Annotated in this window: 36 protein-coding genes and 1 pseudogene; 23 read left to right on the forward strand and 14 right to left on the reverse strand. The window is 40.0% G+C overall.

Annotated features, from left to right (window positions below):
- Window positions 1-58 precede the first annotated feature (58 nt).
- Window positions 59-208, reverse strand: coding sequence for a hypothetical protein (locus tag ACE1AT_RS27885; protein WP_374874345.1), 150 nt, complete (start codon window positions 206-208; stop codon window positions 59-61).
- Between the two features lie 207 nt (window positions 209-415).
- On the opposite strand from ACE1AT_RS27885, the gene ACE1AT_RS27890 reads away from it, so the two are divergent.
- The 3 genes from ACE1AT_RS27890 (at window position 416) to nadB (ending at window position 3,776) form a co-directional block, all read left to right on the forward strand.
- Window positions 416-895, forward strand: a complete 480-nt coding sequence (locus tag ACE1AT_RS27890; RefSeq protein WP_374874347.1) for a DUF3291 domain-containing protein — start codon at window positions 416-418, stop codon at window positions 893-895.
- A 283-nt stretch (window positions 896-1,178) separates the two neighbouring features.
- Window positions 1,179-1,982: a twin-arginine translocase subunit TatC gene (gene tatC, locus ACE1AT_RS27895; protein ID WP_374874348.1), complete on the forward strand. Its 804-nt coding sequence runs from the start codon at window positions 1,179-1,181 to the stop codon at window positions 1,980-1,982.
- Window positions 1,983-2,105: 123 nt separating this feature from the next.
- The gene (gene nadB / locus ACE1AT_RS27900) at window positions 2,106-3,776 is read left to right on the forward strand and encodes an L-aspartate oxidase (protein ID WP_374874350.1); all 1,671 of its coding nucleotides are present in this window, start codon (window positions 2,106-2,108) and stop codon (window positions 3,774-3,776) included.
- 203 nt (window positions 3,777-3,979) lie between these two features.
- Here the strand turns inward: nadB and ACE1AT_RS27905 are convergent, their stop codons facing one another.
- Together ACE1AT_RS27905 and btpA are read right to left on the reverse strand one after the other, a co-directional pair.
- On the reverse strand, window positions 3,980-4,969 hold the full coding sequence (locus ACE1AT_RS27905; RefSeq protein ID WP_374874352.1) for a vitamin K epoxide reductase family protein: 990 nt from the start codon (window positions 4,967-4,969) through the stop codon (window positions 3,980-3,982).
- A gap of 136 nt (window positions 4,970-5,105) precedes the next feature.
- Window positions 5,106-5,954, reverse strand: a complete 849-nt coding sequence (gene btpA, locus ACE1AT_RS27910; RefSeq protein WP_374874354.1) for a photosystem I biogenesis protein BtpA — start codon at window positions 5,952-5,954, stop codon at window positions 5,106-5,108.
- 923 nt (window positions 5,955-6,877) lie between these two features.
- On the opposite strand from btpA, the gene rimO reads away from it, so the two are divergent.
- Window positions 6,878-8,194 carry a 30S ribosomal protein S12 methylthiotransferase RimO gene (rimO, locus tag ACE1AT_RS27915; protein WP_374874356.1) on the forward strand — a complete coding sequence of 439 codons (1,317 nt, stop codon included), beginning with the start codon at window positions 6,878-6,880 and terminating at the stop codon, window positions 8,192-8,194.
- Window positions 8,195-8,266: 72 nt separating this feature from the next.
- Window positions 8,267-9,820 (forward strand): DEAD/DEAH box helicase, encoded by a 1,554-nt coding sequence (locus ACE1AT_RS27920; RefSeq protein WP_374874358.1) that lies wholly within the window; start codon window positions 8,267-8,269, stop codon window positions 9,818-9,820.
- Between the two features lie 101 nt (window positions 9,821-9,921).
- Here the strand turns inward: ACE1AT_RS27920 and ACE1AT_RS27925 are convergent.
- Window positions 9,922-10,083, reverse strand: a pseudogene (locus tag ACE1AT_RS27925) (aldo/keto reductase); the annotation flags it as partial.
- Between the two features lie 109 nt (window positions 10,084-10,192).
- Between ACE1AT_RS27925 and ACE1AT_RS27930 the strand changes: the two are divergent.
- The 3 genes from ACE1AT_RS27930 to ACE1AT_RS27940 all read left to right on the forward strand — a co-directional run bounded on the left by ACE1AT_RS27930 (window position 10,193) and on the right by ACE1AT_RS27940 (window position 13,776).
- Entirely contained in the window at window positions 10,193-11,632 is a 1,440-nt protein-coding gene (locus tag ACE1AT_RS27930) for a BCD family MFS transporter (protein WP_374874360.1), read from the forward strand.
- Window positions 11,633-11,811: 179 nt separating this feature from the next.
- Window positions 11,812-12,618 (forward strand): inositol monophosphatase family protein, encoded by an 807-nt coding sequence (locus ACE1AT_RS27935; RefSeq protein ID WP_374874362.1) that lies wholly within the window; start codon window positions 11,812-11,814, stop codon window positions 12,616-12,618.
- Between the two features lie 924 nt (window positions 12,619-13,542).
- The gene (locus ACE1AT_RS27940; RefSeq protein ID WP_374874364.1) at window positions 13,543-13,776 is read left to right on the forward strand and encodes a hypothetical protein; all 234 of its coding nucleotides are present in this window, start codon (window positions 13,543-13,545) and stop codon (window positions 13,774-13,776) included.
- Window positions 13,777-14,093: 317 nt separating this feature from the next.
- Here the strand turns inward: ACE1AT_RS27940 and ACE1AT_RS27945 are convergent, their stop codons facing one another.
- Window positions 14,094-15,113, reverse strand: a complete 1,020-nt coding sequence (locus ACE1AT_RS27945; RefSeq protein WP_374874412.1) for a ChaN family lipoprotein — start codon at window positions 15,111-15,113, stop codon at window positions 14,094-14,096.
- 37 nt (window positions 15,114-15,150) lie between these two features.
- On the opposite strand from ACE1AT_RS27945, the gene ACE1AT_RS27950 reads away from it, so the two are divergent.
- Window positions 15,151-16,104, forward strand: coding sequence for an alcohol dehydrogenase catalytic domain-containing protein (locus ACE1AT_RS27950; protein ID WP_374874366.1), 954 nt, complete (start codon window positions 15,151-15,153; stop codon window positions 16,102-16,104).
- A gap of 608 nt (window positions 16,105-16,712) precedes the next feature.
- On the opposite strand, the gene ACE1AT_RS27955 is transcribed toward ACE1AT_RS27950, so the two are convergent.
- The 4 genes from ACE1AT_RS27955 to ACE1AT_RS27970 all read right to left on the reverse strand — a co-directional run bounded on the left by ACE1AT_RS27955 (window position 16,713) and on the right by ACE1AT_RS27970 (window position 19,726).
- The gene (locus tag ACE1AT_RS27955) at window positions 16,713-17,000 is read right to left on the reverse strand and encodes a hypothetical protein (RefSeq protein WP_374874368.1); all 288 of its coding nucleotides are present in this window, start codon (window positions 16,998-17,000) and stop codon (window positions 16,713-16,715) included.
- 153 nt (window positions 17,001-17,153) lie between these two features.
- On the reverse strand, window positions 17,154-18,170 hold the full coding sequence (chlG, locus tag ACE1AT_RS27960; protein ID WP_374874370.1) for a chlorophyll synthase ChlG: 1,017 nt from the start codon (window positions 18,168-18,170) through the stop codon (window positions 17,154-17,156).
- A 149-nt stretch (window positions 18,171-18,319) separates the two neighbouring features.
- The gene (locus ACE1AT_RS27965; protein ID WP_374874372.1) at window positions 18,320-19,420 is read right to left on the reverse strand and encodes an ArsA family ATPase; all 1,101 of its coding nucleotides are present in this window, start codon (window positions 19,418-19,420) and stop codon (window positions 18,320-18,322) included.
- A 114-nt stretch (window positions 19,421-19,534) separates the two neighbouring features.
- Entirely contained in the window at window positions 19,535-19,726 is a 192-nt protein-coding gene (locus ACE1AT_RS27970) for a DUF2862 domain-containing protein (RefSeq protein ID WP_374874374.1), read from the reverse strand.
- Window positions 19,727-20,203: 477 nt separating this feature from the next.
- Between ACE1AT_RS27970 and ACE1AT_RS27975 the strand changes: the two genes are divergently transcribed.
- The 12 genes from ACE1AT_RS27975 (at window position 20,204) to ACE1AT_RS28030 (ending at window position 38,564) form a co-directional block, all read left to right on the forward strand.
- Complete coding sequence (locus ACE1AT_RS27975) at window positions 20,204-21,049, forward strand: ABC transporter permease (RefSeq protein ID WP_374874414.1); 846 nt, start codon at window positions 20,204-20,206, stop codon at window positions 21,047-21,049.
- 108 nt (window positions 21,050-21,157) lie between these two features.
- On the forward strand, window positions 21,158-22,429 hold the full coding sequence (locus ACE1AT_RS27980) for an ABC transporter ATP-binding protein (protein ID WP_374874376.1): 1,272 nt from the start codon (window positions 21,158-21,160) through the stop codon (window positions 22,427-22,429).
- A gap of 51 nt (window positions 22,430-22,480) precedes the next feature.
- The gene (locus ACE1AT_RS27985; RefSeq protein ID WP_374874378.1) at window positions 22,481-23,974 is read left to right on the forward strand and encodes a methyltransferase domain-containing protein; all 1,494 of its coding nucleotides are present in this window, start codon (window positions 22,481-22,483) and stop codon (window positions 23,972-23,974) included.
- Window positions 23,949-27,026: a glycosyltransferase gene (locus ACE1AT_RS27990; protein ID WP_374874380.1), complete on the forward strand. Its 3,078-nt coding sequence runs from the start codon at window positions 23,949-23,951 to the stop codon at window positions 27,024-27,026. Before ACE1AT_RS27985 ends, ACE1AT_RS27990 begins: the two co-directional genes overlap by 26 nt.
- Before the next feature lie 32 nt (window positions 27,027-27,058).
- Complete coding sequence (locus tag ACE1AT_RS27995) at window positions 27,059-28,738, forward strand: glycosyltransferase family 4 protein (protein WP_374874382.1); 1,680 nt, start codon at window positions 27,059-27,061, stop codon at window positions 28,736-28,738.
- A gap of 258 nt (window positions 28,739-28,996) precedes the next feature.
- Entirely contained in the window at window positions 28,997-29,683 is a 687-nt protein-coding gene (locus ACE1AT_RS28000) for a glycosyltransferase family 2 protein (RefSeq protein ID WP_374874384.1), read from the forward strand.
- A gap of 157 nt (window positions 29,684-29,840) precedes the next feature.
- Window positions 29,841-31,460: a hypothetical protein gene (locus ACE1AT_RS28005; RefSeq protein ID WP_374874386.1), complete on the forward strand. Its 1,620-nt coding sequence runs from the start codon at window positions 29,841-29,843 to the stop codon at window positions 31,458-31,460.
- A 182-nt stretch (window positions 31,461-31,642) separates the two neighbouring features.
- Window positions 31,643-33,826, forward strand: a complete 2,184-nt coding sequence (locus tag ACE1AT_RS28010; RefSeq protein ID WP_374874388.1) for a glycosyltransferase family 39 protein — start codon at window positions 31,643-31,645, stop codon at window positions 33,824-33,826.
- Between the two features lie 106 nt (window positions 33,827-33,932).
- A complete protein-coding gene (locus ACE1AT_RS28015; RefSeq protein WP_374874390.1) occupies window positions 33,933-34,301 on the forward strand; it encodes an EamA family transporter in 369 nt (122 codons plus the stop codon).
- A gap of 15 nt (window positions 34,302-34,316) precedes the next feature.
- Complete coding sequence (locus tag ACE1AT_RS28020; protein ID WP_374874392.1) at window positions 34,317-35,282, forward strand: GDP-mannose 4,6-dehydratase; 966 nt, start codon at window positions 34,317-34,319, stop codon at window positions 35,280-35,282.
- A 177-nt stretch (window positions 35,283-35,459) separates the two neighbouring features.
- Window positions 35,460-36,767, forward strand: a complete 1,308-nt coding sequence (locus ACE1AT_RS28025) for a glycosyltransferase (protein ID WP_374874394.1) — start codon at window positions 35,460-35,462, stop codon at window positions 36,765-36,767.
- Window positions 36,768-36,785: 18 nt separating this feature from the next.
- The gene (locus tag ACE1AT_RS28030; protein ID WP_374874396.1) at window positions 36,786-38,564 is read left to right on the forward strand and encodes a glycosyltransferase; all 1,779 of its coding nucleotides are present in this window, start codon (window positions 36,786-36,788) and stop codon (window positions 38,562-38,564) included.
- 110 nt (window positions 38,565-38,674) lie between these two features.
- Here ACE1AT_RS28030 and ACE1AT_RS28035 read toward each other — a convergent pair whose 3' ends face one another.
- From ACE1AT_RS28035 to ACE1AT_RS28055, 5 genes are all read right to left on the reverse strand, one after another.
- A complete protein-coding gene (locus ACE1AT_RS28035; protein WP_374874398.1) occupies window positions 38,675-39,343 on the reverse strand; it encodes an S-layer homology domain-containing protein in 669 nt (222 codons plus the stop codon).
- A 382-nt stretch (window positions 39,344-39,725) separates the two neighbouring features.
- Complete coding sequence (locus ACE1AT_RS28040; RefSeq protein ID WP_374874400.1) at window positions 39,726-39,917, reverse strand: hypothetical protein; 192 nt, start codon at window positions 39,915-39,917, stop codon at window positions 39,726-39,728.
- Between the two features lie 342 nt (window positions 39,918-40,259).
- Window positions 40,260-41,336 carry a PstS family phosphate ABC transporter substrate-binding protein gene (locus ACE1AT_RS28045; protein WP_374874402.1) on the reverse strand — a complete coding sequence of 359 codons (1,077 nt, stop codon included), beginning with the start codon at window positions 41,334-41,336 and terminating at the stop codon, window positions 40,260-40,262.
- Window positions 41,337-41,423: 87 nt separating this feature from the next.
- The gene (locus ACE1AT_RS28050) at window positions 41,424-42,533 is read right to left on the reverse strand and encodes a protein kinase (RefSeq protein WP_374874404.1); all 1,110 of its coding nucleotides are present in this window, start codon (window positions 42,531-42,533) and stop codon (window positions 41,424-41,426) included.
- Window positions 42,534-43,079: 546 nt separating this feature from the next.
- Window positions 43,080-44,129, reverse strand: a complete 1,050-nt coding sequence (locus ACE1AT_RS28055; protein ID WP_374874406.1) for a YegS/Rv2252/BmrU family lipid kinase — start codon at window positions 44,127-44,129, stop codon at window positions 43,080-43,082.
- Between the two features lie 241 nt (window positions 44,130-44,370).
- Here ACE1AT_RS28055 and hemC point away from each other — a divergent pair, with 241 nt between their 5' ends.
- Together hemC and glgA are read left to right on the forward strand one after the other, a co-directional pair.
- The gene (gene hemC, locus ACE1AT_RS28060; protein WP_374874408.1) at window positions 44,371-45,342 is read left to right on the forward strand and encodes a hydroxymethylbilane synthase; all 972 of its coding nucleotides are present in this window, start codon (window positions 44,371-44,373) and stop codon (window positions 45,340-45,342) included.
- 190 nt (window positions 45,343-45,532) lie between these two features.
- Window positions 45,533-46,966 carry a glycogen synthase GlgA gene (gene glgA / locus ACE1AT_RS28065; protein ID WP_374874410.1) on the forward strand — a complete coding sequence of 478 codons (1,434 nt, stop codon included), beginning with the start codon at window positions 45,533-45,535 and terminating at the stop codon, window positions 46,964-46,966.
- Window positions 46,967-47,267: the final 301 nt, after the last annotated feature.

Below are 47,267 nucleotides of genomic sequence, written 5' to 3' on the forward strand. Positions count from 1 at the left end.
TAGAAGATTGGATAGATAGCTTACCAAACCCAGAACCAATGCAGGATAAATCCTGCGGTCAGCCTTCATCCCCTGTCTGAAGCACGAAAATCGCAACTGTGTTGCTGTTTCTCAGGGGTTTTCGGCATTTTTTCTTATAAATAGCTGCTAATTCATCTACATCATCTAGGGTGAAATGTCGCAAAATTAGGCGAGGTGTTTCAATCACAATCATCTGGTTTTTAGATTTAAGATTTTGAACTGTTTCTTAGATTTGGGTCTATCAATTTCATCAGATGAAATGTTTTATAAGACACAATTCATTCTATACTTTCTTGAGTTTTTGCTAATTTTTTATAAAAAATACTACTTTGGATAGATGACCTATGGGAAAGTTTTAGAGAACCAATTCAAGAACATCTTGAGGGTGCAACTTATGAAGCTAGAGCAGTACCATCTTGCCCAGGTCAATACTGCAATTTTACGTACGCCATTGGATACACCAGAGATGGCTGATTTTGTCGCTCAAATTAATCGGGTGAATGCGATCGCTGATGCTGATCCTGGATTTGTTTGGCGCTTACGCAGTGAGGGTGCAGACGATGCTACCAGTATTCGTGCTTTTGAGGATGAGCGGATTCTCATCACTCTAACTGTTTGGAAGTCTTTGGAAGCTTTATTAAATTACGTCTATCGTAGCGATCACGCAAGTATAATGCGCGATCGCCGTCGTTGGTTTGAAAAATCAGATCAACCCAATTTAGCGCTGTGGTGGATTCCCGCAGGACACACCCCTAATATTGCAGAAGCTAAGGAACGGCTAGAAATTTTGCAACTTTATGGTTCTACCCCGCAAGCTTTTTCTTTCAACAAGCCATTTCCTAGCCCTGATTTAGTTATAACGATGGCTAGCTGAAAACCCCTGAGAAGCAAGCACGTAGTGCTGTTCTTCGCAACCCTATCTGAATCTGTGAAAATTGAGAGATTCAGACCCCCGACAAATGCGAAGTCGGGGATCTTTTTTTTTGATAATGCATTGTAACTGTCCATTCTTAAATAATCGTGTAGCGATCGCTCGACTGATAAAAATTAAATTCGCAATTATTTTTGCTCAAATTCTCAACTTCTACGAAAAGTCCGAGTCCGGTAGCTGCTACCCCAGATAAAATAGTTAACAAATGATGCTTGCTAGCTAAATCATGACGCCTTCACAAGACGCAAACACTGCAACTGCTCCGGCTGCTTCTGGTACAGACTTTGAAACCGACGAGCAAAAAGAAACCAATCCTTTGGATGAACTACCAGGAGAGGTCGAAATGACCCTTTTTGAGCATCTAGAGGAATTACGACTGCGGATTTTTTATGCGCTGATTGCTGTAGCAGTAGGTGTTATTGGCTGCTTTTTTGCTGTCAAGCCAATAGTTAAGTTATTAGAAGTGCCAGCCCAAGGAGTAAAATTTCTCCAACTAGCACCCGGAGAATACTTTTTTGTCTCTCTGAAAGTTGCAGGTTACACTGGCTTGCTTCTTGCCAGTCCCTTTATTCTGTACCAAATCATCCAATTTGTACTACCAGGATTAACTCGCCGAGAACGTCGCTTGTTGGGTCCGATAGTTCTAGGATCAACTGTGCTGTTTGCAGCAGGTTTAGTATTTGCCTATTCCCTACTGATTCCAGCTGCTTTAAAATTCTTCATTAGCTACGGTGCAGATGTCGTAGAACAGTTATGGTCAATCGACAAATATTTTGAATTTGTTTTATTGCTACTTTTCAGTACAGGGCTAGCATTCCAAGTACCGATCATTCAGCTTTTACTTGGTACTTTAGGAATTGTCTCGTCAAAACAAATGCTTTCTGGCTGGCGTTATGTCATTTTAGGTGCAGTAGTTCTAGGTGCTGTCATTACACCTTCTACAGATCCCCTTACCCAAAGTCTCCTAGCAGGAGCCGTACTAGGGCTATACTTTAGTGGAATTGGACTAGTCAAGCTTATCGGGAAGTAAGACATGGGGGACAAGGGGGACACGGGAGACACGGGAGACACGGAAAATATCTCTTTCAGACTCCCCAATCCTAGTAGTATGTTCGTAATTTTGAATTTTGAATTTTGAATAATTTTTACTTTAGTGCAAATAGATATTCTTAACCAATTTGATGTTTTAGTAATCGGTGCTGGCGCTGCTGGACTGTATACAGCACTTTGTCTACCACAATCCTTACGAGTTGGTCTGATTACCAAAGAAACAGTGAGTTTGTCTGCTAGTGATTGGGCGCAAGGCGGTATTGCTGCTGCGATCGCTCCAGATGATTCACCACGTTTACACATTGACGATACAATCAAAGCTGGCGCGGGTTTATGCGATCGCCCCGTAGTTGAATTCCTGGCTGAACACGCCCCAAGCTGCATTCAATCTCTGGTAGGATTAGGGGTTGCTTTTGATCGCCACGGTAGTGATTTAGCTTTAACTTTAGAAGCAGCTCACTCTAAGCACCGGGTTCTCCACGCTGCTGATACCACAGGAAGAGAAGTAATCACCACTCTCACAGCCCAGGTACTACAACGTAAAAATATTCACGTCATTCAACAAGCTTTAGCATTGAGTTTGTGGATAGACCCCCAATCACAAGCCTGTCAAGGAATTAGCTTATTTTATCAAGGTAAAATTACATGGGTAAGAGCTGGTGCAGTAGTGCTAGCAACAGGTGGTGGTGGTCAGGTATTTGCTCAAACCACTAACCCAGCTGTAAGTACTGGCGATGGAGTCGCGATCGCCGCTCGTGCTGGGGTAATTCTCAGAGATTTAGAATTTGTCCAATTTCATCCGACTGCTTTAACTAAACCAGGAGCAGAACGTTTTTTAATTAGTGAAGCTGTACGTGGTGAGGGAGCGCACTTAATCGATCATGAAGGGCGACGTTTTACCTTTGATTATCATCCTGCGGGTGAGCTAGCTCCCAGAGATATCGTCAGTCGGGCAATTTTTAGTCACTTACAAAACAGCACCACAGATCCCGCAACAGCCAACGTGTGGTTAGATATGCGCCCTATCCCTGCTGACAAAATTCGTCACCGTTTCCCCAACATTATTAATGTTTGTCAGCGTTGGGGTATCGATGTTTTTTCTGAGCCAATTCCCGTCGCCCCTGCTGCCCATTACTGGATGGGTGGTATTCTCACAGATATGATGAACCGTACCAATATTCCCAATTTATATGCTGTGGGAGAAACTGCAAGTACAGGGGTACATGGTGCTAATCGCCTTGCTAGTAATTCTTTACTTGAATGTATTGTTTTCGGCGCACAAATGGCCCATTTGGAAATTAAGAATGAGTTAATCAGTGAAGAAGCAGCCCCAACAGCAGAGGAATTTACTATAGATGTGGATGATTGGCAAAAACAACAAGTATATTTAGAAGGTTTACGCCAAAAAATTCCCCGCTTAGTGTGGCAATATGCTGGTATTTGTCGAGAACAGTCAGGATTAGAAATTGCGATCGCCACTGTAGAATCTTGGCAGCAAGATTTTGCTGATCTACAACTCAGTCAATTTTTACTTTGTTTACTTCCAAAACAAAGCGTTACTCTCAAATTGCCAGATGTAGAACGACAATTAAGACTCTGGGCAGAAACTCATAATTTATTAGATGTAGCTTATTTAATCCTCAAAAGTGCTGCTTTTAGAAAAGAAAGCAGAGGAGGACACTATCGCCTAGACTATCCCCAACCAGATCCTAACTGGCAAGTTCATACACTGGTACAGTACCAAAATTGGTGGAAAGCACCTGTATTGGAATAGGTGTTTATGGTTATACCATTTCACTAAAACCTTGGTACAAATACAGATCCTGTAGAGACGCGATATATCGCGTCTCTACAAAATTTATGTGTATCGTGATTAACGTGAAATGGTATTAGTGGTTTGGTGGTTGGTGAACAACAAGATCCCCGATTTTTTTAAAAAGTCGGGGAGCTGGTTTTCTCAATTGCAGAAAAGAAAATTTATGGTCGTCTTAAAATATACTTAAAATTGCGCGCTCCTGCGTAATTACTAATATTTGCTAACTCCTCTAAATTTTGCGCCCCTGCATAGGTTTTTCCATTGATAATCCAACTGGGATAGCTTTGAATTTTAGCCGCCCGACACTCATCTTTAAGCCCATTTGGGTTATCAGTAGGAGCGCAATCGATATGATCAATTTCGCTGTAAGCTTCTTTACCAAAAAGTAATTTTTGTTCATGGCAGTGAGGACACCACCAAGCAATGTATTCTTTAGCACCTATTTTTTTGAGATGACGTGCGAGTGCAATTTCTGCCTCACTAGAAGTAGTTGTAACTTCCCAACCCACACCTGGTTTGGGTTCTTCTACTGGTTTGAAACTGATGATTGCTGGTTTCCCAGGATTTTCTACAATGGTGACGCCGCTATTGTTATTTGGTGGAGGAGCATAAATAGCGAGAGTACCAATGAGTGTCACCATACCAACTACAATGCCAGTAAAAAGGATTTGCCCAATATCCTCCCAAGCACGACCAACAATCGTTAGCACCAACATACTGAAGGAAAAAATTGCTGAGGCCACACAGTAGATACACAGTGCTTTAATCTTGAATACCAGTAGGTAAATCAAAAAGCTACTGAATACCGACATGGCGATCGCTCCGATCAGAAGCAGTAACCAAGTGAGATTTTCCAGCTTTGTGCGAGAATCTTTCTTTTTAACTGGGTCTACAGCCAACGGGGCTAAGGCACAAACTCCCATACCCACGTAAGCCAAAAAACCGAACAAAGCCAGAGGTAGCCCAAAAACTGTAGCATAATCGCTCTGTAATACGATATCGCAGCTTTTTGTCGGACAAGCAGCAGAGCTTTGGCTCAATTTAACTACGGTCAGGTAAGCAGTAGTCAAAGCACCTAAAGTGGCGATCGCACCAATGATTAAACGCGATCGACGATGAATCCAAGGAGTAGAAGAAAGGCGACGATTCATAAGCAGGTATTGGTAATTGGGATTGGGGATTGGGGAAAGGGGACAAGGGAAGGGAGACACCAGAGACACGGGGGACAAAGGAGAATTATTTAATTAATCTGTTCCTGATCCCCGATTCCTGATCCCCGATCCCCAGTTAAGATTTTAAGCTCACAGAAGAAATAGATTTGCGATCGCTCCTGTTGTTCCAACTGCGGTGGGCAGCTTCTACAAATTGACTAACACGAATCGGGTCAATTGTTTGTTCGCGGCGGCCGTGACGTTTTAAGGAACTAGAGACAATTACTCCATCTGCTGCTTGTAACAATGTCGCAACATTTTCCCAAGATGCGCCGCTACCAATAAATACTGGTGTACCTGCTGCTGCTTGTGCAGCTAATTCCAAATCTTCTTGGTTTGGTGGACTGCCTGTAGCCCAACCAGATAAAATCACGGCATCCGCCAAACCTCGTTCGATGGTATCTTGCACAGCCACGGTCAAATTTGGAGAACTCAAAGGACGAGCGTGCTTAACTAAGACATCAGCAAAGATTTTGACATCACTACCCAATTCGCGCCGATAGCGCAGTAAATGATGGGCTTCTCCCTCTATTAAACCCTGATCAGTTGCCATCACCCCACTGAGGACGTTCACACGGATAAATTGCGCTCTTACACAGCTAGCAATAGCCATAGCACTTTTGGCATCATTCCGTAAAACGTTAATACCAATCGGCAGCGTTACCATATTCTGTATCCGCTGCACTACTATAGTCATCGCACTGACAACAGCAGGATCGACCTGATTTTTAGGAAACGGCGCATCAAAAAAATTTTCTACAATGATGCCATCAACCCCTCCACTGGCTAGGGCTGTTGCTTCTTGTTCAGCACGGTCAATTACCGCTTTGAGGCTACCTCCCCAACGAGGTGAGGTAGGTAAGGGTAGTAAATGAACTACACCAATTATTGGTGTGCGGGTTGTAAACAGCTGATATAAGTCCACGTCTTTAATCCGTAACACACAGTCCAGAGTCAATAGTCAATAGTCAATGGTCAATAGTCAATGGTCTACCAATTTTAGATTTTGGATTTGCGATTTTGGATTTATCCGACTCAAGGGCTTGCCGAATCTGGATGATCAATTTTGGTTTTGTTCCATCCGATTTGCAGTTGGAGTATTTACTCAAAAATTTTCATCCAAAATTTACAATCCACAATCAAAAATTAGTAGTCAATAACCTGTAGACTGATTATTCTGAACTATTGACTTAGGACTTTAGACTGTTGACTTTTGACTAACTTTTTCAACTTTTGTTTTGTATTGGTCGGTTTTCCGCCTCCCCCTTAAGATGGAAATTAACGTAAAACCTTCCATAAGATATGTTAAGATAAAAACTGGTTACAAGAGGAGTTTGCAACTCACAAGACGCACAAGGCGCCGAGCGGCTTTCCACAAGGTGGCTGTTTTTCATCTAGCAGGTAACGATTCTGTTACAGTTGCAGGTTAAACCTGAACTGATTGGTAGCATTACTGCTGTTAAGGCGTAGTTTAGTGTGTATCTTCCTAGATGGTAGCGACTTCTCACCACACATCCCATAGGGGAAAGTGGCTTCCTTTAGGGTAGAGTAGATTCACAACGCACGCGCTGCGGTAATGTAAAATACCAAAAGCAATTTGCACCAAAAAGTTACGAGTGTCTATTTTACCCAACAACTATTTGTTTTTCCCTTGGAAACACAGAATAGTAAGAAAATATTAGCATGATCTCTGTTGCAGTTCATCGGGATCATAGATTCCTTTGGGTGCGTTTGGATTTTGTGATGTGGGCATGATGTAAAAGAGTTGCCTCTGGAGCAAATGTCTGAAAATCCTTAGTTAAGATTTAACTTTTGGAGTGAAGAAAACTAAAACTTTATATTTATAGTATGGGTGAAAAACCAACCATTGCAATATCTCACCTGGGTTGTGAAAAAAATCGAATTGATACGGAACATATGTTAGGACTGCTGGTAGAAGCAGGCTATGGCGTAGATTCTAATGAAGAGTTAGCAGATTACGTTATTGTTAATACTTGTAGTTTTATCGAAGCAGCTCGGGAGGAATCTGTCAGGACTTTGGTAGACCTGGCAGAAGCCAATAAAAAAATCGTCATTACAGGTTGTATGGCGCAACATTTCCAGGAGCAATTATTGGAAGAGTTGCCCGAAGCAGTGGCGGTAGTAGGAACAGGTGATTATCACAAAATAGTTGATGTGATTGCACGAGTAGAACAGGGCGATCGCATAATAGAAGTAAGCGCCGAACCAACCTACATAGCAGATGAAACCACACCCCGCTATCGCACTACAACCGAAGGTGTGGCATATGTCAGAATTGCGGAAGGATGCGATTATCGGTGTGCATTTTGTATCATTCCGCATCTGCGGGGAAATCAGCGATCGCGTACTATAGAATCAATAGTCGCGGAAGCTGAACAATTAGCAAGTCAAGGGGTGCAGGAAATCATTTTGATTTCCCAAATCACCACAAATTACGGTATAGATATCTATGGGAAGCCCAAATTAGCCGAATTGCTCCGTGCTTTGGGGAAAGTAGATATACCCTGGATTCGGATGCACTACGCTTATCCCACAGGACTGACTCCAGATGTGATCGCGGCAATTCGTGAAACACCCAATGTCTTACCTTATCTGGATTTGCCCTTGCAACATTCCCATCCCGAAATTCTCCGCGCTATGAACCGTCCATGGCAAGGACAAGTCAATGATGCAATTATCGAACGCATCAAGGAGGCACTACCACAGGCGGTACTGCGGACAACATTTATAGTTGGGTTTCCTGGCGAAGATGATGAACATTTTCAGCATCTATTTAACTTCATCCAACGCCATGAATTTGACCATGTGGGTGTTTTCACCTTCTCACCAGAAGAAGGAACACCAGCCTACAGCCTCAGCGAACAGTTGCCGCAAATAGTGAAAGATGAGCGGCGGGACGTACTGATGGAACTGCAACAGCCGATTTCTCTACGTAAAAATCAGCAAGAAGTTGGCAGAGTAGTAGATGTTTTGATTGAACAAGAAAATCCCTTAACAGGAGAATTAATCGGTCGTTCTGCGAGATTTGCCCCTGAAGTAGATGGTCAAATTTACGTTAGTGGGCAAGCAAGATTGGGAACTATCGTACCAGTAGCCATCAAAGAAGCTGATACGTACGACTTGTACGGAATGGTTAGTAATTAGTAGTACACAACCAACTATTAACCACTAACCACTAACTAATAAGTAATAACTAAATACAAATTAGGAGATTTAATGACCCTTTCTTTTCAAGAATTAGGTATTTCACCAGAACGCGTTCAGCAGATTGAAAAAATTGGTATTACCACACCAACCAATATTCAAGCTCAAGCGATTCCTCAACTTTTAGCTGGTCGTGATGTAGTTGGTCAATCCCAGACAGGTACAGGCAAAACAGCAGCTTTTTCTCTGCCAATTCTAGAACGTCTAGATGTCAGTAAAAAAGCAGTGCAAGCACTTGTTTTGACCCCAACTCGAGAGTTAGCAATTCAAGTCCAAGCTGCCATCAGTGAGTTTGTTGGCAACGAAGGATTGCGTGTCATGGCAATTTACGGTGGTCAATCTATCGACCGCCAAATTTTACAACTCAAGCGTGGTGTTCACATGGTTGTGGGTACACCAGGGCGAGTCATAGACTTGCTAGAACGAGGTTGTCTGAAACTGGATAATATCAAATGGTTTGTTTTAGATGAAGCCGATGAAATGCTGAGTATGGGCTTCATTGATGATGTGGAAAAGATTCTTTCCCAAGCACCTAAAGAACGGCAGACAGCTTTATTTTCCGCGACAATGCCGCCATCTATTCGCCAGTTGGTGAATAAGTTCCTCAACGATCCAGTAACAGTTGCTGTTGAACAGCCAAAAGCTGCTCCGAATAAAATTAATCAAGTAGCTTACCTAGTACCCCGCCATTGGTCAAAAGTCAAAGCTTTACAGCCCATCCTGGAAATGGAAGATCCAGAAACAGCTTTGATCTTCGTTCGTACTAGACGCACCGCAGCTGAACTCACCAATCAATTACAAGCTGCTGGTCACAGCGTTGATGAATACCACGGTGATTTATCCCAACAAGCACGGGAACGTTTGTTAAACAGATTCCGTAATCGTCAGGTGCGCTGGGTAGTAGCTACTGATATTGCAGCGCGCGGTTTGGATGTTGACCAACTATCCCACGTCATCAACTTTGATTTACCCGATAGCGTAGAGACCTATGTCCACCGCATCGGTCGTACTGGTCGGGCGGGTAAAGAAGGTACTGCTATTACCTTGGTGCAGCCGTTTGAACGACGCAAACAGCAGTTGTTTGAACGCCATGTGCGTCAAAGTTGGCAACTACTCTCGATTCCCACACGGGCGCAAATTGAAGCTAGACATCTGGAAAAATTACAAACCCAAGTGCAGGAAGCTTTGGTGGGTGAACGTATGGCTTCATTTTTATCCATCGTTAGCCAGTTGAGCGAACAATATGACTCTCATGCTATAGCCGCAGCTGCATTACAAATTGCTTACGACCAAACCCGTCCCGCTTGGTTACTATCAGAAGCCGACTACCCCGAAGAAGACCTTCGAGCCACCCCCAAACCCAAACTACGAGGTGGAAATCGTCGCGAGTCTAACCGTGAATCTAGTGGTGAACACCGCTCCCGCCGTTCTTCTTGGGTATCATCAGAAGCAGGTGGAGAAGGAGATAAACGCGGTTCTGCCAAACCCAAACTGAAGACAGGACGACGGGATACTCCGATACCGAAAAAGCTCAGTTCTCATCCAGCGAGAGAGTCTGCTTCGTAGTCATTGGTCAATGGTCATTTGTCATTTGTAATAACTAAGGGCTAAGGACAAAGGACAAATGACTATTAACTTAATTGAGCCAAGGACGACTAATTTCTTCTAAAAGCTAAAATTGTGACGCCCAATTCACGAGCAGTGTTGAGAATACCATTGCTTTCAATTTGGCGAGTTAGCAAAGAGTAGCGCACTTGATTGACAGCTAAAGGCACGCCACGCCTAGCTAATATTTAGTGTGCTTCTCGTATTTGTTGGGCGGAGTAATTACAGTGATCATCCTGTTTGCTCCGCTAAATATATGAACACATTTTGATTAAGAAATGGGTTTATCTTGGATATTATGAAATAATTTTGCTGTTTTGATTGGGAGTGGTTATGGCAACTAGTGATGTGTCACCCAATTCTGAATCAAACGAGTCAGGAAAATCCACATCCATTCCCAAAGTGAAACTATGGACTATGTTTCGACTAGGCCTGTTTCAGATGGCATTGGGCATCATGTCGATTCTGACTCTGGGAGTTTTAAATCGAGTCATGATTGAGGAGTTGCGAGTACCAGCACTAATTGTAGCTGGGGCGATCGCAATGCATCAATTTGTGGCTCCGATCAGAGTGTGGTTTGGGCAAATGTCAGACACCAAGCCTTTACTTGGCTATCACCGTAGTGGTTATATTTGGGTAGGTGCGGCTTTATTTGCGATCGTTTCATTTATAGCTGTGCAAGTCGTTTGGCAATTAGGCTTAAGCTTGCAATCAGGAAGTTGGACAACTCAATCTTCTGGTTGGGCGCTACTTCTAGCTTTGATTTTTGCCCTCTATGGAATTGCTATCAGTGCTAGTTCCACACCTTTTGCAGCGTTGTTAGTTGATGTTTCTGATGAAGACAACCGCTCAAAATTAGTGGGGGTTGTGTGGTCAATGCTGATGGTGGGTATTATTATTGGAGCAATTATCAGCAGTGGTTTACTCAGACAAATTGCCTTAAATGCACCTCTAGAGGTAGTCCAAACCCAAGTTAATCGCCTGTTTTTGATTGTCCCAGGTATTGCGTTTGGACTTTGCCTATTAGGAACTATCGGTGTGGAAAAGAAATATTCCCGCTATACGATGCGTTCCATGGCAATTAACCGCGAAGATAAGATTACTTTAGGTATGGCAATGCGGGTGTTAACTGCTAGCCCCCAAACAGCAATCTTTTTCACATTTTTGCTGTTGATGACACTCAGCTTGTTTATGCAGGATGCGGTGTTGGAACCCTATGGTGGTGAAGTCTTTAACATGACGATCGCCGAAACCACAAAACTGAATGCTTTTTTTGGTACAGGAACTTTAATCGGCTTGAGTGTAACGGGCTTTTTGATAGCTCCTCGTTTAGGTAAGAAAAATACAACTAAGCTCGGATGCGTCGCTGTCGCAGTCTCCCTGATAATAATTCTTCTAGCCGGGACAACTGCCAATCCTAAATTCCTGCAATGGAGTTTAATCTTGTTTGGCTTTGCTTCTGGTGTGACTACAACTGGAGCGTTAAGCTTAATGCTGGATTTGACTGCTGCGGAAACTGCTGGCACATTCATTGGTGCTTGGGGGTTAGCCCAAGCAATGGCGAGGGCCTTAGCTACAGTTTCTGGTGGCGCTGTGCTAAACCTGGGTAAATCTTTACTGACAACACCATTATTAGCTTATGGATTGGTGTTTGCTACCCAGGCTGTAGTGATTTTATTAGCAGTTAGTTTATTAACTCGCGTGAATGTCACAGAATTTCAGCACAACGCCAAACAAGCGATCGCATCTATCTTGGAAAGCGAATTAGATTAGCTTAGTGTCTTAGTGTCTTCGTGGTGAAAAAATAAATCTTAATTTAACCACTAAGACACCTTAGACGCGCAAGCGACTTCCGTAGGTAGACACCAAGTCGAATCGTAAAAAATCAGCCAATTAAAGCAGGTTTTTACTCATCTTGACAGAGATACCCTTAAGCCTTGACCATTCATAAAATGACAGAACTTTGGACTACAGTTTTAGAGTTTGCTCAAACTACTACCGCTAGGGTAGGTAAGCAGTTAATGGAAGATTTTGGGCAAGTACAGGCTTCCCATAAAGCTGATGGATCTTTAGTAACTCGTGCCGATAAATGGGCTGATCAAGAATTGCGGAATGCGATCGCCTCCACATTTCCTGGTTATGGAATTTTGACAGAAGAGGGTGACAAGGTTTTCCCTGGTACAGAATGGTGTTGGGTCGTTGATCCTTTGGATGGCACGACTAACTTTACACGGGGTATTCCTATCTGGTCAATTTCACTAGGGCTATTGTATCAAGGTACGCCTGTTTTTGGTTATGTTTACGTGCCACCACTGAAAGAATCATGTCACGGATTTTGGGAAGGTTCATCGGGATTAGGCGCATCCACTGGGGCTTTTCGTAATTATCAGCCGATTCAAACTAGCGATGAAGCACCTAGTCAACATCACTTTTTTAACCTTTGTTCCCGTAGCACTTCGGTAATTCAAAAAGATTTTCCCTGTAAAATTAGGATGTTGGGCGTTGCTAGCTACAACTTTCTGACAGTAGCCACAGGCGCTGTGCTTGGTGGTATTGAAGCAACACCAAAAGTTTGGGATATTGCTGCGGCTTGGGTAATAGTTCAAGCGGCGGGTGGAAGTTGGATCTCACTCAAATCCGAACCTTTTCCTTTGTCTAGTGGAGTTGATTATAGCGATCGCTCTTTCCCCACTTTAGTTGTCAGTCGTCCAGAATTGGTGTTTACGTTTAAGCCATATTTGGAAAATTTAAAGATTTGAACCGTCAAGACATTAACGTCAACCTGTAGGTGTTTTTGAGAAGGGATGAAAATTTTGGGCTGAAAGCTTTACTTCTCAAGGATTTCAGTCTCGTCAGCCCAAAAAGAGGTTGGCGCAAAAGTGGAAATGTTTACTAGGAAAGGATTTGAGACAGTTTTGCTTATGCCAGTATTGACAACGCGATCGCTCAAAGCTACCATTACCTCTAGGTTGACGAAATAGAACCTTGAAAACTAAATAATGTAAGGGTTGTGAATACCAGCAGTGAAAATCACTCGTAATCCCTATCAGGGATTGAAACTTTTGTAGCTCTGTTAAACAAAGCAAAGCGCTTGGTGAAAATCACTCGTAATCCCTATCAGGGATTGACAAAATAACTGCTTCGTGAATTACAAGTATTAAGAAAGTGGTAGCAAATTATTTGCCACCACGCAATTTAACTGTGCAAAAAACGTATGCTGAGTTAAGAAGACTCAGCATTGACTGACTTTTCTACTTGAACTTTTAAGAGTTGAATTATCTGTTTGGCTTTACTCAAAAGCTGTTTAGCCTTACGACTGCTTGAATTTCGGTGACAATTAACTTTTAAATCAAGAACATTCGTCATAATTTAATAGCCCTCTTACAGGTACTCTCTGTGGATTGGGAAGTCCCCAGTGTTCCCGCACTGGGGGCGCGAAAAATATTTGTTCACGCATCCTCATACTTTTATTTTTGCATTTTAGTAACCAAAAAGAAACTAATTAGTAAAAATATAGTTACCAATTAGTGACAGAATAAAGTGTAAACTATTAAAGTATTAATTAAGACTAGTCTGAAATGGTTGCGAGAAAAAGGGATCGTAGGTTTCCTGTCAATTTACCCATAGTTAAAGAGATTCGCCTCTCTTTGTGGGCGCACACTAGGGGAGTCTCTAAAACCCGAATGGCGGAAGCAATCTTAATTGATCGGGTGTCAAGTGCAGACAACTGGAAGGAGGTATGCAAAGATTTACTGCAAGAAGCTGCTATTCGTAAAATTCCGGTTGAAGAATTAATTCAAGAAATTCTCAAAGCTGATGGATATGAAGACTCCATTGAAATAGAAGGAGTCGATTGGAGTTATCTATTTGATCATCAAGAACCCGAAATAGACACATCACAAGAAGACGAAAATTAAACTCCCAATATAAAACCACACTGTTGTAGCAGTGTGGTGAGTTTAGGATATAGCACTTTGAAGTTAGGAGATTTAATTCATAATCACCATTGAGTGGTGTTATTGTAGGCTACAAAGGCAAAGTTCAGCATTCCGGAAGAAGCACAAATATTTTTTGGCTCTGACATCTTGCACCAGTTGCAATTAGCCGTAAAATAAATTTTCGGCTCAAAGCTTAAACCCATTTAAATTGGTTAAAACCTGAGCCAGTTGGTTTTTAACCAACTTTAGCTTTCAGCCCAAATTTTAATTTCGGGCTATAACAACACTTCAATCTGTTATTTAAAAACAAAATCCGCGATCGCCACCTCATCTTTACCTGTGATTGCTTCTTGAGGAGGACTGAGCAGAACAGAACGCTGTATCAATTTCTGACTTCCAAGACGACGTGCAACACGGCTAGGAATTCCGTAACCATATACAATATGTCCTTGTCCAGCTAAAACCACCACTTGATAATCTGGATTTGCTTTGACAAACTTAGCAATTCCTTCTGCCATTGTTTCATCCCATAACACCTGTGCCAAAAAAAACCGTTCAGCACCAGAACTGTTACCATGTCCCCCACTTTGATGCTGTTGAAAAGCTTGTAATGATAATTGGCGATACTTTTCGTTACTTATATCAATTTCTGCAAAAGGCGGAATATACTTTCTCTGGGATGCTGTGAGACTTTCTAATCCTTGACGGGCGACTTTGCGTGTAATTTCTGTTGGAGTATTTAAAGCTAAGACTGGTAGTTGTTTGTCTTTAGCAAACCGGAGAATCGGAGCATAATATTCCCAAGGGAAACCCCAGCGTGTTTCGTACTCGCTTTTGTCTAATAATTCTTTTTCAGTAAGTTTACCCGCTAAATATTGATCAACAACGCCTTGATAGGGACGCTGAAACATTTCCATGGCGATCGCAATTTTCGGATGACGCTGCTGGAGTTCCTGAATAATTTGCAGTTGATTTTGATGATCAACTGAACTGTCGTGAGTTTCCCCCAAATACACTATATTTGCTTGTGCTAGTTCCGATAACATCTTTGAGCGACTGTAAATAAAATTCTCTGGTTTCCCACAACTTTTATCCCAGTCAGGAAAAATATTATCTATATTACTGGGCGTTGCCATAACTAACTTGGGAGGACAAGAAGTTTTGACAGTTTCAGCACAAGCAGGTAAGGTCGAGATGATTAGGTAAAAAGTAAAAGCACAAAAGGAAAAAAATAGCCTTCTAGTTTGGAAGCTTTGCTGTTGATTTGTTAATATTTTTGCGTACACCAGTAATTTGGTTTGCATAAATAGTGTCATTTTCTTTACACAACGCTGGATAAGTTCAGCTATTACCATGAAAGGACTCTGGCTGGAAAATAAGCAACTCCAATTACGTACTGATATCCCCATTCCTGAACCGCCACTAGGGGAAGCATTAGTACGAGTTTTATGTGCTGGTATTTGTAACACTGATTTAGAACTCACCAGAGGTTATTACCCTTACACTGGCATTTTAGGTCATGAATTTGTCGGTGTTGTGGAACAAGGCCCAGAAAATTTGGTGAACCGTCGTGTTGTTGGCGAAATTAACGCTGTTTGTGGTAAATGTCGTTTTTGTCGTAGCGGGAACTCGACTCATTGCGAAAACCGGACTGTGCTTGGTATTGTCAACCGCAATGGGGCTTTTGCTGAGTATCTTTGTTTACCTGTAGAAAATCTTCATCTTGTACCGGAGAGTGTCCCCACAGCAGTCGCAACCTTTACTGAACCTGTAGCTGCGGCGTTGGAAATTCAGCAACAGATAGCATTGCATCCAGATGACCGGGTGTTAGTAGTAGGGGATGGTAAGCTAGGACAATTAGTAGCCCAAACTTTAGCTTTGACGGGTTGTGACCTTTTGGTAGTAGGGCGACATCGTGATAAGCTAGCTCATCTGGAAGCACGGAATATCAAAACAGGCTTTGCAGATGTGGTAACAGATAGGACTTTTGATATTTCTGTAGAGTGTACTGGTAATGCTGAAGGATTTGCGATCGCTCACCGCGCTTTACGTCCTCGTGGTACTTTAGTACTCAAAAGTACCTATGCTGGTAATCTCAGTTTAGATGCTTCCTCTTTGGTAGTAGATGAAATTACTCTGATTGGTTCACGCTGCGGCCCTTTTTCACCTGCACTCAAACTATTAGCAGAAGGAAAAGTGGACGTACAACCTCTAATTCAAGCTCATTACCCACTTGCGGAAGCAATAGCAGCTTTTGACCACGCTCAAACCAGAGGTGTGTTAAAAGTGTTGTTAGAAATGAGTTAAACAAAGGCTGCATTAACAATGTAGGTCGATACATTAACAATGTAGGTCGATGCATTAACAATGTAGGTCGATGCATTAACAATGTAGGTCGATGCATTAACAATGTAGGTCGATGCATTAACAATGTAAGTCGATACATTAACAATGTAGGTCAATACATTAACAATGTGAAAGCGCTAGTAGTGGTCTGTCAATTTTATTTTGACGGGTATGTGTACGTACATGCAAAACCCTGTAGAGACGTAGCAATGCTACGTCTCTACAACCCGTCATTTTTATTGTGAAAGACCAGTAAGTTTGTAGTGAGGACTTTAGTCCTTTATGAGCCAATACGGTTCAGTTAAGGCTAAAAACTAAAACTAGCGTAGGTTGGGGAGCCAGTGCGTTGCGGGGGTCCCCCCGTTGTAGCACCTGGCGTTTGAGGAACGTAGACGCGCCCTGCGCGGCTGATCGCAGAGTAACCCAACATTATCAAGTCTTTGTTGGGTTGAGCGCAAGCGAAACCCAACCTACATTTCTTCTTAACTGAACCGTATTGCTTTATGAGCGCTTAAGCGCCCACTACGAACTAAGCATTGTAGCCTTGACAGACTACTAATCTCCAGTTCCTAATAAAGCATTGAATTGGTCTGTGGCTGGTAATCCATACAATTGATTGCTTCTTCCGTGTTAGCAATGGAAGGATGAACAGTGCATTTCAGACGATGATCATCGGTAAAATATTGACAGCCAGCACAGGGAATTTGATGCATTTTTTGGGCTGTTTTAACACCATCACGGGTTGCAGTCCACAGACTCCAAACAACCATAGTAATTAATACCCAAGCGCTGACGAAACAAATCGGTACTAGAAGCTTTGAAATCGCCAGAAAAAGAAAGTTTATTATTTGCAACACGGCAATAATTGCGAAAACCTACAAAAAAACTGATTAGCCGGACTTAATATTATCAATGATCTTAACTTCTCATTCCCCACTTGTGACTTCTTGCTAAAGAGATATCAGTTATCAAAAACGGATAATTGATAACTGATAACTATTCACTGTTTACTAAATTCCCGCATGACCAATTGCTAAACCAGCCACAAGCATTCCCAAAACGAGAAAAGGTTGGGCGCTGGCTTGATATTTGACATCGTTAGTTAGGGGATCACGCAGAAAATACATATCTTGGAAAGTAATTTGCGGGATGATTAGCAATGCCAGAATTGCTGCATACAAATTTTCGTGGATGTAGACTAAATAGCCTGCGATCGCAATCTGGAAGACATCAATCATCGCGACACAAATCCAAGCTGCGTTTGTGACACCAAACATAACAGGGAGTGATTTTAATCCAAGTTTGCGATCGCCTTCTACACTTTTGAAGTCATTTATGATACCAATACCTAATCCAGCCAAACTGTAAATCATGGTGAGAACAACAATTTTCCAGTTGAGTTCACCAAATAAAGCATGACCAGTACACCAAGGGAAGGTGATATAACTTGCACCCAAGGCATAGCTACCCAGCCAGCCATTTTGTTTTAGCTTTAAGGGTGGGGCAGAATAAATGTAGCCTATAAAAGAACCGATAATGGCGATCGTTGTAATTGTGGGAAATTCATTCCCAGCCCATTTATCGAGGGCAAATGCCAGAGCAATCCCAGCAATAAGTAATACCCATATTTGCGTAATTACCTGGGGTATAGAAATTGCGCCAGAGGGAATGGGGCGGTAAGGTTCGTTAATGGCATCAATTTCGCGATCGTAGTAATCGTTCATGATTTGTACGTAACCTGCCATCAATGGCCCTGATAGCAACATACAAACTACTGCCTTTAAGACATTTTCGAGTGTCCAAGTATATTCACCAGAAGAAGCCGCGCCACAGATTACACCCCACATCAGAGGAATCCAAGTGATTGGTTTCATCAGTTGCAGGCGAATTTTCCAAATCGAACTTTCTCCAGGCGCTGCACCTTTCATACCCAAGAGTTGCCTGGTTTTAGCACTGCGGTCAACAGTAGTATTTGCTTCTTCTGTGGGTGTAGTGGAATCAGGAGTAATGGGACTTGATTCAGACATAAGGCATATAGGGGATAGGGGATCGGGGATTGGGGAAAGGGGAAAGGGGAAGGGAGACAAGGAGGACAAGGGAGACTTATCAGTTATCAAATTAAACTGCTCACTGCTCACTGTTAACTGTTAACTGATTCATGCCCGATCCCCGATCCCTAAAACGAGATTATCAAATAATTATTTTGGAATTTAGCGCCAGTAACAGGTCTGCCACTTAAGGCAGGAGGTAGAAAAATATTCCGCCTTTGATCTCCGGCTTCAATTGTCACCTCTGGGCCGTATTGGGTAAGTTTGACCTGTTTTTTGTCAAATCCTGGCAAATATAAGCTTACTTTGTGTTCTTGGATGTTAATTTCAATAGGTTTGGGAGCCTGTACTGCTTGGTCAACAAAGTTGGGCAAGGTATCTATTATTGCTTGCCAGTCTTCTGTTTTGATATCTGGAACTAAGCTCACATTTAGGGGGGCAAATTGCTCAGAAATATGGTGGTTTGTGTCATTAGATACAAGGATAATGCCACCCACGGTTAAACCAACTTGTTGAGCGCTACCCCAAAGATAGCGCACAGAAGCAACCTCAATAGGGTCATCGGTTGTCACGAAGAAAGCAGCAACTTGTCTGGGGTTAGCGAGGGCGGCCCTACCCTTGTCTAAAAAGTTGTTGACTTGGTTAGTAGGTTGGGCGAAGTTATCCGAAGTCCAGTTGATATTGAAAAAAGAACTAATTAACGGTTGAATCAAGGGCGATTCGGAAATTGCTTTACCGAGATCGGAATTGACGAACAATTTTTGGAATCGCCGTACATACCAACTGAGAAATTCTGGCATTCCGAACATTCGCAAAGTCGAGGTGTCGCCATTGCCATCGTAGACGATCGCGTCATATTTGCCACTTTCGTAGTACTCGCGAATAGCATTGAGGACAAGGGCGCTATCCATCCCTGGTAAGACGGGTAGTTCTTGACCATAAACCTCTTTGAGGATAGGCGTTTTGAGATATTGCGCTTCTAGTTTTTTCACGTCTTCCCAACTACGTTCTAGTAGTACAGAAGTTTGAAACTGAACGACGTGCAAATTCGCAGCAATTTCTTGAGGGTTAGAACCAATAGGAACACCCAACAAAATCTGCAACGCTGGTTCTGTACTCCCAGCTAAGAGTACGCGTTTTCCTTGGCTTGCTAATTGTTTGGCAGCGGCGATCGCTACTTTTGTCCTAGCACTACCGCTTTTGCCCAAAAATGTCAATATCAGGGCCATTACTTGATTCCTAATTTTTACCGCTGATTTTTTCAACTCCAACTTAGCATTCGGCTCATTTAAGTAGCTTCCTTCTGAAGTTCAGCAATCAGAGGATACTTCGCCGATCGCTTACTATACTCTTTTGAGTTCATCTTCAAAAAACCAAGTGGCAAAATTATCATCAAATTTGACTACAATGCCAACACCACTACCATCGGTCATTTTGTAACCTTCAATGATACCGACTTGTCCTAATCTTTTAACAATAGAAGCAGGTACGCGATCGCGCAAACGAAAAACCTTTACTTTTTGTCCGATTTCCATGCCAACTCACAATGCAATAAACCAAGACTCAGTGTACCGGAATCCGGTGCTGAGTGGGGAGTGGGGGAGTGGGGAGACAAGGGGGACAAAACAATTAAAAATTAAAAATTGGGAAGAAGGGGACACCCAGACTAGAGGAAGCTGCTTTTCTAGCACAGCAATAAGCACAAGCTAGGGCAAATGATACAGAATAACTTTTAGAACAGGAAAGACAGCGATCGCAACGTTTAGCTCAACAATTACGTTCTTTGGGAATTGAACCTGATAATTTAACTTAGGCTCACACAACCAAAGCTGAGAAACAAAAAGTAGATTTAATAACTATTTGTGGTAAAATCACCTAAATATTTTGGCTGCTATTTTGGAGTAGCGATTATTTTCAACAAAATAACAAAGGAACTTTCGTAAAAAATTGGCTTCAAAACAAGCAATTGGGTGTGTAGGTAGTGAGCGAGGAAGCAAAAATTGCTGCAAACAATGCGAGGAGTTGTCCAAAAAGCAGGTAAGCTGAAAAAATTGCTACCAATAAATGAATTGTGGTGGGCAAAATTTGATTTATTAAGAGCGTTGGTAAGACGCGATTTAGAAGCCCGGTACAAAGGTTCAATCCTGGGTAATTTGTGGCCTTTATTGAATCAACTATCACAGTTATTGATTTACACCTACGTATTTTCGATAGTTTTAAAGGTCAAACTGAGTCTTAAAGGCGTTCCAGAAAACAATTTTACTTTTGGTTTGTGGTTATTTGCTGGTTTACTACCTTGGATTGCTTTTAGTAGTGGATTAATTCAGGCTGCACATTCGGTAGTAGGACAGTCTAATTTAGTGAAAAAAGTAGTATTTCCTCTAGCTTTATTACCGCTAGTACCGACTTTATCAACGTTTATTGAAAGTTCTTTTGGACTCATGGCGTTGATTTTTTTTGTAGCTTTATCTACTCACACTTTACATTCAACCTTAGCGCTATTACCGTTAATCTGGTTAACACAATTATTATTGACGGCGGGATTAGGTTATCTCATGGCGGGACTAACCGTGTTTTTGCGAGATATTCCCCAAACTTTGGGAGTTGTTTTAAATTTGTGGTTATATTTGACGCCAATTCTTTATCCTGCGAAAGCAATCCCAGCAGAATGGCAAAATTTAGTATTTTGGTTAAATCCCATGACAGCTATTGCTGAAGTTTACCGTGATTTAATTTTAGTGGGAGAAGTCAAGCACTGGGGTGAATGGGGGGTTGCGAGTGTAATATCTGCAATTGTATTTTGTATAGGTTTTTTGGTTTATAAACGACTGCGTCCAGCTTTTGCAGATGTTTTGTAAATAGCTGTATGCAATTAACAGAAAACAGATAAACAGAAAATTTTTACTGTTTGATGACATCAATGTGTAGAATTTAGCACAGTTAGTTTTGAGAGCGTGTGTAGTGATATGGGTGAGGAGATCGCAATTTCACTAAAGAATATCTCTAAGTGCTACAAGCGCTATGCTCGTCCCGTGGATAAGCTCAAGGAAATTTTGTTACGTGGTCAAAACCATGCTCAAGAATTTTGGGCTTTACGGGATATTAACCTAGAAATTCCTAAAGGTGAAACTGTAGGAATTATTGGTCAAAATGGTTCTGGTAAAAGTACGCTATTGCAAATTGTCGCTGGAACTCTAACACCTACTACCGGTGAAGTGTGGGTGAATGGGCGAGTTTCGGCTTTGTTAGAACTGGGTAGCGGTTTCAATCCAGAGTTTACAGGGCGACAAAACGTATTTTTTAATGGGCAAATTTTAGGTCTGAGTAAAGAACAAATAGAAGCGAAGTTTGATGATATTGCTGCTTTTGCTGAAATTGGTGATTTTATAGAACATCCTGTAAAAACCTACTCTAGTGGTATGGTGGTCAGGTTAGCATTTGCAGTTATTGCCAATACAGAACCAAGTATTTTAATAGTTGACGAAGCTTTAGCTGTAGGTGATGCGAGATTTCAAGCTCGTTGTATGAAGCGGATTCGAGAAATGAAAGAACAGGGAGTAACTATCTTGTTCGTTTCTCATGATTCTTCCAGTGTCAAGATGTTGTGTAAAACTGCTGTGTTAATGAATCATGGCAGAGTATTAGAAATAGGTAAACCCAAAGAAGTAGTAAATCATTACATTGCTTTATTGAGTTGTCAAAAAAATCAGGAAGAGATTGAGGAAATAGATTGTATTGAAAATCACGAAGATTTCATTACAGATACTCAAGATGATTCTTTATCTAAGCATCGACATGGTAATAAACTAGCAGTTATTAAAGATGTAAAAATTTTATCTTTAGCTAAACAAGAGACAACAAAAGTAGAGACAGGAAAAATTTTTAATATAGAGATTATATTGGCAGCTAAAGGAGAATTATCTGATGTAATTGTAGGAATTTCCATTAGGAATTTGATGGGATTTGTCATGTATGGAACAAATACTAAACTACTAGATGTCAAATTACCAGAATTGTCTAATAGTGAGCAATTAAAAGTTTCCTTTCAAGTTCCTTGCCATTTAAATAAGGGCGTGTATACAGTAACAGTTGGCGTACATTCGGAAGAAGGTATAAGTTACGACTGGATAGATGAGATGGTTGTATTTGAAGTAGATAATAATATTTACTGTGATGGTATATTAGACCTAAAAACTAGTGTATCATTCAGCACTAGAACAATTTCTGCTCAAGTATAGAAAACATGATGAATAGTAATGAAGAATTTAAATATTTTTAAAAGGTGAATTATGAATGAAGAAAATGAGACTAAAGTAAATGTTGATGAAATAATGCATAAAATTCGAGAAGAAGTGGTTAAGCGCCGTAATTATTCTCAATTAAAGAACTCAACTTATCAGTCAACATTACCAAGTATCCAAAATCACCATAACGCGACTATAGAACTTATCCAAGGGTTGCTTAAAAATGCACAATTAAGATCAGAAGCTCGTACTAAATGGCCTGACAATCTTAATAATTTTCCTTTTAATCTCAGTAAAAATATACAGAAAATTATTTTAAAAGTACTGAATTTTATATTTAAAGACCAAAGAGAAGTAAACTATAACATAATCAGAGCATTACAAGAATCTGTAGCCCTAAATAGGCAGTTGATAGAGCAAGTTACCAGCTTGAGGTTGAAGATAGATCGGCGCTTAATAGATATGGAAACTCAGTTACAGAACATGGATAAACGCTTTGGAACTGTGTATACTGGTGTTCCCAATATAGATGACAGTTTGAGTAATTTTGAAAAGCAATTAAATGCTGTAACTAATCAAGAAAAGCAACTAGAAGATCATTTAAAAGCTACAGATACCCGCTTACAATTGATGGACGATCGCTTAAATAGAGTTGACACTCACCTGCAAGGAATCAATGAGCAGTTGAGCAATGTAAATTCTCATATGCAAACAACAGATGATCGTCTACAAGAGATGGACAATCGCCATCTTAGAAACGACAACTACCTCAAAAATGATTTAATTCAGCAAAAACGTCTATTGATGATGTTTTTGGAAGAAGCAAAACGCAGATTGCCAGAACCATTTGATCAGCAACAACTGCAAACTTTCGTCAATGAAGAACAGCATTTACTAGACAGCTTCTACACAGCTTTTGAAGACCGTTTTCGTGGTAGCCGTGAAGAAATCAAAAATCGTTTAACAACCTATATTCCTTATATTGAAAAGGCGATCGTAGCAACAGAAAATGCTGCAATTCTCGATATCGGTTGCGGTCGGGGTGAGTGGTTAGAGTTGTTATCTGAACGAGGGATGAAATCGTCTGGTGTCGATATTAACACTACGATGGTGCAGTATTGCCAGGAAAGGGGTTTAGATGTTGCTGAGGAAGATGGTTTGCTGTACTTGCAGAATATTGAAACAAATTCCTTGGCAGGGTTGACAGCATTTCACGTGATCGAGCATTTATCATTACAGGATTTTATCAGCCTCATTGATGAAGCATTACGAGTGATTCGTCCTGGTGGAATAGTTATTTTTGAGACACCTAACCCAGAAAACTTGATTGTTGGAGCTTGTAACTTTTATATAGACCCCACTCATCGTAACCCTATTCCACCACCAACAGCACAGTTTCTGTTAGAAAATCGCTGCTTCTCCCATGTTCACATTCATCGTCTGCACCCAATGACCGATGACCATGGCCTAGAAAATCCTTTTTTGAAAGGGCTTCTGCTGGGCTACCAGGATTATGCAGTTATTGGATGGAAATCATAAATTGGGTGATGCAATGAAAGTATTAATTTGCAACGAAAGGTTCCTGTTCCGCTTTGGTCTTGATCGTGTCCTGATGTTAATTGGGAAGGGCATGGCAGAGCGAGACAATGATGTCTACATGATGAGCTATTGGTGGGATGAACCAATAGTGAGTCAAATTGCCAAAAAATTCATTCCCCTTCCCCCACCCACCGATGATTATGCCAACGCCAATGAGTCCACAACGAAGTGGTTAGAGAACCAATGGCACAATCTTTTTTCGGAGTCTGAAAAACCAGACGCGGTGATTATTGGGGGATGGCCATTTTTTCAAGCACTAGAGTTTTTTTCTCAAGTTTGTCAGACCGTTATTTTTATTGATGCAGGTGCAGTACCGTTAGAGGGTTTTGTTGGTCATCCTCTACTCATTCAGCAGAAGCTCAGAAGTTTCCGTCAGCGTTATTTACCCAAGGCAACAGCAATACTGCCAATTAGTGATTTTATCGCCAAATCACAAACAATAGTTGATCGGGGTAATAGTGATGGCATCCATACAGTTCTGCTTGGTGCTGACCATATGGAACTTTCCCTATGGCAAGCACATATGGTTAGTCAAAGTAGCGGCACAAACTTTTCCACATTGACAGCACTTAAGGAAACAGGACGTACATATATCCTAAATCTGGGGCGTTGGGAGCCAGACTGCTATAAGAATTCTGAAGCCTGTTTTGAGGTAATGCGGAGGCTGGTGCAGCGACACCCACAAGCGACTTTGCTAGTCTTGGCAAATCCATCGGATATGAATATTCCAGAGGATATCAAAGAATACATCAAACCGATTGGATTCCCAGATGATGCCGAACTACAGGAGATTATGAAAAATGTCGCCTTGGGAATTTCTGTATCGCTCTGGGAAGGTTTTAACCTGCCGCTTGCAGAAATGCAATGGTTGGGACGTCCAGCACTGGCGTTTAATCTTGCTGCCCATCCGGAGGTAGTTGTAAATCACTGGTTTCTGTGCGCCGATGTTGCAGAGATGGCAGAAAAAGCGGATTATGTTTTGACAGGACAAATTCCTGATGAAGTCATATCCGCAGACAATTACAACAAGTTTCGGGCAAATTTTCGTTGGGAAAAAGTAATTCAAACTTACTGTGATTATCTTGAGAATACAGTAGAAGCAAGCCGAGATACCACTACTCCCATCTTGATTGTTGATGTTACTAATAGTTGCCGTGACCCCGGCAATTCCGGTGTAATTAGGGTTACTCGTCAACTTTGCCGTACACTACAAAAATACTGCGATCCGGTATTTGTTGTTTGGGACTGGCCAACAGAGCAATACGTGTTACCTTCCCAGGATGGTTACTTGCAGCTATGTCAGTTTAATGGTCCTCAAATCCCAACCTACGGAAAAACTGTTCTGGAGAACTATGGAACAATTTCGTTAGCAGAATTTTTAGCACTCGACCCACAAACGCGAAATCGACCTGTTTTACTTTTTTTACCAGAAACGATTTTAGATCCGCGTGGTGGAAAAGCACTTGCTTACGCCAAGCAGAAAAACTGGAAATCAGCCGCTATTCTGTATGATTTGATTCCAGTAATGTATCCACAGTGGTGCAATCGCTCTGTGAGTGACATCTTTCCTCGATATCTGGAGACGTTATCAGAGGTTGATGTTGTTATTCCGATTTCCGAATATTCTGGACAATGTTTTTTAGATTATTGGCATCAGCACAATATTAAACATGGCAAGGTAAACACTGCTCTACTACCTGGAGAATTTGGACAGAATCTCCGGTTGATGAAGATGCCAAATCTACAATCAGATTGTGTAAATATTTTATGCGTCTCTACCCTAGAACCACGTAAAAACCACAACACTCTGCTAGAAGCTTGTCAAATTTTAGCACAGCAATATCCCGAATTGAATTGGTGTCTCACACTTGTTGGCAATCGCTATGAGGGCGCACCAGAGATATACGAGGCTGTTCAAGAAGCATCAGCAAAAGACCCTCGTATTCAGTGGTTAGGAATTGTAGATGATGCTACTCTGCATCGACTGTACGAAGAATCTACTTTCACGGTCTATAGTTCTCTGGTAGAAGGATTTGGGATGCCTGTTCTCGAAAGTGTCTGGCATGGACGGGTCTGTTTATGTCATTGCCAAAGTGTAATGGCCGAGTTGGCAGCCGGAGGTGGTTGCATGGTTGTGGATATGACCGATGCTCATGCGATCACCAAAGCAATTTACAATTTATCATGCGATCGCACGTTGCTGAGTGAACTATCCCAAGCCGCAATTGACCGCAAACTTAAGACTTGGGAAGATTACACCCAAGAAGTTTTGCTTGCCCTGGGTCTTAAAAAAACATACACTGTATTCGTCAATAGAGAGCATAATCAGAATCTCCAAACCATTCGTTACGAGGATCTGCTCTATCCAAATTGTCTGCTCGAAAACTGGCAAATGCACGACGCAGAGCGTATGGCATTGACAGGATTGTTGGCCAAGCACCAGCCCAAATGCAGTCTTGAGATTGGTACACATGAAGGTGGTAGCCTGTCACTAATAGCACAGTATTCGGAAATGGTGTTTTCCATTGACATCGATCCAGGTATTTCTTCACGGATGGCAACAGTGGATAACGTCAGTTTCATAACAGGAGCATCAACCACTGTACTTCCTTTATTATTCCAAGCACTCAATGAAGCCGATATCCCCATCGATTTTGTGCTGCTTGACGCTGACCATTCCAGCGACGGCGTCGGCAAAGACATAGAGATAATTTTGACTTACGTACCTAAACAACCGATGTTTGTTGCCATACATAACTCTTTTAAGGCAGAACATCGGCACCTAATCATGAACGCAAGTTGGCAGGATTCTCCATACGTTGTATGGGTCGATATAGATTTTGTTCCGGGACGTATTATGGATGGCGATAAGTTGGCAGACAGAGAAACCAAAGGTGGTTTAGCACTAGCTCTATTTTCTCCAACACCCCGCCAAAGCGATCTGAGAATTGCTGCATCGGCAAATTCTGTCTATGACTTAGCTCTGAATTAACGCTATTAATATACTCAGTTTCCTTGGTTTTTATGCTGAAAAGGATACTCGTTTGTACCAACTTTTACCCGCCATTCTTCATAGGTGGTGCAGAGATTATAGCCCACCATCAAGCGCGTCTTTTGCAAAAATCAGGATATAAGGTAGCAGTATTCTGCGGTAAACACGATGATAGTTTTCGTCATTATTCACTAACCAGGGAAACCTATGATGGAATAGATGTATTTCGCGTGATCTTACATACACAAAATTATCAGATAGGTAATAATTTTCGTAATTCTGCCGTTGATGATGCATTTGATGCTGTGGTCGAGGAGTTTCGACCAGACGTGATTCACTTCCACAACATTGTCAATCTATCATTGGGTATAGTTGCAAGAGCGCACAGACACGGAATTCGGACTGTACTGACTTTGCATGACCATTGGGGATTTTGTTTCAAAAATACTTTACTCAAGTATCAAGAACAAGTTTGCAATGATTATTCCAAGTGCGGAGAGTGTTTGCCAGAATTAATTGATAGTCGAGGGCGGCGTCTACACATCCGTATGCGTCAAGATTATATTGCTTGGCAACTTGCTAAGGTTGATCGCTTCGTCTCTCCGAGTTCTTATTTAGCATCTAGCTATGTTAAAGCAGGTATTCCAGACCAAAAAATCAGTGTGATATCTAATGGTGTAAATGTAGATCGCTTTTCCCAGATCACGAAAATACCGCTTAAAAAGGGAGTGCGCTTTACTTTCATAGGGTACCTGGGTTTTCATAAAGGCGTACACATTCTGATCAAAGCGATGGAGTTGCTGTTAAAGCGAGGCTACCTGGGGAAAGTGTGTACAGTCAATATCGTTGGTGCTGGTACGATGACAGACGAACTAGCAAATTTCGTCAAAGCAAATCAAATTGATGCAGCTGTGAAGTTGTGGGGGAAAGTTGAACATTCCCAAATCGAAAAAGTTTACCAACATACTGACGTACTAGTAACACCATCAATCTGGCCAGAGAACGAACCAGTTACTATTCTAGAAGCTATGGCTGCTGGTATTCCAGTCCTGGCTTCTGCCCTTGGTGGTAATCTAGAACTCGTAACAGACGGTGTAACAGGTTGTTTATTTGAGCCTGGTAATGCTCAAATGCTTGCTGACAAAATGGTAGAAATAGCCCTTAATCGCGATCGCATTAAGTCTATGGGTCATCAGGCATATAAAAAGGTAGCAGATAATACACTTGATAAGTATATCAGACGTATCGTTGAGGTGTATGAAGACAAAGAACAGACCTCAATGACAAAGTGCAATCAGCACAAGCACATCATACTGTGTAGTGGTGATCATGTTTCACCAGAGTGCGCTCATGTCATCGACCAATTCCGCCAACAGGACGGTAATAACCGTTATTGGTTTGTGATGAGCGATTGGATCGAACCTGAAGATTGGGAGAATGTAGACCTTGTTTGGATTGTTGACAACAACGGCAAAGAGCGAGACTTACGTGAGAGTATGAAGTGGGGGCGATCGCTACTAGTTCCTGAACAGAATCAAAAACTTGTAGATATATGCCGTCATAGTCAATGTGGACTTTTTTATAAAGACGAAATTGAAGCAGAAGTCTGTCTCAACTATCTTATCGATCGACCGTCGCTTTTAGCTACCTTCGGTCAAAATGCTAAAAGTGCTGGTGAAGCAGGCCTGAGCAATTTATCTTATGTGCTTTAGAGAAATGAACAGATCGTAAAAGTATAAAACCTAATTTTAATAAACATATATTTTTTTATTGATATGAAAAGCTTATTATTACTTTCATCAGTGAAATATTTGACACTTAATTTATAACTGTGAAAGCAAAGCAATCTTAATCTATATACATTTTGGGTGCATTACGTCAAATAGCAAAACTTGCCTAAGAGTATGAAACGGGTGTGATAGCTACTATTTACTGAATAAGTGTGGTGTGTATAAGGGGAGTGAAATCAAATGAAATTATCTATTGTTATACCTTGTTTTAACGAGATAGGAACTATTGGTCAGGTTGTTGAAGCTGTCAAAGCATCCCCAGTAAAAGACTGTGAAATTATCATAGTTGATGATTGTTCAACAGATGGTACACGAGAACTACTTAAAACAAAAATAGAATCGCAGGTTGCTCAAGTTATTTATCATCCCAAAAACCGAGGTAAAGGCGCTGCTTTGCGTACTGGATTTGCTGCTGCTACTGGCAATATTGTAATTGTTCAAGACGCGGATTTGGAATATGATCCTCAAGAATATCCAATCATGATTCAACCTATTCTAGATAACAAAGCTGATGTAGTATTCGGCTCTCGTTTTCAAGGTGGTAGACCCCATCGAGTTGTGTACTATTGGCACAGACTAGGGAATGGATTCCTAACAATGTTGTCCAATATGTTCACTAACATCAACCTTACAGATATGGAAACCTGCTATAAGGCATTTCGGCGGGAAGTAATTCAAGGTATTAGGATACAAGAGAATCGGTTTGGATTTGAACCAGAAATAACTGCAAAAGTTGCAAAAATGGAATGTCGGATTTATGAGGTAGGTATATCTTATTATGGTCGTACATACAAAGAGGGTAAAAAGATTGGTTGGAAAGATGGATTTAGGGCGATTTGGTGTATTATTAAATACAACTTAATTTAATTAAGAAATTGGTTTTTGATTGGTAGTTAAAAATTGTATCTCTTGGGGTTTAAGCGTGATTTTTTTTCAAAAAGCTTATGCACTATTATACATAATATTTTGCGTGATCGGAGTACTGAGTGCATTTCATCCGACAATACTGTCAGGCTTTGCAAATATGCAACACGACCCAGGAGATTCACGACTAAATCATTATTTTCTTGAACATTCTTTTCAAGTATTAACCAATCGTGATTACGTTGGTGAATTATTTTCTCCAGCTTTTTTTTACCCTTACAAAAATGTTTTGGCTTTTTCAGATAACTTGTTTGGTTCGGCTCCTATCTACTTTATACTAAGAGCTTTTTTTTCACCAGATTTATCCTATCAACTATGGATGATTTTAGCTTGCGTGCTCTGCTTTGTTAGCTTTGCTATATTAATGCGGCATTACCAAGTAAAGCATGTGCCAACTGTAATTGGTGCTTTTCTGTTTGCATTTGGAATACCCAGAATTGCCCAAATAGCACATCAACAGTTACTTCCTCAATTTTTTACACCACTAGCTTTTTTATTCGCGTGGGATTTCCTCAAAAACCCAAGGAATAAATCATTCGCTTGGTCACTACTGTTGGTCTATCTGCAAGTTCTTGCCGGTATTTACTTAGGTTGGTTTTTGATATTCACTTTAATTATTTTTTCAGCAATAGTTTATATCTTAGATTCAGATAAGCGACAGCGATTAATTAAATATATTAAATATAATAATAAACCAGTTATTTTAATTGTTGCTACTTGGCTGCTATTCATGCTTGCCTTACTTGCACCTTACCTACAAATTCAGAAAATTGTTGGAGGGCGTGATTATACAGAAATAGATACTATGCTACCAAGGCTTTCCTCTTGGTTTTTACCAGCATCTAATAGTCTCTGGTGGACTGTATTTTCAGAAAATTCTAAGAATATATCAGCACCTGGTGAACACCAGTTGTTTAGTGGATTCTTGATTATATTCCTAACTGTGCTATCTATTTACACTCTAAAATATCGCAAGAATATTATATTGGATTCTGAGAGAAGTTTGCTTATCAAATCCTGCTTATTTGTTGCACTTACTATTTTTAGTGTTACCCTACGCTTACCAAATGGTTGGTCACTTTGGGCAATCATCTATAAAGTTTTACCAGGTGCATCGGTTATCAGAGCAGTAACTCGTATATGTCTAATTTTTTATTTTTTCCTACTAGTTGCTGTGACTTTATGCCTAGACTCTTGGCAAAGTAAAGTACTTAATCGACGGTTGTGTGCGATCACGATCAGCTTACTATCTTTTGGATGTGTATTAGAACAAATAATAATTAGCCCACCTAGTTTTGCCATAGCACCTTTAAAAGAGGAAGTTGCACAAATTCGGAAACTGATGAAAAAGGATTGTGATGTTGCATATGTAACTCTAAAAACTGAAAAATTGTTTATTGAGTCGCAAGTATCAGCTATGTGGGCTGGACTGAAAGCCAATGTACCTGTTATCAATGGTTATTCAGGAAATGTTCCGCCTGACTATGGCGACATGAGCTATTCAATGGATACAGCTAAAGTCATCAAATGGTTGGGAGAAGACACCAAAGGTAGACTTTGTATAATATCCCAACAGCTTCTCAAAGATAAAGATAAGTTAATTTATATGTACTCAAATAAAGAAAATACTAGCCCTTCAGGAAACTGGACTTCTTATCAAATAAATTTGCCTATCTCCAAAAATTTTGTATACGGTATACAAGAAATAAAAGGAGATTAAATTTCCAGGAAAATTCAAATAAATTCATTAATTCAAATACCATTGATTGTGAAAACTACTAGCAATTTTATAGCTTTATTTAATGATAATAAACAAGTGCAATTTTCCAAACCCAAAATTGACATCATCATTACTTCAGATTCTTACGTAATAAAGTTAGTGTAGTTAAAAATATAAAATAAATGAATATAAATCTTCAAAAAAGTACATTTATTACAGGTGAGATTGTGCTTATATTTCTTACCTGTAGCGTGATTTACTTGGCGAACGGAGAAACTATAAGTTCTGGTGATACAGTTCCAAATACATTATTAGCATTCAACTTGTTTGAAAACCATACCTTTCATCTAGATGCTTTCAGAGCAAGCTATTTTGTAGATAGAGGTGTTTTTTATGCTTTTGCAGAAGGAAATAATGGTCATCTAAGTTCTACATATCCGATAGGATCTGCCATCGTCACTTTTCCTTTTTATGTTATCTTTTATATCTATCTCAAATTGATATATTCTTATTTATCTGTGCCACTCGATATAACATCTGAAAATTTTGAGGTATATAGAGTCTTTTTTGAGAAGTTTGCTGCAACGATAACTACCGCGATTTCAATTGTCATATTTTATTTATCTTCTAGGTTAAAATTTAATCGAGGTATATCTTTAGTTTCCACATTTATATTTGCATTTGCTACCAATACATGGGTAACAAGCTCTCAAGGGCTATGGCAACATGGTATATCTAACTTAGCACTAATATGTACTATATTTTGCTTGTTAAAAGCAAATCGTACATCAAAAGGCAGTCAAAAAATATGGTTGATATTAGCAGGAGTTGCTTGTGGACTCCTCCCTGCTATTCGCCCCACTAGTACATTGTTTACAATCGCAGCTATTGTCTATTCAGTCTTCACTTATCGCTTTCAATCAATCTTTTTATTCTTTGGCTTAGTTTCAGCATTGCCAAGTCTTGCTTGGAACCTCTACTACTTTGGGAATTTAACAGGCGGTTACTCAAAAATGTTTCCTGAATCACCATATTTATTCACATGGGATAATTTTAAAACAGCATTTTTGGGAACATTAATTAGTCCTAGTCGAGGTCTTCTTGTTTTTTCGCCTATAGTTTTGTTTTCTTTGCCTGGTGCATATAAAGTTTTTAAATTTAGATTTGGCAAAGACGAGAAATTGATAGGTTGTATAACAATAGCTTCTATAATTTTGATCATTAGTTATTTTTTTTATAAAGTTTGGTGGGCTGGGCATTCCTACGGACCAAGATTTATGACTGACATTATGCCTTTAGCTTGCTATCTAATTAATTATTTTAGTGAAGTTCGGCTAGTAAATTTAGGTGATCGCAAGAAAAATTTTAGTATTTTTGTTCTATTTGTTCTAGCTATTGCATATTCTACTTTTACTCAATTTGTAGGTTTTTTGGGCGCTAATCCCTGGAATCCCAATCCTCTAAATATTGATTCTCTCCAAAATCAGTATAGGCTTTGGGATATCAGAGATAATCCAATACAAAGAAGCACAAACACCTTACTTCATAAGAATCTTATTATACTACCTACAGACAACGCGGTCTATGCTCAGGGTCTAAGTGGCATAATTAAAAAAGTTATAGACGAAAAAAATCAACCTATTAATTCCTTAATCTCAGTTGGACTAGGGACTGAAAAATTTTTAAAAGCTTATCTTGAAAACACAGGTAGATATAGATGGTTTGGCTATGAGTCTGCTATTGAGAAAGGTGAGGTACGTGTAAGAGGTAGGTTCTTCAATACAGATAATCAGCAAGTTAAAGAGGTACGCCTTTATGTTTCTGGTACACCTAAGCAACACGAGACAACCAACGCAATTGGTTCTATTTCATTTCCTGACGAGCCAGGAACTTACAAACTTATATTTGACTTGGTAGCTGAAGGAGTCGCTGAGTTTCCCAAAAATAATGGTCTAGATCAGTCCCATGTGTTCACTGTATTAGTGGAGGATAATCGCCAATTTGCCCAAGAGATCCAAATACTGGAGCCATTCAAATTTGGGAAGCTCGGTGAAACAGTCAAAATTCCGCTAATGGTGAAAAACACTAGTAATTTTGTCTGGAAAAAGGCAGGTACTAACCCTGTTAATCTTGCTTATCACTGGCTAGATAATAATGGTAAAATCATCATCTTCGATGGTGAACGTACTCCCTTGCCAGGAAGTCTTCCTGTGCAAGGCTTAGTCCAGTTGAACGCAACTATAAAATTGCCCAATCAACCAGGTAAGTACACTATAGTTTTATCAATGGTAAAAGAAGGTGTAGCTTGGTTTAATGATAAAAACGTTAAAGCTCTAGAAATCCCTATAGAGGTTATTTCTCGCTAGTTTTTTGTAAAAACAAAAAATTGCATTGTCGAATTTCTCCTGGCCAATTGAATAAAAGCAGGCATTTAGATATTCTCTAAAGTGAATTGCTTTAAAGGACATTTCTGTGACACCACAAGAATTTTTTTTACTGCTGATGTCAGTCTTAGCTAGTGTGGCAGGGCAGTTTTTTTTAAAAGCAGGCGCACTTAAGTTAGGCAGAGTAAATATAGTGAATGCTTTTAATCATATTCTTAGCATTGTTGCAACACCGGAACTTTTATTAGGGCTTACCTGCTATGCTCTGGGTGCTGTGGCTTACATACTCCTTTTAACTAGAGTTAATCTGAGCATTGCTGGCCCATCCATATCGTTAGTTTACGTTTTCTCCGTGTTGTTAGGCTACTTTATTTTTAGGGAAGTCATTCCTGTTGTGCGCCTCGCAGGCTTGAGCTTTATTGTAATCGGGGTAATATTAGTAGTCTGGCAAAAATAAAATTAAGTTACAGCCATGACCAAAAAAGCACTCATTACCGGCTTAACCGGACAAGATGGTTCTTATCTCGCCGAACTCCTTTTAGAAAAAGGGTATCGAGTATTCGGCTTAGTTCGTCGTTCTAGCACCAGTCATCTAGAGCGTATTAGTCATCTGTCAAACCAGATTCAAATAGTATCTGGTGACTTGTTAGATCAGTCTTCGCTGATGGATGTGGTGACTGATTGTCAACCAGATGAAATTTATAACCTTGCATCTCAAAGCTATGTTCCTCTATCTTGGACACAACCAGCCCTTACTGCTGAATATACTGCTTTGGGGGTGTCACGCCTACTAGAAGCAATCCGGCGCTGTAAACCTGATGCTAAATTTTACCAAGCTTCCAGTAGTGAAGTTTTTGGGCAACCGGATGAGTCACCCCAAACCGAACGTACCGCCTTTCGTCCACGCAATCCCTATGGTGTTGCTAAAGCTTATGCTCATTGGATGACGGTTAACTATCGTCAAAAGTATGATCTTTTTGGTTGCTGTGGGATCACCTATACCCATGAATCTCCCCGTCGGGGTACAGAGTTTGTATTTCGCAAAATCACCCATACTGCGGCGATGATTAAATTGGGTTTAGCCCAAGAATTAAAACTTGGTAATTTAGATGCACGTCGTGACTGGTGCTATGCAAAAGATGCAGTCAATGGAATGTGGTTGATGTTGCAGCAAACTAAAGCAGATGACTACATCATTGCCAGTGGTGAAACTCATTCGGTGCGGGAACTGGTAGAATGTGCATTTAACTATTTAGATTTGAACTGGGAAGATTATGTATCTGTTGATCCGGCATTCTACCGTCCAGATGAACCAGTACAACTAGTAGGTTGTATTTATAAGATTAAAGCGGAACTCGGTTGGAAACCGCAGTATTCTTTTGAACAAATGGTGCAATTAATGGTAGAAAACGATTTGAAAGAATTAAGCGATAAATAATATCATGTTCGCTTGAACACTGATATTATCTGTTGAGGTTGGTAATGGATAATTGGTAATTAGTAATTGGGGTATTAACTAAATTGTTGCGATTGTCAAAGACCGCTCCTACCCTGCGGAAAACTGACGTAACTGAGCATCACAATGGGAATATAAACGACATTTAAGGAGAACAACATGGAATCAAAACCTGAAATTAGTAATAACACTTCTAACGATAATTTTGGTGTTAATATTTCAGGTTATGTTAACAGTGAATTTGGACTTGGTGAAGGAGTTCGAGGAACAATAAGAGCTGTTGAGGCGGCTGGAATTCCTTTTGTGATTAATAATTGTACTTTTAACACAATGCATAGGAAGATGGATTCTTCCTACACAGATTTTTCTGATGAAAATCCTTATCCAATAAATATTATTCAGGTAAACGTAGATATGATTAACACTTTTATCAGTTCTACTAGTCCTGAATATTTCCAAAACAAGTATAACATTGGGTTTTGGGCATGGGAATTACCAGAATTTCCCAAAGAATGGTTGTCAGCGTTTAATCTTTTTAATGAAATATGGACTTACAGTAGTTATTGTGTTGATGCGATCGCACCTACTTCACCTATTCCTGTAATCAAGGTAATGCCTAGTATCTCGCTTCCTCAACCTTCAATCAGCAAACAATCATTAGGCTTACCAGACAATAAATTTATTTTTCTATTTATATTTGATTTTTGTAGTGTATTTGAACGGAAAAACCCTCTAGCAATTATTAAAGCATTTCAACAAGCTTTTGGTAAAGATCATCAAAATGTACAACTAGTAATTAAGTTTTCTAATAGTAAATATTTCCCAGAAAAACTCAAACAATTAAAAGATTCAATAAAGGATTTCCAAAATATTCAACTCATTGATGATTATTTACTCAAAGAAGAACTAAATGCTCTAATTTATCATTGTGATTGCTATGTATCTTTACATCGCTCTGAAGGTTTTGGTTTGACTATGGCAGAGGCTATGTATTATGGAAAACCAGTGATAGCAACTGCTTACTCAGCCAATCTTGATTTCATGAATATTAATAATAGCTTTCTAGTCAAATATTCTTTAGTGACTATCACGGAAGATTATGGCTCTTACAAGAAAGGAAATTTATGGGCGGAACCAGACATTAATCATGCTGCATATTTAATGCAGTATGTATTTAATAATTATGAAGATGCTAAACAAATTGGCAAAAAAGCATCTGAGTATATCAAGTCTGTGTTAAGTCCGAAAGTCATTGGAGAAAAAATCAAAAATAGATTAGCTCATGTAATGCAGAGGCGTAAGTATTCCTCGAATATTGATAATCTTTATACAGAGTTGCAATATCAAACCGTAGAAATTGAAAGATTACAAAACTTAGTTAAAACTATGGAAACTAGTAAGTTTTGGCAGTTGCGAAATCAATGGTTGAACTTGAAAAAAATATATTTTTCGCGAAGTAATAATTAATCTGTAATACCAATAATTATGAGTTATAAAATTCAAAAAATACAGCGAATCTGGGGGAGGCGCGGAATACTAGGAGTTTTACACTTTTTATATCAAAATGCTGCCTCTCGCATCAAAAATCAAATAGCATATCAACAATGGATAGAAAAAAATACTCTGAGTCAACAAGAAATTCTCACTGCTCATGAGCAAATTGCTCAATGGCAAATCAAACCTAAGTTTTCTATCATTATGCCTGTTTATAATGTAGAGGCAAAATGGTTAACACAAGCAATTGAATCAGTTCGTAATCAAATATATCCTAATTGGGAGCTTTGTATTGCAGATGATGCTTCTCCCCAATCTCATATTCGATCTATATTAACTCATTATAGTAAACTTGATTCACGTATTAAAGTTGTATTTCGTACAGAAAATGGACATATTTCCGCCACAAGTAACTCTGCTTTAGAACTGGCTACAGGAGAGTATATTGTACTGTTAGATCATGATGATGAGTTAGCAACTAACGCTTTATTTGAAAATGCTAAGTTAATTAACCAACATCCAGAAGCAGATTTTATTTATAGTGACGAAGACAAAATAGATATCAAAGGAAAACGTTTTTCTCCTTGCTTCAAACCTGACTGGTCGCCAGAATATTTTTATTCTTGCATGTACACCTGTCATTTAGGTGTTTATCGTACTAGTATCATTCGTGAGATTGGTGGTTTTCGTAGTGAGTATGATGGCTCACAAGATTATGATTTGGTATTAAGATTCATCGAAAAAACCAAAAACATCTTTCATATTCCTAAAATTCTTTATCATTGGCGCAGCATATCTGCTTCTGCTGCTTCTGGCTCACAAGCAAAGCCGTGGGCCTATACTGCTGGTAGAAAAGCTTTAGAATCTATGCTAGAGCGTAGTGTATATCCAGGACGTGTTGAAGAAACACCAAATCCAGGTATTTACAGAGTACGACGCAATATAATCGGAAATCCTTTAGTTAGTATAATTATTCCCAGTGCAGGTACAACTATTAATACTGCTTCTGGTAAATTATGTCTTTTAGAGAATTGCATTCGTAGTGTTCAGCAAGTGAGTACCTATCGCAACTTTGAAATTATTGTGGTAGACGGGTATGACATTCCAGATGCAACTTTAGAAAAAATACTTGCGTTAGATGTGAAATTAGTTCGTTGTGCGGAACATTTTAATTTTTCAATGCGAATTAATCGAGGTGTGGCTGAAGCAAAAGGGCAATTTCTGTTGTTATTAAATGATGATACAGAAGTAATTACTTCTGATTGGCTAGAATCAATGTTAGAACTTGCACAACAAACAGAAATTGGTGCAGTCGGAGCAAAACTTTTATTTCCAAATGGCAGATTACAGCATGTAGGGGTAATGATTATTGAGGGTAATCCCTGTCATGCTTTCTATGGTTTTGATAACGAACAATCTGGTTATTTTTGTTCAAATATTGTGAATAGAAACTACCTAGCTGTGACTGCTGCTTGTTTGATGATGCGACAAGAAATATATCAGCAATTGGGGGGACTAGATGAAAAATTTCCCCTAAATTATAACGATGTAGATTTATGTTTAAAAGCGCATCAAGCTGGATACCGCAATGTAGTTACACCTTATGCTCAACTGATTCATTATGAATCTGCTAGTAGGCAAAAAGGTTTAAAACCAGGTGAATGGAATCAATTAAGTCATAAGTGGAAAGATTATTTTGAGCAATTGGGTACAGATCCTTACTACAATCCAAATCTGTCTTTCAAAGCTCCTAATTTTGAATTATTTTAACTGATACTGTTTCACAAAAACTTGATAAATATTGAATTTAGTTTAGGGACGCATAACTGTACGCCCCTAACCATATATTTGTATGCTTAAAAAAGTGAAATGATATGAGATTAAGGTTGAGGAGGTGCGGGGGGTGCATCTGGGATTTCTGCATCTCGTCCTTGTCTTTGCAGATATTTACTCAGTACATAAGCCATATCACCACGAGTCATGGGTTTTAATGGGTAAATATTTCCTTGGGTATCTATATTAACAAATGCTTCGGCTACGACTGTGGCGATCGCTTTTCTTGCCCAAGAGGGAATAGTGGCTGCGTCAGGATGAGGAGCTAAAATTTCATTAACAGTCTCATCAGGAAACTGAAATACACCATAGGCTTGAGCAAAAATGGCCAAAGCTTCTGCTCTTGTTACTCTTTGATTAGGGAAAAACAAATTACCCCGATAGCCTCTCATAATATCTGTTTTTAAGACAGTTTGAATATCTTTATAGGCCGGATGAGAAGATGGTACATCTGGAACCACAATATTTTCTTTGCTGGCTGCTTGTCGTTTATCTAGTCGAAATGCTTTCACCATAATTGAGGCTAAATCTGCTCGACTGATTATCCTTTCTGGATGAAAGTTATTATCTGGATAGTTAGTCATCCAATTCGCAGCCACTACCATTTGAATTGGATCAGATGATTGTTTGGCTTGTGGTTGAACTTGGGCAGAAACGACAACTGGAAAGGATTGTATTAATGTCACTAAAGTAAGAACACTTAAAAATCGACGCATAAATGTAAATTTAAAAAATCATAGTACTGAAGAATAACATCAACTCTGTTTTACCCCGATCCGGAAATCAACCAAATTTTCTTTGGTATCTTATACCATTTCACGTTAATCACGATACATATAAATTTGTCCCAGACGCGAAATTTCGCGTCTCTACACCGTCTGTATTTGTATCAAGGTTTTCATGAAATGGTATTATGACCAATACTTCTTTAATGGTACAGAGCTAATTCAAAATCCAAAATCGAATGACCAATCTTCTTGGTATGAGCCAAGTCAAAAAAAAGGGTGGATATGTATTTTTTAACACAAAATTCCACCCATGTAACTATAAATTTCCGTAGGTTTCTATCAACAGAAAAATTGATTTAAATCAAGATAACTAAACTTGAGTAGCATCTTCCTGATTAATTTGCTGCTCAAGATTACTGATAGCACCATTTAAACCAGCGAGCTTTGTCTCTAAGTCATCACGCATTGCTTTGAGAAATCTCAGTTTGCGTTCTAAACGATTTTTCCGAGAAACTGGCTCCCCCTCACAGCAAGAGTTATACCAGAAATTAAAAGGAAACATAGCTACCTTTCCAAATAAACCCTACTTAAATTCTGACGAAATTATTTTCAAATTAGGGGAAAGCAGATGGGAGGAAAACCGATCCAATATTAGTCATTTTTCATTTGTCATTCGTCATTCGTCATTGGGCATGAATCAGTTAACAGTTTAATTTGATAACTGATAAGTAGAACGGCGGAAATAATTCAAGGTTTGTAGTGAGGACTGAAGTCCTTACTACGAACTTAATTCCCAATTTTTTACATTCCTTAACATAGTTCGATTTATTCCCACCGACTTACTTAACTGATAACTGATAACTGACAAGTCCCCGATCCCTGATCCCCAATCCCCAATACTTAACTAGCGAACTCCTGCAAACCCAACTCGCTCAATCGCTTTTTGTCCTTGGTCTGTGAGTAAAAGTTGGGCGTAAGCTTCACCAATTTGCTGTGCTTGTACGTCGTTTTGCTTAATAATTACAAACAAGTTAGTTGTAATTGGATAGCTGCCATTTTTGATGGCTTCAGTGTTGATTTGATGACGCTGACGTGGGCATTGTTCAGGTGTTACTAATGATTCACGGTATGGTGAAATTAATTGTGTAGATGTCAGACCCAATGGTAAAGGCTTGACGGTGCATTGAGGAACTACTGCACGAGCCGAGGCGTAATATACACCACCAGGTATTTTACTGACTTGTCTTACTGCTTCTGTGCTTGATGACACATATTTTACATTAGAGCCAAGTGATAGACTCTGCAAGTTTTTGTTACCAGAGAAGATTGCTGTATCTGCTTTTTCTAAACGTTGCGAGAAAGGGGTAATGGGTAAGTCTGGCCCGCCTACCTGTTTCCAATTAGTAATTTTCCCCAAATAAATCTGCTGCAACTGATCAACGGTTAAACCTGGTACTTGCAAAGATGGGTTGACTACTACTGCAATACCATCTGTGCCAACTTGACGTTGTTCAAGGGTCAAGCCTTTTTGTTTAGCTAAAGAATATTCTGAATCTGTGAGGGGACGGGAAGACTGAGCAAAATCTAATTTCCCATCTAGCAACATGCTTATACCAGAACTAGAACTGGGACTGCTATTGTTCGGGTCTTGGTAGCGCAACTGTAATTCTGGGCGATCGCTTTGAATTTGTGAATCGATTAATTGACGGATTGGCGCCCAAGCTGCACTACCACCATAGTTAGCTGCTGCAACTGGAACATTCGCAACACTCTGAAAATTAGATACAAAAGATGAGGTTGGATTGGAATTTTGACTAGAGGTAGCAACTGTGTTCTTGCGAACTAATGTGTATGGTCTTAACAGCCACCAGGCCACTCCACCCAGCACCAAAATTGTCAATATTTTGCCAATTATCAAGCCTCTAAGAAAAAGCCAGATTTCTCCATTAATAGGTATTCTTCTTTGGTTTGTATTATCCATGACGATTGTTTTGTTAGTTTGTTAAAATTACATTTCCGCTATTTAGGCAGAAATGATGAAGCGGTAGATGCAAAAAACTTGAAAATCTTAATGATCAGATTTGGCTGTTTTTAAACTCTGTAAATTTTCTGGAACTGGTTCAAAAAACTGTTTGATAAACCTGAGTGAGTGTGGAGGTTTATTTATATTGAATATACTTGTTTGTAAGAATATATAAAAAATAAATATTATCAATAAACTTGTGCTAATACCAAACCCCATTCCCAGAAGTAAAATATTTTTTTTATAGGTAATAGAAGAATTATTATGAGTGATTTTGTCTTGAATGACACGTAAAGAAGAAAAAGATAAATCCCTAGCAGCAATAAGTGCTTCTAGAGCTTCTAACGCTGATTGATAACGCTTACTAGAGCGATCGCACACCATTTTATCGATCACATTTGCGAGACTGTCGCTTACCCTTAAGCGATCGCGCCAGATAATTTCTCCTGAATTGGGATCTTTTGGTATTTGGTCAGATTTTAATCCTGTCAGAGCTTGAATACCTATCATCCCAACCGCATAAATATCGCTGCACAGTTGTGGTTTACCTTTGATCTGTTCACTAGACATATAGCCAGGAGTACCTACAACAACCGTGACACTACTTTGTCCAAACTCGTTGATTCCCAAACCACCAATTTTTTTAATACTGCCAAAATCAATCAATACAATTTTCCCGTCACTATGTCGTCGCATTAAATTTTGAGGCTTAATATCCCGATGAATAATGTTATTTTGGTGGACAAAAACCACTACTTCTAGAATTTCCCGCAATAGGTTAAAAACCACATCTTCATTTAGACATATACCTGGAGAAATTTCTTGGGTTAGGTCATGACCATCAATAAATTCCTGAACCAGATAAAAATCACCATTTTCATCAAAGTGAGCAAATAAGCGAGGAATTTGGTTGTGATTGTCGCCTAGCTGATATAAAACTTCTGCTTCTTTTGCAAATAAATTTTTAGCAATTGGCACATGAGACGGATTTAGATTCTTAGGCTTAAAATGTTTAACTACACAATAAGGTATCCCTGGCAAATCTAAATCAACAGCCAAGTAAGTATCGCCAGAACCCCCACTCCCTAAAAGTTTAATAATCTTGTAACGATTCCGAAGGGTTATCCCAATTAGAGAGAGAAGATACTGACTCATATTGTGCATTCTGAATGCTAAATTACTAACCAGTAAAATTAGCTAGTATTATTTTTAATATTTTTTTATACGTATCAATTTAGTAACTAGACTAGATGTAGTGACGTCCAAGACGATACTACTTAGTATTCCTCTTTTGAGTCATTAATCTCATGAGAGATGATATTGTTTCTAATTGCAAAATTTATACAAGTAATTATTTTATACATGCTAATTTTTTTTAGATGTATTAAATCATATTAATATAGTACGAAGAAATTTTAAACATTAAGCTTAAGTAAATGTAAAATCAACCTCATAGTAAAATCATAGTTCAATCTTTGCTTGATACTAAGAGGATTATGAAAAAGTTGTGGGTAAATATAATTGATTTGAACGGGGAGCATCCCAATTTTTTCAAAATACCACAAACCAAAGGGTTTAAATCCTTTGCTATTAGCACAAGTCGTCTGAAGACGACTTATATAAATCAAACAGTCTGCTTAAAGCAGACTTTCACTATAAGACTGCGAGTTCAATCGTAGGCGTTTTTTTGAACTTAAACTATTAGCTGCTGAACTTTAGTTCAGAGTGGTTGAGGTCTAGACTGAAATAGCCCTGGTGTGATAATACTCCAAAATTAAGAGGTTTATCGGTTTGTTTGACCTCAATAGTTAAGTTAGGTAATCCCTCTAATTTTTCTAGAGGTGGAAGTTCTTCTTCCAAAAGTGGTACAAAAACTTTTAAACTTGCTGGCAGACATTCAATTTCAACTGGAGTTTTCCCTAAAATTTCACCATCAACAACAACTTTTTGAGGTGGGTCGGTTGTAATTTTAAATTTTTTAGCTCGTAAGTACCCAATATCATTTCTTTCAGCTGGATTACCCGCAGAAGCAGTCTGAAATAAATGAAACGTAGCTGCGATCGCGGCTGTTCTATTAACCGGAGCTACTATAGTTAAATCCAGCAATCCGTCATCTACAATCAGTCCTGCTGGCCCCTGCGCTAAAACAGATGTCGCAGGTGCAGAATTTGCTACTGTTACTGCTGCTGCACTAGTTGAAATTACTTTATCTTCGGTTTCAATTTCGACATCAAATGACTGTAATTCACTTAATTGTTTAAATCCAGCTATGATATAAGCCAAGAAACCAAAACGATTTTTCGATTCCCGATCTGCTTTTTCCACGGTTTCTGCTTCAAAGCCAATACCTGTCAGCAGTACCATTGGATAACCGTTGCAAGTGGCAGTATCTACAATCCGTGTCCCACCCTGCAAAATTGTTTTGCAAGCACCTTCAATTGTGTCTGGTATTCCTAAAGCTGTAGCAAAAGCATTTGCTGTTCCACGAGAAATAATTCCAAACGGAATCTCACTACCCACTACAGCCGCCGCCGCCGCCGAGAGAGTACCATCTCCTCCAGAAGCAATAATGGCATCTACTCCCCTTTCTACTGCTTCGTGGGCTAGTTGATCGGCACAAATTTCTTCAGTTGTAAAGTGGATATCCAGGTCAATTTCTGGCTCTAGCAAAGCTCGAATCTGTGCCAGTTCTTGCTCGGAGTCACCCTGACCTGCAACTGGATTAAAGATGAGGCAGGCTGAACGTTTCATATACTACGATGCATTTAAATATTTAAAGTTATCAAATTATATTGATAGCGCATCTGTAGAATTAAAGCTTCCACCTTACGATAGTATTTTTAATTCTGGCTACAAACAACAAAAGTTGTAAAGATAAGTAAAGCTAAAAAAAGAAACTTAATGGCAATCGCCAGAGTGCAACGCCGAACGTCACCCACTGCGGTAGTCTAGATGAAGTAAATTTATCTCTGCCCTTTGACATAATTGATTTATGACATCAGTGGTTTCCAGTCCGAGCCGTACAATCCGCATTGGTTCTCGTAAAAGCCAACTTGCTCTGATTCAGACTTATTGGGTACAAGAACAACTGCAAAAAAGCTTTCCAGATATTACTTTTGAAGTCCACACTATGGCCACTCATGGCGACAAAATCTTGGATGTCGCATTAGCCAAGATTGGTGATAAAGGACTGTTTACCAAAGAACTCGAACTGGGAATGATCAATCATGAGATTGACTTTGCTGTTCATTCTCTCAAGGATCTGCCGACTCGCTTACCAGAGGGTTTGGTTTTAGCAGCAATTACAGAACGAGAAAATCCCGCCGATGCGCTTGTGGTGCATGAAAAACACAAAGACAAGCAAATTGACACCTTGCCAGAAGGGGCGGTGATTGGTACATCTTCTTTACGACGTTTAGCACAGTTACGGCATAAATTCCCCCATTTCACATTTAAAGATGTGCGTGGCAATTTGAACACACGCATGGCCAAGCTAGATGCAGGTGAATATGATGCTTTGATTTTGGCGGTAGCTGGGTTACAACGTTTGGGAATGGGCGATCGCATTCATCAAGTTATCCCCAAAGAAATTTCCCTACACGCCGTTGGTCAAGGTGCATTGGGTATTGAATGTCGCGCTGAAGATACAGAATTGATATCTTTACTGAAAGCCATTGAACATCCCGAAACACGCGATCGCTGTCTAGCAGAACGCGCTTTCCTACGGGAACTCGAAGGTGGTTGTCAAGTACCCATTGGTGTAAATACTGAAATTAATGGTAATAATTTAACATTAACAGGTATTGTTGCCAGTGTCGATGGTCAAAAAGTGGTCAAAGATACCATTTCTGGCGAAACCAAAGACGCAGAACAGCTAGGTACACAGCTAGCCAAGCAAATGCGGGGACAAGGAGCGCAGGAAATTTTGGATCAAATCTTTGCCGAGATCCAGCGTGGCTCTTAAATTCAGTTAACAGTTATCAGTAAACAGTGAACAGAAAGAGTAACTGATAACTGATAACTGGCCACTGATAACTGTTATTGTGATGGTATTAAGAAAGATTGCAGTTGCTAAACATATCTACCAAAGTTAATTGGTAGTTTAGCAAAGTAAATACTAACACGTAGGCAAGTTCGGGGAAGCAAAAATTACCATGCGGATTCTATTTGTTGCAGCAGAAGCAGCTCCCGTTGCAAAAGTCGGCGGAATGGGTGATGTCGTCGGCGCACTACCTAAAGTCCTGAGAAAAATGGGGCATGATGTGCGAATCTTCCTGCCTTATTACGGCTTCCTGCCAGACAAAATGGAGATTCCTAAAGACCCCATTTGGCATGGATATGCCATGTTCCAGGACTTTACAGTTTACGAAAGTGTTCTACCTGGTACTGATGTGCCACTGTATCTATTTGGACATCCAGCATTTTCGCCTCGCCGTATCTACTCTGGAGAAGATGAACACTGGCGGTTTACTTTGTTTGCCAATGGTGCAGCCGAGTTTTGCTGGAATTATTGGAAGCCGGAGATTGTTCATTGTCACGATTGGCACACAGGCATGATTCCCGTTTGGATGCACCAGTCTCCTGATATCACCAGTGTGTTCACAATTCATAACCTGGCATATCAAGGGCCGTGGCGCTGGTATTTAGAGAAAATTACCTGGTGTCCTTGGTATATGCAAGGACACAACACCATGGCCGCGGCGGTGCAATATGCTGAGAGAGTGACTACTGTTTCCCCGACATATGCTGAACAAATCAAAACAGCTACCTATGGTGAAACTTTAGAAGGTTTAATGTCCTTTATCAGTGGTAAATTATCTGGGATTGTCAATGGGATTGATACCGAAGTTTACGATCCGGCAACTGACAAATATATTGCCCAAAACTTTACCACCGAAACCATCGATAAGCGCAAAGCGAACAAAGTTGCTTTACAAGAAGAAGTCGGTTTAGAAGTTAACTCAAACGCTTTTTTGGTGGGGATGGTAACGCGCCTAGTAGAACAAAAAGGCATTGATTTAGTGTTGAATATACTGGATCGGTTTATGTCTTATACCGATGCCCAGTTTATCGTATTGGGTACAGGCGATCGCTACTACGAAACCCAATTATGGCAAATGGCATCCCGCTTCCCTGGACGCATGAAAACCTATTTACTTTATAATGATGCCCTAGCCCGTCGTATCTATGCAGGTTCCGATGCTTTCTTAATGCCTAGCCGTTTTGAACCCTGCGGTATTAGCCAAATGATGGCTTTGCGCTATGGTTCCATACCCATAGTCCGCCGTACCGGAGGATTAGTCGATACTGTATCCCACCACGTCCCCGCGCATCATAGTGGTACTGGTTATTGTTTTGACCGCTATGAACCATTAGATTTATTCACCTGTATGGTTCGCGCTTGGGAAGGCTTCCAATATAAAGATTACTGGCAAGATTTGCAAAAACGTGGTATGAATCAGGACTTTAGTTGGTATAGCTCCACTAAACAGTATGTGAAACTGTATCGCTCAATGTTAGGCTTGCCTGAAGAAGAAGAACAGCCACAACCAGAAGCAGAACAACCTGATTTGGTTTTGAAATCTTAGAAAATAGGAATTCTACCTCTTTGTGTCTTGGTGTCTTAGTGTTTCAATAATTCTTTTTTCAACACCCTTCGGGTTCGCCACCTTGCCAAGTTCCCTCCGGGACGCTACGCGAACGTGACGGGAACCGCCAAGACGGCAAGTGGACTCACCAAGACACTAGGACACGTAAAGTTTCCGGGAGCTTGGTAGCCCCTCGGCTTTAGCCAGGGGCGGAAAAGCGACATTGCGGCTTGAGCCGCAGTCTCTAATTTGATAGAATTGAGCAATCCCAGTAGGAATAATCATCGGCGTGTTGAAGCCT

The sequence above is a fragment of the Pelatocladus sp. BLCC-F211 genome (assembly GCF_041928655.1).
Taxonomy (GTDB): domain Bacteria; phylum Cyanobacteriota; class Cyanobacteriia; order Cyanobacteriales; family Nostocaceae; genus Pelatocladus.

Bases quoted from the DNA above. Each gene is read 5' to 3' on its own strand.
- ACE1AT_RS27995 (WP_374874382.1), top strand. From the start codon at position 27,059: ATGCTGAAAAGGATACTCGTTTGTACCAACTTTTACCCGCCATTCTTC.
- ACE1AT_RS28010 (WP_374874388.1), top strand. From the start codon at position 31,643: ATGAATATAAATCTTCAAAAAAGTACATTTATTACAGGTGAGATTGTG.
- ACE1AT_RS27945 (WP_374874412.1), bottom strand. From the start codon at position 15,113: ATGACACTATTTATGCAAACCAAATTACTGGTGTACGCAAAAATATTA.
- ACE1AT_RS27975 (WP_374874414.1), top strand. From the start codon at position 20,204: ATGCGAGGAGTTGTCCAAAAAGCAGGTAAGCTGAAAAAATTGCTACCA.
- tatC (WP_374874348.1), top strand. From the start codon at position 1,179: ATGACGCCTTCACAAGACGCAAACACTGCAACTGCTCCGGCTGCTTCT.
- ACE1AT_RS28000 (WP_374874384.1), top strand. From the start codon at position 28,997: ATGAAATTATCTATTGTTATACCTTGTTTTAACGAGATAGGAACTATT.
- ACE1AT_RS27940 (WP_374874364.1), top strand. From the start codon at position 13,543: ATGGCGGAAGCAATCTTAATTGATCGGGTGTCAAGTGCAGACAACTGG.
- ACE1AT_RS28055 (WP_374874406.1), bottom strand. From the start codon at position 44,129: ATGAAACGTTCAGCCTGCCTCATCTTTAATCCAGTTGCAGGTCAGGGT.
- ACE1AT_RS27905 (WP_374874352.1), bottom strand. From the start codon at position 4,969: ATGAATCGTCGCCTTTCTTCTACTCCTTGGATTCATCGTCGATCGCGT.
- ACE1AT_RS27985 (WP_374874378.1), top strand. From the start codon at position 22,481: ATGAATGAAGAAAATGAGACTAAAGTAAATGTTGATGAAATAATGCAT.
- chlG (WP_374874370.1), bottom strand. From the start codon at position 18,170: ATGTCTGAATCAAGTCCCATTACTCCTGATTCCACTACACCCACAGAA.
- ACE1AT_RS28045 (WP_374874402.1), bottom strand. From the start codon at position 41,336: ATGGATAATACAAACCAAAGAAGAATACCTATTAATGGAGAAATCTGG.
- ACE1AT_RS27935 (WP_374874362.1), top strand. From the start codon at position 11,812: ATGACAGAACTTTGGACTACAGTTTTAGAGTTTGCTCAAACTACTACC.
- rimO (WP_374874356.1), top strand. From the start codon at position 6,878: ATGGGTGAAAAACCAACCATTGCAATATCTCACCTGGGTTGTGAAAAA.
- ACE1AT_RS27890 (WP_374874347.1), top strand. From the start codon at position 416: ATGAAGCTAGAGCAGTACCATCTTGCCCAGGTCAATACTGCAATTTTA.
- ACE1AT_RS27970 (WP_374874374.1), bottom strand. From the start codon at position 19,726: ATGGAAATCGGACAAAAAGTAAAGGTTTTTCGTTTGCGCGATCGCGTA.
- ACE1AT_RS28050 (WP_374874404.1), bottom strand. From the start codon at position 42,533: ATGAGTCAGTATCTTCTCTCTCTAATTGGGATAACCCTTCGGAATCGT.
- ACE1AT_RS28035 (WP_374874398.1), bottom strand. From the start codon at position 39,343: ATGCGTCGATTTTTAAGTGTTCTTACTTTAGTGACATTAATACAATCC.
- ACE1AT_RS27920 (WP_374874358.1), top strand. From the start codon at position 8,267: ATGACCCTTTCTTTTCAAGAATTAGGTATTTCACCAGAACGCGTTCAG.
- ACE1AT_RS28040 (WP_374874400.1), bottom strand. From the start codon at position 39,917: ATGTTTCCTTTTAATTTCTGGTATAACTCTTGCTGTGAGGGGGAGCCA.
- ACE1AT_RS28025 (WP_374874394.1), top strand. From the start codon at position 35,460: ATGGAATCAAAACCTGAAATTAGTAATAACACTTCTAACGATAATTTT.
- hemC (WP_374874408.1), top strand. From the start codon at position 44,371: ATGACATCAGTGGTTTCCAGTCCGAGCCGTACAATCCGCATTGGTTCT.
- ACE1AT_RS27990 (WP_374874380.1), top strand. From the start codon at position 23,949: ATGCAGTTATTGGATGGAAATCATAAATTGGGTGATGCAATGAAAGTA.
- ACE1AT_RS27930 (WP_374874360.1), top strand. From the start codon at position 10,193: ATGGCAACTAGTGATGTGTCACCCAATTCTGAATCAAACGAGTCAGGA.
- ACE1AT_RS27965 (WP_374874372.1), bottom strand. From the start codon at position 19,420: ATGGCCCTGATATTGACATTTTTGGGCAAAAGCGGTAGTGCTAGGACA.
- ACE1AT_RS28020 (WP_374874392.1), top strand. From the start codon at position 34,317: ATGACCAAAAAAGCACTCATTACCGGCTTAACCGGACAAGATGGTTCT.
- ACE1AT_RS27950 (WP_374874366.1), top strand. From the start codon at position 15,151: ATGAAAGGACTCTGGCTGGAAAATAAGCAACTCCAATTACGTACTGAT.
- glgA (WP_374874410.1), top strand. From the start codon at position 45,533: ATGCGGATTCTATTTGTTGCAGCAGAAGCAGCTCCCGTTGCAAAAGTC.
- ACE1AT_RS28005 (WP_374874386.1), top strand. From the start codon at position 29,841: ATGCAACACGACCCAGGAGATTCACGACTAAATCATTATTTTCTTGAA.
- ACE1AT_RS27980 (WP_374874376.1), top strand. From the start codon at position 21,158: ATGGGTGAGGAGATCGCAATTTCACTAAAGAATATCTCTAAGTGCTAC.
- ACE1AT_RS28030 (WP_374874396.1), top strand. From the start codon at position 36,786: ATGAGTTATAAAATTCAAAAAATACAGCGAATCTGGGGGAGGCGCGGA.